The following is a 57,671-nucleotide window of genomic DNA, read 5'->3' as shown; positions in this document are numbered from 1 at the left end:
TAAACGGAATGCGGATTCAATGCGTCTAAGCTCTTTTTGATCCATGGTGATTTTTTGGGGATCCGTTGGTTGATTTGGAAACAATCCATGCTCAATCATTTCAATAAGTAATTCTTCAGGAATGTGGTATCTGTGACATACTTCTATAAAGGTATAGGTAGTTGTTTCTTCAATCAGCATGCCGCTTAAAAAATTTTGTTCACTCATGCTATGCTCCCATGTTCTCGCGTGGATTGAAAGGCATTACTTCCGCCATTTTTTTGTATACTTCTTTTGCGGCTTCAGAAGCAGCGGGTGGAGTAATAATTTTTAGCAGGACGTATTGGTTGCCAGGGGTTGAACCGGGTAATCCACGATTCTTGATTCTGAGTTTTTGCCCTCCTTGCGATCCTGGCGGAATTTTCAAATCAATTTTTCCACTTAAGGTAGGAACAACTATTGTTGTGCCTAATGCCGCTTCCCAGGGCGTTATGGGCAAAGTGAGATAAATGTCATTTTCCATGACATCAAAAAGAGTGTGTTTCATGACGTCTATAGTTAAATACAAATCGCCTCTGGCACCACCATTAATTCCTGCCCCTCCTTGCCCCGTCAGGCGAATTTGCTGGCCAGATTTTACTCCCGCAGGTATTTTAACGTTTAATGTATGCACTTTGGTTTCTGCCCCTTCATCTACGGGAACCTGCACACTTTTTACCGCACCATGAAACGCTTCTTCCAGACTGATGGTTATTTTACCTTGATAATTGTGGCCGGTCATGGGTTGGTGCTGATAGCGAGAATGGCCGAATAAGGATTCAAAAAAATCACTGTCAAAAGGGACATCCTGGGATTGATGTTGTCTTCTTGAGCCGGTATGACCATTGGTCTGATAGGCATTCTGATTGAATTCACGATGTTTTCGATACTGATCGTATTCCGCCCTTTTAACCGGGTCTCTTAGCGTATCATAAGCTTCCCCCATTTCTTTGAATTTTTCTTCAGCATCAGGCTCTTTACTGATGTCGGGGTGGTACTTGCGAGCTAACTTCCGATACGCTGTTTTGATGTCTTTTTCATCAGCATCAGGGCTTAATCCCATAATTTTATAGTAGTCTTTGTCCATTTTTATGTTCTCTTTGTTTACTTTGTATGCAAAAGCGCTGATGCATGAATCGCCATCATTTTCTCTTCATTTGCCGGAATAATCAGGACGGAAAAAGGGTGAAAAACCTGAAGCTTATCGAGAATATTGGTTCTGATTTGTTCTGAGTTTTCACCTATTCCACCTGTAAATACAAGACCGTCTATCCCGCCAAGAGAGATGGCCATCATGGCTATAAATTGTGCTGTTTTAAGACAAAAATAATCCAAGGCAAAATGTGCTCTTTCATTCGGACTGTCCAGTAATTCCCTGACGTTATTCGTTAAGCCAGATAATCCTAAAAGCCCGGATTCATTATAGAGTATGTGTTCGATTTTTGCAGGTGGTAATCCCAATTCTCTGAGCATGTAAGTAATTGCCCCGGGATCAAGACTGCCGCAGCGTGTTCCCATTGGTAATCCATCTAAAGCGGTTAATCCCATAGTTGTGTCTATACTAATACCGTTTTGCATGGCACAAAGGCTGGCGCCATTGCCCAGGTGAGCCGCAATAATACGTCCCTTTGCAAGTGCCGGATAGTTCTCTTGCACTGATTTAGCCACCCATTCATACGACAGTCCATGAAAACCATACCGTCTTATTCCTTGCTTTTGGAGGTACTCTGGTAGGGCATATACCGAATACAGAGGGCTGTGCTGCGCATGAAATGCCGTATCAAAACAGGCAAATTGGGGTAATTGGGGATACATACCCTGGATGATTTCTATTGCCGCCAGATTATGCGGTTGATGCAGCGGCGCCAAAGGGCAGAGTTTTTTTAGTTGGGATAACACATCAGCAGTAACCAGCACACTTTGCGTAAACGCCATACCGCCATGGACAACACGATGCGCAACTGCGGTTATAGTCCAGTTTTTTTGATGATTTATCCAGTTGAGAATTTCTTCGATAGACTGGAGATGGTTAAAATCGGGCGCAAGCACTTTGTATGTGTGTTGATTATGATGGATTTCATCAACGACAGAAAACGCAGGTTTGGTGCCTAAGTCGGTAATTTTACCCTGAGCCAATAACTGTAATTCGGCGGTATAGTCGAATACCTGAAACTTGACGCTGGATGAGCCTGAATTAACTATTAATACTACGGTATTGGTCATTTGATGGTACCTGCTTTTCTTGCTGCAGCAATTTGTACTGCTACTGCGCAGGATAAAAGCCTGGTTCTTAAGGAATCTGATCTGCTGGTCAGTATGATGGGAACTCGTGCGCCTAGCACAATACCTGCCGCATCAGCATGCCCTAGAAAAGACAATTGCTTGGCGAGGATATTCCCTGATTCAATCTCTGGAACCAGCAAAATATCCGCATCGCCAGCCACCATGGAAACGATCCCTTTTTCATTAGCTGCCTGTTTGTTAATTGCATTATCAAAAGCCAGGGGCCCATCAAGAATTGCGTCACAAATTTGTCCTCTGTCAGCCATTTTACATAAAATAGCGGCATCCACTGTGGCTTGCATTTTGGGATTGACCGTTTCTACTGCTGCAAGTATGGCAACTTTAGGGCGGTGTTCACTGCCATAGAGTATGCGCCAGAGATTAATGGCGTTTTGACAAATATCTGCTTTGTCAGCGGCATTGGGCGAAATGTTAATGGCTGCATCTGTAATCAGCAGCGGTTTGTGATAAGTGGGTACGTCCATGACATAAACATGACTGATACGGTATTTCGTTCTTAATCCAGAGCTAGCAGGCACGATAGCTGACATTAATTCATCGGTATGCAGGGAGCCTTTCATTATGGCATCTACTTTACATGCCGAAGCCAGTTCTACTGCTTTACTTGCTGCTGCATTACTGTGCTCGGTATCTATTATTTCCCACTGCGTCAGATCCAGCTTTGCCTCCATTGCGGCCGCTTTAATTTTTTTAATGGGGCCAATGAGTAAGGGAGTGATAAGGCCTGCTTTTACTGAATCATGAACCGCTTCCAGGACGTTGGGTGTTACAGGGTGGACAACCGCCGTTTTTATAGGAGCCAGATTACGGCAGGATTCAATGGTGGCGTTAAAATGATCGTGATTCACAATTTCGACATGGGGTAAAGACAGGCGAGGAACCCTTATTTTTTTTTCAGGAGCAATAACTTTGGCATGACCAGTAACAATCAGTTCTCCTTTTTGATTTATCCCGGTGCAGTCAAAAGTAACAATTCGTGTCGCTTGCTCCTTGTCCTGGACAGTGATGGTTAGCGTCAATTCATCACCCAGACAAATGGGATGTTTGAACTGAATGTTTTGCTCCAGATAAACCGTACCCGGTCCCGGCAATACGGTTCCCAATAATGATGAAATCAGGGCGCCAGACCACATCCCCTGCCCAACGCCACCTTCTATACTGTCGTTTAATGCGTTATCGAGTTCGATACCGGCAGGATTAATGTCCCCAGAGATAGCGGCAAACAAATTCATGTCGTTTTGCGTTAATGTTCGCACTAATGTGGCCTTACGTCCTAAAGTGAGTTCATTAAACGTGACATTATCGAGATAATCCTTGTTCATTTTATCCTCTTCTATTTTTGTAACACATATTCCCCGGGTGCATTGGGGTATTTTTTGTTGAGCTTGGGAGGATTCACTAATTTTTGTGATGAATGTTGTGCCAACCACTCATGCCAGGCCGTCCACCATGAGCCTGTTTCAGACGTTGCTTCTGCCAACCAGGTCGCCGGATCAAGATAGGTTGCATCTTTTTTCCGTTCACGAATCTTGTAGGAGCGACCCTCATGTCCTGGTTCACTAACAATTCCAGCATTATGACCGCCATTGGTCAAGACAAAAGTAATGTCGCTATTAATTAACAAATGGGTTTTATAAACTGATTTCCAAGGGGCTACGTGATCTTTTTCCGTACTGACCACAAAAGCAGGAACCTGAATGTTGCCAGGTACAATGTGCTTTCCTTCAATTGAAAACCGTCCTTCAGCAAAATCATTATTCAAAAATAATTTTTCCAGATATTCGCTGTGCATTTTGTAGGGCATTCGGGTTGCATCCGCATTCCAGGCCAGCAAAGCTATCATGCCTCTTTGCGTACCGTGCATGTAGTCTTGAACCATTTTGGACCAAATCAAGTCATAGGAGCGCAGCATCTGGAAGGTTCCGGACATTTGTTTTGTATCGAGATAGCCCTGATCCCACATCATGCTTTTCAAAAATGAGACTTCACTTTTGGTGATGAACAAGAGTAATTCGCCTGCTTCAGTAAAATCCCCCTGTGCAGCAAGAAGCGTGAGGCTTTTGAGGCGATTATCGTGGTTTTTTGCCATCGCTGCCGCAGTGATCATGGCCAGGGTGCCACCCAGGCAATAGCCCATCAAATGAATCTTTGTTGCAGGTCTTGCTTTGGATATGGCATCTATTGCGGCCATGGCGCCCATGCGGTAGTAGTCGTTTAGCCCAAGATTTCTGTCTTCTTTGGTTGGGTTTCGCCATGACACTATATAAACCGTGTGTCCTTGTTGGGTGAGCCAGTTGACCATAGAGTTGTCAGGCAGTAAATCAAGAATGTAATATTTCATAATCCAGGCTGGCAAAATAAGCACGGGCTCTTTGTATACTTTTTCGGTCTGGGCGTCGTACTGAATTAATTCAATTAAATGATTTTTAAAGATGATTTTGCCCTTAGTCACGGCAACCTGTTTCCCGGGAATGAAATGTTCAACTCCTGCCGGGGGAGAGCCAGTCAGTTTTTCAGTAAAATCTTGTATGGCAAGCTCGGTTCCCCTAACCAGATTTCTCCCTTGAGTTTTGAAGGTTTCCTGAAGCAAATCGGGATTGGTCAACACAAAATTGGAAGGCGATAAGGCATCGAGAATTTGTCTCATGCGAAACGATACCGTGCGTTTCACGTGTGCGGGCAGACCCGGTACATTGGTGGTTGATTGCAAGCTCCATTCTTCAAGTTGCAAGAAGAGTTCCGCCCACAAACGCCAAGGATAATAAGCCCAGTTTTGGGTGTGAAATCGGACGTCTTTGCCGTCATTGGGTTTTTCGTGGTGGAGCAGATTATCTACCATATCCTGAGCGTGAAGAAACGGAAAAAGCGCCAGTTGAGTCATGGTTCCAGGGGATTGCATCAGTTGCGCAATCCACGAAAAATGAGCTGTAGTTAAAGCCGCAGGACTGATTCCGGCCGTTAATTTTCCCAGTTTAGCCTGGTAGAGTTTGTCTATGATACGAAACACACTATCCTGTCGTGGCGATTCGTCATTCATCTGTTCAGGTTGATGTGCTTTGGCAGAGGCGTTATTTTTATCCTTTTTCATGCGCTACGTCCTGTAAGTGCTGAGTGATAAAAATCAGTATAGCAGTATTCTATTAGAACCTCCTTACTGTAGAATTTCTGACAGGTGTGTTACTATTTCTTCACATTTTGCAAGACCATTTTGCATGTTACTTAACCAGAGACTGCTATGCCATGGATTAAACCAGACACGCTGCAAACACGATCCGAAGAAATCGGAAATGCAACTACTCATGCCTTAGGCGCATTACTGAGTCTTGCTGCTATTACGTTACTTGTCATTTTTTCTGCAAGTCAAAGTGATGGGTTCAAACTAGCGTCTGGAATCGTTTTTGGTTGTACTTTGTTTTTGATGTACTTAAGTTCCACCGTATATCACAGTCTGACCAATCCCCGATTAAAGCATTATTTTCGGATTGCTGATCATGCGTCCATCTACTTGCTGATTGCTGGCAGCTATACTCCATTCATGCTGGTTACCCTGAGAGACTCCTGGGGGTGGACTATGTTTGTGATCATCTGGTCACTTGCTCTTGCTGGGGTGATTTTTAAACTGTTTCTTGTTCATAAATTTGAACTGTTATCTACCGTTATTTACTTGATGATGGGGTGGATGAGCCTGATTGTGATTAAGCCAATTTATCAGTTATTGCCAGCAGGGGGATTGGCATGTATTGTTGCTGGCGGATTATGTTACACTGTAGGGGTAATTTTTTATGCTTGGGAGCGTTTAAAATACAGCCATGTACTCTGGCATCTTTTTGTGTTAGCGGGAAGTATTTTTCATTTTTTTGCAGTTTTATGTTATGTGGTTATAGAATAATCAGAAACCTTATTGGTGATTTCGTTGTAAGTGGTGATGTTTCGGTTGGTTACTTTTCACTCTCTATTGGAGAATTCAATGCAAAAATATTTAGTATCTGGCATATTGGCCAGCATGTTTTTTTTGTTGACCGGTTGTATGAATAATACGGGCACCACAACCGTTTTTAGTCCCTACCCATCAACCATGAATCTGGCGCAATCAGTTCAGGATGCTTTGCTGCGTCAGCCCGATCCTGTGGTCGCTCAAGTTCATGTAACCACCAATCAAAATACTGTTATTTTAAGTGGTTACGTTAAGAAAATTCGACAAAGTGACACCGCAGAGCAAATTGCTCGTCAGGTTACCGGGGTACAAGCCGTGCAAAACAATCTGATTGTGCGTCAATAACAGCATTTTTCTGATTGTATTCATGTTGATTCGGAGATCCTCTTGTTGATTCATCAGTGAGGATCTCTATGAAGCGTGATTTGATATACAGGCTAATCAATAATTTTTAGCCTGATTTTCCTGATTTTTTGCTTATTTGCTTTTTGTATCGCAGCAGCCACATTTGCAGCAACTGAATGCATTATACAACCAGGCAATAAGAAATCCGGTAATAAATGCGTTAATAAAGCCACATATTCCACCTATAATGCTTCCTTTAATGGATGGCTCATAGCCCAGATACAAAGAGGCCACCGCTTCAATGAAGGGTTTACCATAACTGTAGAAATAGGCGGATAGTCCGAGTAATAACATGGACAATCCCCAAAGTACGCCTAAAGACAGACCAAGTGCTACCGGACTTAATTTGCAACCATTCATTATACTCTCCTTGTTGAATTGAAAAAGGGATGTTTGCGGTCATCATCGAATCCATGATGAAACCCCATGCATTCTCATAATGACACATAAACAGATGATTCGGTACTCTGATAGTTCGTATTATTTGTCATCCTGTAAAAAACCGGCAAAGACATGGTCATGTATTGTTCAGTAGCCTTGATGCAGCGATAGCGCAATCAAGGTTTATCTAAGGCCTAATTTATCTTTTCATGGCTTAAAATCTTTTAGTAGATTTGGAGAATAACACCTTGATTACACTACGTTGCATCAAGGCTACTTGTTACAAAACCCGGCAAAGGCACTGGCAGGGATTGGTTCGGTTGTTTTTTTTGTCTGGAGAATTTCTCATGCAATATACCTCTTAAGAGTCTACAATTAACACATACAAATCTACAGTGATGAACTGATGAATGCCGTTATTGCCTGTTTATTGGCTTTGCTTGTGGTTAAGACTGGCCATGCTGATTCAACAAAGCCTTCTCTCCCAGACAACGTAGTGAAAGTTACAGGAGAAAATAATGCGAAGTGTGCGGTTTTTCTAACTTATAAAGGCGAGTTGTATTGCAGTTTTGTTGCTCCGAACGATGAGGAAACAGATCCTCAAATAGTTTCTTATGAACAACAGAATATTCATTTCGATGACAGGCTGTGGAAACCGGTATGGGGGCAAAAAACCAATGCGGTGTGGACAGTTGAGTATATTCCCGTAGGGGATAACATAGACCATTGGAAGGAGTTAGTTACATCACAGTTTTTACCCGGTTTGGATGGAGTGACCCTGAAACAGTTTAAGCAAAAATTTATCGCTGATTTGCAAAAAACCGGTGTGACTTATTCAATTGATTCTATTGATCAAAAACCCGATCAGCTCATTTTTGAGTTTAAAGTGACTGTACCGGTGAATCTTCAACAAGACGAAATTCAAAAAATTACTCGGGGTAAAAAGGGCATCTATGTGCTACATTATGCCATTAAAAAGGCAAATATGAACGATACGAACCGACTGAAATGGATTAAAAATCTGCAGAGCAGTACCATCAAAGAATAGATTTTTGATCTGGATTGAATGGTATTAAAAAAGTATTTAATTTGATCTGTTTGGCTTATAAGAAGGGATTATTATGAAATTGACCTTTATGGGTGCCACAGGTACGGTGACAGGTTCCAAATATCTGCTCGAATTGAATGATAAAAAAATTCTCATCGATTGTGGATTGTTTCAAGGAATTAAGGAACTCAGATTACGTAACTGGTCTCCTTTTCCAGTTGCCCCAAAATCAATTGACGCAGTTGTTTTAACCCATGCTCATATAGATCACAGCGGTTATATTCCTTTGTTAGTTAAACAGGGGTTTAAGGGCAAAATTTATGCGACCAAGGCGACCAAAGAACTGTGTTCTATTCTTTTACCGGATAGTGGTTTTTTACAGGAAGAAGATGCCCGCAGAGCAAATAAATACGGTTACAGCAAACATCACCCAGCTGAGCCTTTGTATACTCAAGAGGATGCGAATCAATCGTTAAAGCACTTTGCTGAAGTAGAGTATGACACTCCTTATTCCATGCCGGGTGGAGCAGAAATCAGTTGGTATCGTGCCGGCCATATTTTGGGTTCCGCATTTGTTGCGGTGGAACATAACCAAAAGAAAGTATTATTTAGCGGTGATATAGGGCGGTTAAACGATCCGATTATGCGGCCATCAGAACTCATCAAAAGTGCAGATTATTTGATCTTGGAGTCTACTTATGGCGATAGACTGCATGATAAAACAGATCCACTTCAGGTCATCGCTGATATTGTGAACACTACATACAACAGAGGTGGAACGGTATTAATACCTGCATTTGCAGTAGGGCGTTCACAAACTATCCTGTATTACATTTATCTTCTAAAAAAGAACAAATTAATTCCTGATATTCCCCTGTATCTTGATAGTCCTATGGCTATAGATGCAACAGAACTGTTGCTGAAAAACAGTAATGAACACAAGCTAAGCCCTGAATTATGTCGAGCAGTATGTCACGTGGCACGTTACGTGCAAACTTCTGATGAGTCTATGGCTATTGATAGGGACAAGCAGCCTAAAATCATTATTTCAGCCAGCGGCATGATGACTGGCGGCAGAGTGCTTCATCATTTAAAAGCTCTTGTGACTAATCCGCTTAATACGATTTTAATGACCGGATTTCAAGCATCAGGAACCCGAGGAGACAGAATGTTGCGACATGAGCCAACGGTTAAAATTCATGGTGATGAATATCCGGTTAAGGCACAGTTGGAGTTATTAACCAATGCTTCTGCTCATGCTGATTATCAGGAGATACTGTACTGGTTAAGCCATTTTAACCAGGCACCCAAAAAAGTGTTTATTACCCATGGCGAACCCACAGCCTCTCAAGCGTTAAAAGAGCAGATTGAAAAACGATTCAAATGGGCTTGTGAATTGCCAACCTATTTACAAAAGGCAGAACTGAATTAACTTCAGGGGTAATGAATGCGCCGCAAAATAGACTGGTTACGCATCAAAAATTCTGCATCTGCACAGTGGAGCCTTGATGATAAAGAGGTATCAAGACGCCAGAATCAATATGGGCTTAATGATATTGCTGGCATCAAAGACAATGTCTGGTACGAATTAATTATTAATACCTTGACTGATCCCATGATTTGGTTTTTATTGATTACCAGCCTTTTGTTTGCCGCTTTAAACAATTACAGCGAGGCTATTGTTTTGGGTCTGGCCATTATTCCTTTAGTGGCTATGGATGCGTATTTACATTGGCGAACTCAAATGTCAACTCAAAGCCTTGTTGGGCATTTGGCAACGTCCGTAAGTGTCATTCGATCTGGAAAAGAAATTCGTATCCCTTCAATTGGGCTGGTACCTGGTGATCTGGTGGTGATTCAACCAGGTCAATCCATTGCTGCAGATGGATTGTTCGTCGCTGCGGACAACATCCAAATTGAAGAGTCGTCATTAACCGGTGAATCAATTCCAGTAACTAAAAGTTCTGGACTGTCTTTGCAATTAACACATCAGGAAAGCCCGGTTGACTCGATTTATTGGGGATTTGCCGGCACAAAAGTATTGACCGGTAAAGGGCTTTTGCGAGTCATTTTTACGGGAAAGGAAACACTTTACGGACAAATTGTTCACTCGGCTTTAGCAACCAGCAAGGAAAAAACCCCCTTGCAGTTGGCATTAAGAACATTGGTTTTTCAACTCATAGTTCTTGCCGGATTTTTATGTATTATTTTAGCTTTTGTCAGGCTGATGCAAGGTTTTGGCGTAGTTGATGCCATTCTTAGTGCTGCCACCCTGGCTATAGCTGCTTTACCGGATGAATTTCCTATCGTACTTACTGTTTATCTGGGCGTGGGTGTATACCGACTGGCTCAAAAAAAAGCGCTGGTCAGGAGAGCTGTCTCGGTTGAGAACCTGGGACGAATTACCGTAATTTGTTCTGATAAAACGGGAACAATTACCGAAGGGCATTTTAAAGTAGCTCTGTGTGTTCCGGCAGCACACACCGACTCACAAACAGTTTTATATCTGGCTGCTTTAGCGTCACGAAAAGACAGTTATGATCTTCTTGATATGGCCATCATGGATGAAGCCGACAAGGCACAGCTTTATCTTGAACCCAGAATAAAGACTTATCCCTTTACCGAAGACAGAAAACGAGAAACAGCGGTGATAGCCAAAGATTCGAGTTGGTTCTTTGTGACTAAGGGAGCACCTGAAACGATCATGGCGCTGTCTACCTTGACTCTCGAGGAAAAAGACGAGTGGCGAAATAAAATAAAGGAATTGGCCGATCTCCGCTATAAGGTAATCGCCTGTGCCAGATTGGTAATGGCCGAAGATACTGATTTAACTGAGCCAAAACAGGCTTATGAATGGATGGGATTACTCGCTTGTTCTGATCCGGTACGAGATGGCGTGATTGAGGCGATTGCTGAGTGTCAGGCATCAAACATTCATGTTTTGATGATCACCGGTGATCATCCTGCCACGGCTCAGGCTGTTGCCAAACAAATAGGATTGGGTTTGGGCCATCCAAGAGTGATTCTTGCAGAAGAATTACACGATTATACAGGGATAAACGCAACAAAAAATTTACTTGATGTTGATGTGATTGCCAGAGCAATTCCCATGCAAAAATTTGATGCGGTTAAAGCATTGCAAAGTCAGGGTGAATTGGTTGCGGTTACTGGTGATGGGGTGAACGATGTGCCAGCACTTAAGGCTGGAGATATTGGCATTGCTATGGGGGAGAGAGGCTCACAAAGTGCACGTGAGGTTGCGGACATCGTGCTGCTGGATGATAATTTTGACAGCATCGTTAATGCTATTGCGGAAGGAAGACAATTATTTAAAAACATCAGACACGCTTTTAATTATCTGGTGATGATTCATTTTCCTTTTGTCCTGTCGGCAGCACTAATTCCTTTGATGGGTTTTCCATTGCCTTTTTACCCCATTCATATTGTTTTTTTGGAATTGATCATTCACCCAACTGCATTATTAGTTTTTCAGGATGGACCAAAGGATAAAGAGTCGGCGGTCGAAAAACGTCGTGTACATTATCATTTTTTTAGTCCGCACGATTCGCAAAAAATTATAATTACCGGAGTGCTGACTACGGTGATGATTACTCTAAGTTTCATTGGTTCATTAACTGCAGGATATAGTGAGGTTTATGCTCGAACATTAATTTTGGCTATGCTCAGCTCTATAAGTATTGCCATAACCATTGCTTTAAATGGGCTTAATGTGCGGGGTAAGCGAATCATTATTTATCTTATTGCTTTGTGTACGGTTTTCTTTATTCAATTGCCTGATATGGGTCAGTTACTGGATTTTGCTCCGCTTAGTTTATCAAGCTGGGGTTTGGTTTTAATCACGGGATTGATTACCTGGTGTGCGGTAAAGCTCAGATGAATCAGATCAAAAACCTCAATCTCATCTGACTATTAGGCAAAGGTAGGGCGCTCCGGGTTATAGCGCCCTGTTCAAGGCGCTTTGGGATTTGTGTTATTGGGTGATATGGATTGCAAAGAATCTATTGCCTGGTTGATTTGCTGGTTATGTTGTTGTGACTTGGTTTGAGCAAAGAAGAGGGCTTGATTGATTGACAGGGGTTTATTGTTTGCCTGGGCGTCAATGAAGTGAGAGAGCGTTTTGGCAATGATGGCAATCAATCCAATGCCTGATAATGCCAGGGCAATATTGGCAACAATGGGTTTCCAGGCGGCTCTATGTTCTTGCAGCGTAGCATTTTTACTGTTGAGCAGCGTTTTAAAATCCTGTTTAAATTTCTTCTCATCATCTGCTGTGGGTTGGGCGGGATTGAGTAGAAAATGTTCTAGTGAAGACTTTAGTTCGGTAGCAAGTTGTTGAACGACTTTGCCTTTATTGATGTGTTCTCGCTCTAGCTTAATTCCATAATCGTTCATCTGTTGAATTGCTGAGAATAGAGGAGTAAGTTCGGAATTTTCTCTAAATTTATTTAGTTTTTCCTCTATTTTCAAGAGTTCCACTGTGTTACCTATCATTGTTTTTATAAAATAATCACCGAATTTCAGAGCGCGTTCATAAAGTTGTATTGCCTGTTGAATGTCTTTCTCACCACCCAGGCCGCATTGGTGCATATAGGCTCGATCGGCCATAGCGTGAGTATGACCGCATGCTATGGCTTGTTCAAAACGCTTTACAGCTTTTTGATAATTTTGTTCTACACCATCACCATTTAGGTACATGCGTCCCAGGCGATACATTGCTTCAATATCACCAGATTGAATGGCTTGTTTATAAAGCGCTATTGCTTTTTGATGATCTTGTTTAAAGCCATGGCCTAAATGATGCATTTGGGCCAAAGCCCTGATTGCAGCAGCAAAGCCGTTTTCTCTTGCCTGTTCGTAAAGATTTATGGCTTTGTGATAATCCAGCTCACCGCCTTCACCCAGTTGATACATCTCTGCTCTGTTACACATTGCCTCAGGACTGCCGCATTTGATGGCGTGCTCATAAAGAGCTATTGCTTTTGGAAAATCTACATCCCCGCCTTCGCCAAGTTGGTACATGAAAGCTCGGTTATTCATTGCATTAACATTACCGAGCCGAATGGCTCGTTCGTAAAGCTTTATGGCCTCTTGGTAATTTTGTTCACTACCCAAACCGTGTTCGTACATGTAAGCCCGAGATACCATAGCATCAACATTACCCAGTTGAATGGCTCGGTCATATAATTCTATTGCTTTTAGATAATTTTGCGTTCCGTCCAGACCATTTTTATATATATTTGCACGGTTATTCATTGCATTAGCATTACCAAGTGCTATGGCCTTTTCATAACACTCTGCAGCTTTGTGATAATCTTTTTCACAGCCCAAGCCATGTTCGTACATGAATCCTCTATTCGTCATGGCGTCAGCATTACCGAGTTTGATGGCTTTATCATAGAGTTCTATGGCTTTTATATTGTTTTGCTTGCCACCAAGGCCCTGTCTGTGCATTAGAGCTCGGTTTACCATTGCAAAATCATTACCACGTTTTATAGCTTCTTCATAAAGGTTGATTGCCGCATTAAAATTTACCAGACCACCGCGGCCATAATGGTGCATGTAAGCTCGGTTATTCATTGCAGTCGCATTACCGAGCTTTATGGCTCTATCATATAGCTTTATGGCCTCTTGGTAATTTTGTTCACCACCTAAGCCGTGTTCGTACATGTAAGCCCGAGATACCATAGCATCAACATTACCCAGTTGAATGGCTCGGTCATATAATTCTACTGCTTTTAGATAATTTTGCGCTTCGCCCTGGCCATTTTTATACATATTTGCACGGTTATTCATTGCATTAGCATTACCAAGTGCTATGGCTTTTTCATAAAACTCTGCGGCTTTGTGATAATCTTTTTCACAGCCCAAGCCAAATTCGTACATGAACGCTCTATTCGTCATGGCGTCAGCATTACCGAGTTTGATGGCTTGATCATAAAGTTCTATGGTTTTTTTATAGTCTCGCTTTTCGCCCAAGCCCTCTCGACAGAAACGGGCTCGAAAATTTATCGCATAACAGTTATTCAGTTCTATTGCTTTATCATAGAGTTCTTTAGCCTTGGGGTAATCAATCTCGCCGCCAAGACCGAAATGATGCCATAAAGCTCTTAAGAATAGCGCATTGCTATTTGGGTTTTCGTTCTTGTTTAGTACCTGGTCGTCTAGTTGCGGCAATAAAAGCCTTATATCGAGTGGAGTAAACTTTTTGTGCCAAGAGTAGTGTATCCATACTTTTAAGGCGTTGTCGTCGCCGTTTAAGGCGTTGTGTAATATCGTTAAACAGCGAGGTTCAGACATGTTGATAGTATCAAAAAATATGTTTGTGGTTAATTTTACCACAAGATACTTTATTTATCCATTTGGGTTCATTTATGGGCTCTTTTTTAATGCAACTCAGTAAGTCATCTTGTCATTTGTGAGCTCTAGGTTCTTGCAGTGGACATTATTTTTGGAGAGCAGGGATGATTTTCTTACTGACAAAACCAATAAAGGGAGGAAGAACTGAAATTAAAATGATTGCATAAACTACCAGTGTAAAATTATTTTTTACTATAGGAATAGAGCCTAAAAAATAGCCAAGACTCAGCAGGCTGCCAATCCAAAGCAGAGCGCTAAGGATGTTGTAAAGAGTGAAATGCAGTGCTTCCATTGTTCCTATACCTGCGACAAAGGGGGCAAAGGTACGAATAATCGGGATAAATCGGGCAAAAATTAGAGTTTTTCCACCATGTCGTTCGTAAAAAGCATGTGTTTCTTGTAAATAGTGTTTATTAAGTAACCAGGATTTTTTTGAGCGAAAGATGTGGGGCCCCAAGAATCTTCCAATAAGAAAATTTACCTGATTACCAAGTACTGAGGCAATAAAAAGAATAATGAATAAAAAAATAATACTCAGCGAATTACCGGGTTGTGCCGCAATACTACCTGCTGCGAACAGGAGTGAATCGCCGGGAAGAATAGGGGTTATTACTAAACCTGTCTCACAAAATAATACCAGGAATAATGCCAGATAAGTCCAAAATCCATAGGTGGATACAAATGAGTTAAGATAGACGTCTATGTGAAGAATGTAATGGATTAGATCAGCAATGTAGTTCATGAAATCTCTGGGTTTAGGTTTTTGCTCTGGTTTGGGCCTTGGTAAGACATTCATTATTGCTTAACTCACCTAAGAAACCAATGCCTTGATATTAATTTTTTGGCAAATGGTGGTTGTTAGTAATACACTTAATGTAAATTATATTCATTTTTCTGTTAAATATTAAAAAAAACCAAGTGACTCATTTGCTTAACAAGGACTATTGATGACTATGTGGATGCAAAAAGGAGCAGTACTTGTCTTGTGTTGGTTCATGGGTTCTGTTCATGCCTTTACTTCACAAAATACTGCTCTCATTCTTAGTTTTAATGAGCTAGTAAGAGCTGTTGAGAGTGGTAATGATGTGAAAGCGATTGTTTATTTGGACCGATGCCGGATAAGCGATCCTGCGTTACAAAATCAATTAAGGCCTAATTTGATCGGTGCATCTACTCGTTTTAACTTTACTCAATATCTGCACTACCGTCCCCGTATAGACGGTCAGTTAAAAGATACAGTAACTACTGTGATAAACAGTGTTGTTGAATTACCGACTCCCGGAGTTTTTTGGTCTGTTTATGGTCGGCTAAGTGTTTTTGATGATGATACTGCGACACTTTATGTGGATTATTACGATCCTGCCAGTAAACAATCGCATCTTCAGATTGAGTGGGTTTGTGATATCAGTGTCGGGAATGATGCAAATGGCTTGCTACTGATTAACGGTTTTTAGATAGAAAATGATGAATAATTAGTAAGGGCCACTTGTCTTTTTTTTTCAAAAATATGTTCTTAGGGATAAATTTTATCTGAGTCCAAGCTTCCATGAGCACTTTGTTTTAAATACAGTAACAGACTATGGAAGTAATGAAACAACGTGCTGTTGTAGTAATCTGTAAAAAAAACATGTAATAATGATTTTTGAGTCAACCTGTTTCAACAGAGAGTTTTACGCTTCAGGATTTTGTTTGGTTTGTCAGTCCCTAGAAAACGACTCGGAGAATAACAAATGAACGTTTTAAAAAAACTCTATGTACAGGTTCTTCTTGCCGTTGTATTGGGGGTGCTTTGCGGATATATGTATCCTGATATTGCGGTACATCTGAAAGTTCTCTCTGATGTGTTTATCAAGATAATTAAAATGCTCATAGCCCCTATCATCTTTCTTACCCTGGTTTCCGGGATAGCAGCGATGAATGACATGAAGCAAGTAGGGCGGCTTGCAAGTGTTGCGTTGTTATTTTTTTTAATCATTACTACCCTGGCGTTAATGCTTGGCCTGGGTGCTGCTGATTATTTTAAACCGGGTGTTGGCTTAAATATTGCCCCATCTTCGCTCGATATGAATGAGGCCAGTTCCTATCTTGGTTCGTCACATAAAATAACGAATATGGTGGATTTATTGGTTAATATTATTCCACGTACATTTATCAGCGCTTTTGTTGATGGTGAAATGCTGCAAGTGATATTTATTTCGATTTTGTTTGCAATGGGATTGATTTTAATGGGTTCAGCCGGAAAACCCATAGCCCTGGGTATGGATGTTGTTGCCAAGGTATTTTTTAAAATCATTCATATTGTAATGTATACGGTACCAGTAGCGACTTTTGCCGCTATGGCCTACAGCGTAGGAAAATTTGGTGTTGCACCACTGTTTAATCTGATTGGTTTATTGGCCTGTTATTATGTCATTTCTGTCTTGTTTATTCTCGTTGTTTTGGGGAGTATTTTACACTGGTATTGTAAGGTCAATATATGGCATTTATTACGTTATTTAAAAGATGAGTTAGTTATAGTCTGGGCTACGGCTTCATCAGAAACCGTTTTGCCCAGCCTGATGCAAAAACTCGAACATCTCGGTTGTGAACGCTCTGTAGTTGGTTTGGTATTGCCTCTGGGGTATTCGTTTAATCTGGCGGGAACTGCTATTTATCTTACTTTAGCTGCCATGTTTATTGCGCAGGCTACCAATACCCAGCTTACCGTGTGGCAAGAGCTGACTCTACTGGGCGTTATGATCATCAGTTCAAAAGGTGCTGCGGGTGTTTCAGGAAGCGGGTTTATAGTTCTTGCCAGCTCATTGGCCACGGTGGGTGATATTCCTGCTGCTGGCGTGGTTTTAGTATTGGGAATAGACAAATTTATGAATGAGGCCCGCTCCATCGTTAACATGACGGGAAATGCCATAGCGACCATTATTATCTCTACCTGGCAACAGTCTTTTGATCATAATAAGGCTTTGTCTTTACTAAAAAGATCAGAACAGTCGGAAACGTCAGTTGCTTCTGTTGGAGAGTCCCAATAGGTGATTTTTAACGGTATGACGTGGGGAAGTTACATTTAGTCCCTGTTTTCTATTAGCCATCCCATCTTGTCTTCAAGACGATATGCGAGCATTTCTTCTGGCGAGAAACTATTAATTGTGCACATTGGTTTTTTATGATCTATATTTACTTTTAGAGGAATAAAAATAATTTAAGATAAAACAATCAAGGAAATACTATGATTTCTATTCTGCTATTCTTTGCAGTAACGTCATTTGAGCCATTGGCAGGAATGATTCAACAAAAGATGCAGAGTGGAGCGGTTCAAAGTCATATTCCATCTTACCATTATCAGTTGAATGAAATAAAAGAACTACTCGAAAAAGAAAGGGGTACGCTCAGAAGTCAGGTCATCAACAAAGTGTTAAAATCCATCCAGTGTGCGTCAGTCTATCAGGTTGAGCGTAATAATATATTGACCGTTATTGACTATTCTCTGCCATCCAATCAAAAAAGATTATGGGTTTTTGATTTAAATGATAAAAAACTTCTTTTCCATACTTATGTGTCGCACGGCATCCGTTCCGGTACTTTGCTCACTCGTTATTTTTCTAACAAAAATGACAGTAAAGCAAGCAGTATAGGGGTATATAAAACCGATCAGGCTTATTACGGCAGAGAAGGTTTGTCTTTAAGATTGGCAGGTATTGATAAACACTTTAACGATAATGCTTATAACCGGGCAATAGTGATGCATGGTGGATGGTATGTTGAGGAGAACTTTATAAAGCGTTATGGCAGACCAGGTCGCAGTTGGGGGTGTCCTGCACTTCCGCCTGATTTATATAAGCCTATAATAAATACCATTAAGGACAATTCATTGATGGTTATCTATTATCCAAGTGATGAGTGGTTTGGCAAGTCCCGATTTTTAACCTGCGATGCTCCTGCTCAATCTACTGCCACCTCATCCATACAGCCCAGGCCATCTTTACCGCCTGATGACGTCGATAATCGTGATCCTGTTTTATTCGCCGACTTGAATAAAAATGACCGACGAGAAGACAATGATCCGATTCTGGTGATGGCCGCCGATGCTTATGAACGGATTTTTCATACTCAGGCTCCTTTGGGTAGAATGTTACGTAGGCAAATTAATCACCAGGAATACATTGCGATAAGCAGTCAGGAATTTGACAAGCTGGTCGCTCAAAATAACAAAGAGGATTTAGATGCACTTCATTTTGTTGTGCCCGTTATCATCATGTCGCATGGTTATTATGAAACGCAAATGAAAATACTTAATATGGGACGAATTAATCAGGTTAGTCTGCATTCGGCGGTACCTGGTCATTTGGGCGGGGTTACTAAAAGTTATACGGTGAACACCGATACTAAGTCATTCATCAATTTAAAAGCAACGAATAGATTTATTCGTTGGTTGGGGCTGTAGTTCACGCATCAGTCCCGGTTAAAGTTTGGGCTGATGCGTAGAGTAAATTAACTAATTGATTTAGCTAGGGGTCAGTACCAGATAATGTTTAATCCAGCTGCAAAAACCACTGGTAACGCTGCACAAAAAAGTTCCCCAAAGCCAATCAATCAACGAAATGTGTAAAGGCCAATTCTTTAGAACAGACAGGTTGGTCATATCATAAACGCCATAAACTATCAGTCCCAGAAAAGCACCATAAAGAAAACTGGACATAATTTGGTTTTGCGCCAAAGGAAGTACAACACACCATATCATCAGCGCAAATAAAACATAAACTACCAATGCAGCGGTAAGGTTGACATTTAATTGATTTCCTTCAATATTCAAAAAAGGACCCAGTTGATTAAAGTACAGTGATTTACCTATCCATCCTATCCAAAGAAAATCAAGCAAACAAAACAAGAGCATTGTAGGGATCATGCATTTAAGAGCAGTTATCATTTTTATCCTTAATTGTTGGGTTAATTGAAGTAAACAAGACGTTTAAACACACCATGGGGAAAAGAACCATCCAGGTGCATCCAAGAATAACAAGGCTTATGAAACCTTGGGGAAACTGCGCCACATGAAATCCTGCACCGCCAAGATAAGCCACAGGAAAACCAATTAAAGCGAAAAACCATAAATAAGATCTTAATTGGCTTAGCATGTCTGCGAGCCCAATACACAGTACACTGAAATTAACCCATAAACCTAACATCCATGGTGGAGCAAAGTAGGGTGCAAAAGGATTGGCTTGAAAAGAGATTAATGATGTGAGGTTAAAAAGACTGTCGCATAGAAATCCTACAAAGGAGAGGCTAAATATAAAATATTGCGGGTGTTTTACTTTGGGTAGATCACACCAAAAATACAATTGAATGCCACTGATAATTAGGGATAACAAAAGAGCCATCCAGGGATGCTGATGTGCAGCCAGGATGAGCGATCCAAACCAGACGATGTAATAGGTAATAATAATGAATAGTTTATTCATTTATCTCGCAGTCTGAAAAGAGGTTAATCTCCATGTATTGCTCTGCTTAATCGTTAATTAAATCAATAGGGTTAATACTAATTTGAAACCCCATAAGATACAAGCTGGAGTAGAAAACCGTACGAATGTTCCCTTAATAATTCGTCATGGTTGTGGCATACAATGCGGCATTGTCATTTGACTGCGGGATAAAATAAATAAGCTTGTCAAAGCGATAAAACTGACCCACAAAGGCGCTATCCATACCATGTTGTGCAGATGAGCTTGTTGCGCTGCAGGTAAACTGATGGCACCGAGACTTGCCGAAATGGCCCATACAGTTGAAACCCCACGACAGCGGTATTGGGCTGGCAGCTGCAAGTATAAAAAATAATAAAGAGCAGAGCACAAAAGACCATTGGCAATTACATATAAAATCAGCCCCACAACCACACCGGCAATTGAACCTATAGCTGTGAACATAAAGAGTGCAGGTGCTCCCAAAAAAGCAGCTATCATACTGCTTTGTAACAAAACCAATACTTTGGAAGACGGAGTATAGTGCGCAATAGGCAATGCCAATAGCGCTGAAAACAACTGCGCCAGTGCACCTGCCCAGGCACAGGCAACAGGAGAACCCAAACCTTGATCTGTGGCATAAGATACCCAAAAGGCATTACAAATATAAACAGTAACGCTTACGAACGCACCCATAACGGTAATATGAATAATTCCTAACCATTCTTTACGTAAAACCTCTATGAACGGAGTGGTATTCGCTATGAATTCGGGAGATTCTTGCAGTTTTTTGCGCAAGCTGCACACCCAAAGCGATGCCAATCCAACAAGGATAAAGATGACTCGCCATAAACCAGCAACCGGAATTGCTTGAACCAATGCAGCAGTCGCTCCGCCTAGAAACATACCTGCGGCACCGCTAGCAGCAACATAACTACCCGCAATCAAAGGCCTTTGTGACTGGTGTTCTACAAGAAACATGGCCGAATTGTTTATTTCTCCACCTAAAGCTAGACCTTGAGCAATCCTCAAAACCAGCAAGGCCCAGGTGGCGCCAATACCTAATGTTTGATAACCAGGAAGAAGCGCTATAGCTATAGTCGCCATGCCCATCATCGCAGCAGAAAAGATCAAGGGGCTTCTTCTGCCGTATTCATCAGCCCGACGGCCAAACAACCAGCCACCCAAAGGTCTGGCAAGGTAGGCTGCGGCAAACAGAGCAAAGGAGAGCATCAAACTGTATTCCGAGGGAGGAAAAAAAGTCGTTGCAAATATTGATTTGGCCAAATAAAGATATAAAGTGAAATCCAGCCATTCGAGGAATACCAGAGCAATAACAACCAGTAATGCTTTTCTATTCATCCTCTTATCCTGCTTTTTGATTTGAATTCAATGCGTATTTTTGCGGCCATTTCTTCTCACCAACCACGTCATTGTTCATCACTATAAGAGATAGAGAGTAGTTTCCTTCGGGCAGATCTTGACGCCTTATAATGCCCGAAAATCCTGCCATGTTCAGGTGGTTTCCATCATGTTTGAATGCAAGATTAACACTTTGCCTTTGTTGTTTGGTCATGCTGAAAAAGTAGGAATTTTTGCCATTATTCAGTTTCAGATACACCTCACTTAAACCTGCATCCTGATTAGGAATATACGCCCAGCCGTAAGTGCTGATGTGGTCAGGGTAGATGGTGAATTGTTCCAGTTTACCTTGAGCCCTCATGCGTTCTTTGGGAAGGTCTAAGTGAACTGGTTCAGAATAGAGCTGAAAATTGACCATGGGCATGATTAAATCACGTTGTATTTTTTCATAGACAATGACATCAGGATGATATAATTCTATCAGCGTTGATAAACTCCATGCCTTGTTTCCTGTGTGAATCCTGATGGTATTATAAAAATCATTATGAAAATAAAAACCTAATGCCTCAGAAAAACTGTCACCTATTAATAAACAGGTTTGCTTGGTATTTAATGCTTTATTGGTTATTTGATAGGGCGCAATTAAGATTCCAGGGCTTCCGGCTAAGGGATCTATTTTAGTTTCTGTGCCATTGTATGGTGTTCCCGTCAACTCTATTTTCAGTGCTGACCAGTCAGGAAGAGGATTATTAGATTGAATATGAGTCAGCTGGAGAAATTTAGTCAGATCGGAGTAAGTCGTTTGTTGAGGGATAAAACGATAGTCAATGGGATTGATTTTAATTCCCTTGCTTTGCATGTACTCGGCTATTGCCTGGTAAGCAACATAGGCCCCCAGATAATTCCAATGACTGTCACCCTTGAGGTATAAATCTCCGTATTCTTTACCCAGAGCGTTTTTGGCGGCTAATTCTTTATTCTTTAAGCTGATAAAATCGACTCCGTTAGCCTGCATTGCTTCTTCAAGACGTTCAAGTCTGTTTTTCTTGTTACTCCGGCGTATATTGTCGGGTAAATATTCAGGATAAATTTCGTGTTTGTCAGGAGCTAAAATAACAAGAAAGGGAATTGAGTGTTGACTGGCTACTCTACTCATTTGCTTTAAAGCAGACAGCTGAGTGTAAATTTCTTCATCTGTGGGTTGGTTTTTACCAGTATATTGATCCATGGTAGCAGAAAAATCATTCCCTAAAAAAAGCCAATCGTTTTTGCCTAATAGTACCTGACCTGGCTTGATACTTGTGCCTAATTTATAGACAATATTACTGGTCAGTTTGCTTAATGTAGTGATGACTAACGCACGATCTATGAACCAATTTTCTATGCCTTTAAAATCAGTTCGTCCGAGTTTCACCAGATTAAACTCAGGAAAAGGGTAGGGCTCGCGATTGAAGAGCATTCTTATTTCTTCAGCCTGTTTTTCAAAAAAAAGGCCAATGCCTGGTATCGAGATAATGATAACGAAGGCAAAAATTAAAAATCGATCGGAATATTTGCAAAAAACGTTCATCATTAAAACCTGAAATAAAGAAATGGATTATAGGAATTCGTACTTAAAAACAAAATAGAAATCAGCAAGACGATCAAACTCAGTAGACTACTTAATTGTTTGTAAACAATAATCCTCGATTTATTACGCCCGCTAATCAGATAATCTTTAATAGACAAATTCATTCCCAGTGAGAGAATGATGCCTGTAAGCATCGCAATAACGGTTAGAATATTGACACAAGTAGCCAGTATAGTCAAATTAAAGTCATTAGGTAACAGCATGGTTTTAATAAAGCTTAAGGCAGAATCCAAATGTTCCTCCCGGAAAAAAACCCATCCAATAGTTACAACAAACAGAACATAGATATGGCGCATTATCTCAGGAAGACGGGCAATCAACTGACCCAACACAGTACGTTCCAGGATTAGAAAAGTCCCATGATACAAACCCCAGAGTACAAATGTATAATTGGCACCGTGCCATAAGCCGCATAAAGTAAAGATAATGATTAAATTGAGCTTGGTTCGCAAAGCGGATTGGTAGCTTCCGCCCAAAGGAATGTAGATGTAATCGCGAAACCAACTGGATAAAGAAATATGCCATTTTCTCCAAAATTCTTGTATGGATAAGGATCTGTATGGAAAATTAAAATTTTCTTTATATTTAAAGCCAAACATTAAACCCAGCCCTATGGCCATATCCGAATAACCTGAAAAATCAAAATAAATTTGCAGGGTATAAGCAATTGCCCCTAACCAGGCTACTGCAAAAGTTAAATTCTCCGGTGGGAGATAAAAAACATAGTCAGCCAGTTTTGCCACCTCATTGGCTATTAATACTTTTTTGGCTAAGCCAAAGCTAAAGCGTAAAATACCGTTGCGTACCCCTGCTCGGGTAATATATCGGTAATAGAACGAGTGACGAATGTCTGTATAACGGACTATAGGCCCCGCTACCAATTGCGGGAAGAATGAAACATAACAAATAAATGTCACCAGATTACGTTCAGCGGGTACTTTCTTCCAATAGACATCAATGACATAACTTAATGCATGAAAGGTATAAAAGCTGATTCCAAGAGGTAATGCAATGTGTTTAAAACCCGAGATATTCAGACTAAAAGTTTCGCTCATGGTATTGAGAAAAAAATTAAAGTATTTGAAATAAATCAACAAGGCCAGGGAGGCGAATATGGATGTAATGAGGTATAATTTACGTTGTGTCTTGCTTTGACTTTCCTGTATCAAAATCCCACAGAGATAATTGACTATAATACAGCTTAACATAATGAAAATATGATCTTTTTCGCCCCAATAATAAAAAGAAAGACTAAAGAGCATCAGGACAATATTTTGCCATTTAGTGCGTTTGAGACAAACTAAATAGGTTAAATTAAGGCTGGGCAGAAATAAAAACAGAAACGCTAAAGAAGAAAAAACCATTCTATCTCCCTGAAGGGTATTCGTTAAATTAATCCTTTGGAAACGCTTTGGATTATGAAGTCCCTTTATAATCGGACGTCATTATAGGGAAGAGCGCTTCAGAGTGCAAATGACAGGAAAAGCCCGGGATGTCCAGGGCTTTGGATTATGACTGCGGTGTTTAAGTTCGTTTACTGTTTGATGATGACGAGGCGGCTTGGGTCGTGTTTTCCTCAATTAATTGATTCATGTCTTCCAGAACTTTATTTACCGTGCTCATACTGTGTGTTTGGGCTTCAAATAATCGCCAGCCTCCCTTTCTAAATAGTGCTGCCACAGCAAAAAGAATATTGGCTATATCAAGTAGAATTTGCTTGTATCCTCTGTGGGTGTTTAAAACCGGTTTCGCTGCGTTTAAAGCCTCCTGGCAATTTTTTTTGAACTGAGGCGTATTTTCTGAGGGATTGGCTAATAGAGTTTTAACCTCCGCATGCAGTTTTTGGTAGAGCTCAAAAGACACCTGCGCTGGAGTTGCGTACAAAGGATCGTTGGTGGCTTTTAGGGCATGAGCAAGTGATTTTAATTTTAATTCTTCCAAAATACAGTTAAATTTCGCTTCCAGGTTATTGGATTTTAAACATACTTTGCTGGACTTTTGCTGATCTTGCCTTTTCTTTTCCAGCCATTCTTGTTTGGCGGTTTCCGAAGGTAATGCGCCGAGATTTAGAGCCAGAGCCAGACTGTCATAGTCTCTTGTGTTATCCAAGGTGCTCTCGAGCAAGTCTTTAGTCAACCAGCTCCATGCTTTAATACGCCCACTAAATTCTGCTTTTTTAAACAAAAAGGCCGCAACGGTATGATTCATTTGACGATGGTCAAGCAGTCTGTCTATTTGCAGGGTATCAAGATTCATTTGAGCAAGCAGCATTAACTCTTCTTGAGAGTATTCTTTGTCCAAAGTAATGAGCTCATCAAGTTCTTCCTTGTTTGCTTTGGAAATCAGGTGACAAAAGTCAGTTTGCGCTAATATATTTTTATCCAAATGAGTCAACAGTTTTATGATTAGACCGACGGGAATGGCAGAATTATGTTCTTTCACCAGTTCGGTCAGGGGAATCACGGCATTGTGTCTTTGGGCGTATTCTACCAGCGCCATCAAACACATTCCCTCAAAGTCATGGTCTTTGTTATGCCCCCACATTTTAAGCGCAATTTTTAGCACTAAATTTACAGGCATTTGTTTACCTAGGAGCAGCAACAGTTCAGGTGTTTCTATGTGGGGTTGGCTGATTAATAAATCTATAACGTGTTCATTGCAGACAGACGGATTGTTGATAATGAGTTTCAGTTCATTTTTAGTTAATGAATGATGACTTAAAAGATTTAGAGCAACCTCGGGGTTTATTAATTCATGGTTTAACAGACGTTCTTTAACCTGGGCTGTGGCAGATGGGCTTGTAAATAATGCTTCAATAATCATTGGGTTGGTAGTGTTTTTGGTAAGAATTTCTGAGTAAATTTCTTCATCTAAATTATCTTTAGTCAGTATCTTCAGTAGTACTTTTTCAGAATTAGTGCGGGAAATGATCTTAATTAACATGGCTGAAGACAGGTCGTTGCGATTATCAAGTATATCCAGTAAAAGCACTTCTTCGAATCTGTTGTATTTGATCATAAGGTCTAGCAAACTTTTTGTAGGCAAAAAGCTATGTGCCAGAGGACGAATTAATTCAACAGTTGGTATATAAAACCTTCGAAGCTCAGCGGTATTAATGCGGAATTCACGACGAGTTCTGTCAACAGTCTCTGCATAAATAAAAAAATGTTCAAAAAAATGATGAAACAGCATTTTTCCTTTAAAGGCGGGGGTAGAATCCAAAAGGTTGATCAGAGCCATCCCGGTAGCGTTAATCTTTGCGCTTCGTTCTTCACTCATTAATTCTTCCGGATTATAGGGTTCGCACTGATGCAGTTCATAAAAATGCGCAATGCTCATTCCTATACATTCTTCAAGGGCTTTTTTTTGTGATGGCTTTAACGATTCAATGAACGCCATAAAATTAACGATCTGTTCATTACCATTTAAACCTATGATTACATCTCTTAGGTTCATCAAAAATGATAAATGTTGGTTTACATAGATTAGGGTATTCATGGGCAGTATAAATTGTGACTGCAATTGGCCAATCGTGATTATTTTTTTATGCCAGTTTTGATTAATGTAAACAAACACTTCGGCTAACTTAATGTGTTCTGCTTTTTGAGATGGTGTAATTTGCGGTATTAAATCAGCCCAGTTGAATTGGGTCAGATCCTCATAAGGATGGTTGGCGATATAGGTGTATTCACCCTGATGAGTTTGACTCAGTGCTTCTTTAAGATGATGAAAGGACTCTTCACAGCCAGGCCGATAACGCAGTAAGTTATTTTCAAAAAAACTGATTTTTTCATCAGTTTGATCGTGTAACCATAACAAAGGACTATCCTGATTTAACAGGTTATAAAATTCGCCACTAAAAAAGCGAATTTGTTCTCTAATTTTGATGTATTGGATACTTTCAAGTATGTGATCGGGGCGGCTTCCTGCAACGAGGGTATCCCTTGTGGTCGAGATCCAGCTTCTTGGGTGGTTTTTAATAACAGAATGGATCACATCGTCTGCTTCTTGTGGGGTTATGATTACAGCGCTTATTTTATTTTCATTATTTAGGTAATACCAAACCAGATATACTGGTTTAAGAAAGGCATTAATCCCTTCTTTTTGGCTTGAGTAGGTGCTTTCATAATTTTTGCTTACTAAAAGATTTTCGGAAAATATTTGCGACTCAATGTCCTGTTTTTTACACAAAGCGTTCAGTCTTTGCGTCATTGTTTGGAGTTGTGTTTGATTTAAGAATAAGTTTTCAGGGCTGATGAAGGCAGCCCAACCGACTTCCAATTGCTCGCTCAGGTGAGCCCGATATGACTCGTTTAAGGTCATTAACTCAATTTGCACTTCACTTTGCACCTCTTTTTGTACTTCAACCTCGGTATTAAATGAGGTATCAATGGTGTCGTATTCGGGTAAACAAAATGGAATGGCTTTATTGATAATGAGCATAAGCTCCTGCGACATGTTTTCAATGTCCTGAGCTAAAGGGGGCATTTCGGCTGACTCTAGTTGCGATTTCCAGAGATTTTTTATCTGTTTTTGGTAGTGTTTCAATAGTAACTCTATTGCTTTTTTTCTATTGATTCCGCCATAAAGAGTAAAAAGATCCTGCATTTGAATTTCTTCAAAAAACGGTCTGAAATGTTGTATTAAGGCGGCTTTCTTATCTGCCTGTTCTGAGGGAATATCCTGAATCAGGGTCAAAAATTTTCTTCGTATGTGATTGCGCATTTGTTCCTGTGCTGCAGCAGGCGCCTCCATACCCACCATGGCTTTTTCATTATGTTTGAATTGAGTATACAGCTGCTCTACACTCAGTGTGCTCATTCGTTTTGGAATAATCCATTCGTTAGTTTGTTCTTGGTCCAGTTCTCTTTGGCGCATCACACCTTGTAATAGTTCGTGACTCGTTGTTTTATCATCAACTAAAACCAGAGCGTGCGCTTGAGAGTATTGTTTTATGTCCGTACCGGTAGTATGAATTTGATCGTATAATGTGATGCGTTGTTCAGGTATTGATTCCAGCAGGCGATTTATTTCTTCATGTTCGGTTGTGCCCAAAACGGTGATTTTTTGCGGGGAATGGATGCTTAAGGCGCATAAAATCTGGTCCTCGTTAAAATAAAGAACTTGCTTTAGCGGCGAACTGAAATGATCGGGGTATGCTCTGATGTACAAGGCGATTTCTTTGGCAATAGCACGATTGCTCACCCCGGTAAATGTACCTCTGATGTCAATGATACTGCGCACTCTGGAGCGGTCTGGCGATAGACTGATAATGTCCTTGATGAATTGAGAGTATCCCGTATAGTCGCAGCTGGATAAAGTCGTTTTATTTTTTAAAACTTCCAATATATATCCGTCTGAACCTAAAGATGAGCCTTTATTGTATTTTAAACGTTGATGATAAGCCGCTCCATTGAGGGATGGTGTTCCAGATACTCCCTGAATACTGCGGTATTGATCCGTGTGATTGAAGTTATCGTTTGGAAGTATGGCACCGTCTTGGGTGACTTGTTTTAACGCATACTGACGTAAAAAATCAAACATGAGGGCTCTGTTCCATTGGAGCTTTTGGTGTACTTGCATCATCTGTGTTTCATTTTTAACATTAATCTGATGCAAAGTAAGATCACATCCTGCTGTGATCAGGGCGAAGCCCTGAGCGGTGCTGGTGTCATCCAATGTGCTCATAGTCATTACATTTTGCGATAATTGATGTTGCAGCAGTTCCTGTCGTGCCTGGCTTATCCATGAGTTCAATTGTACAATCAGTTGCTCTTTGCCAAGGCCTTTTAAAAGCATCATCTGAATGGTTTTATTTATTGCTTCCAGTTGATCTTTATAACGGTTTCGCTCATTTGGCGTGTCAACTCCTGAGTAGGGTATGGCCAGGGTTTTCTCTAGGGGGCTACATTTTTTAAGTTGCGACTCGCCATAGTGTTTCCCGAGTTTTTGGCTTAATGTTCGTGACAGAGTGACCTTGAGTTGCTGTTTAAAAAATGCCAGTGAATTTTGAGTGTCTTTATCTGCTGTTAAAACCGCTTCTGGAACAGCTGAAGTTTTATTCGTCAGATAGTTTATCAATTCGTCCTGGACTGCTGCGCCGTATTTTAATTGCGCTTGCGTAAGAAAAGAATGTAATGGACTGGCGGGGTCACGAATTAATTTATTCGCTAAATTCATCATGAATGGTTTCCAGTCATAGCTTTTATCATATGAAGGTGCTTCTGCAATGAGAGCACTGTCTATAAAACCAAATAAGGCAATAGCGTTTTTAATCAATAATAGTTCTGGTGATTTGGATTCTCCCGAGGTGTAGTTGAGTTTTTTCTTTATGGATAAACCTTGATGGACTTCATCTATCAGACAGTCGGCATGATTACGAAAGAGCGTGTTGATTTTATCAAGCCAAAAAACCTGTTTTTTCCAGGTTTCATTTTGTTCTGTAGTCGAAAGTAAGAGATCAACGTATTTCAGCTCCAGAGATTGGATGGATTCGCCGCAAGTAACTAAATAGCTTTGAGTAGTAATTACTTCTGTAAACATCTGATATATCTGCTCAAGACGTTTGGGGGTACAGTCGCTTTCTCTTGTGAACTCAAAACGATAGGCTCGCTTACCAAACAGGCGTTGGGAGGTTTTGTTCAAATCAACGTGATTCGTTGCTAATAATGCCTGTGGTACTTCAATTACTACCAGGTTATCGCCTTGAGCTTTTTTTTCAGCCAAAATAGGGATAATGACTTTTGATTTACCTCCTCCCATGATGATTTTTTCAATAGTTTCGTTAAAGCGACTGCCATCTTCAGGCTCGTGAAGTAGCGATTCCAGGGCGCTAAGCTGTCGCTTACGTAATACTATATTGTCTTCGTGTTGCAGTATCACTATCGATGGGTCTTTAAGTCCGGGTATATGATCTCTTGCCAGCAGATCGAGTGCCTGAGCAGCAATAATGGGATTATTGGTAGTTAAAGAATGAGTCAGATCGGTTTTTATCTTGACTAAAGCCTGAAGACTTATACCCTGAACCAGAGCGTGATGAGTTAAATCGTGTAATTTTTTCGCATCAGTAAGGCTTAGTCCTGTTTGTGCAATGCTGTATGCCGCATCTGCCCGAGAATAGAGAGACAGTAGATCTGATTGAGTCAAAGCCCCACGTGCTCTGGATTTTCTTTCAAGAGTCCAGGTTCTTTGTTTTGCCAGATCATCGGGACCTTGGTTGGCTAGCTCAATGGCTTTTGACCACGATTGTGCAATTTTTTGTTTCAGGATGGGCTCGGCAATTTCTGCTGCATTAAGCAATGCGTTTATCAATGGGGATGATTCAATAAGCGTTTGGGCTATTTCTCTTTTCTTCTGTTCCTGGTTATAAAGGATTATCCCTGCCTGTTCTTCCAGGTTAAAGACTTGTTCCAGATCACTGTCCAAATCTTTGGCCAGTAAAGCGATTGCATCATGAGTTTGATTTTCTTGTGCTGTGTATTGGGTGATAAGCTGATCTAAGAGTGCTTTTAAATCAGCAGAATTCTGCGCCAATAAATACTCAATTCCCATTTCCTCCAATAAAGAAACAGACGCAGTTTGCGAAATTTTTAGAGGGTGATATGCAGAGGGTTGATAATGAGCGATTAGCTCTTCAGGTTGTGCTAAATAATCGAAATAGACATCTTTTGCTTCATAAACAGATAAGGGTGGAATACGTACGTGTTCTAAAACAGAAATCAGTTCGCTAAACGTGTATGTTTGATATTTAAATACATACCCGCTTGCCGTGGTTAATAAGCGGTACAATAGATTACACATCAAGGGAATGTTTGAGTCTTGATCTTCGAGTTTAATGTGACGTTTGGCTATCAGTGTTTTGGAGCAATAGTCATATAACTTTTTATGTTCTTCTGAGGTCTTGTCACATGCTATTTGTAAATAGGCTGGGAAGTTCAAGACAAAATCATCTTCGGTTATTGTTGATGACAAAGCAGTTACAGCGTCTTTTTTTCCTTGGGGACTGAGCAACACTCCGGGTAATTTATTCAACCATTGGTTCATTTGAATTATGGTTTGAGGTTTCAGGATGGTTTCATTAAATCTGTAGTTTTTAGGGATATCCAAACTAATGGGAACCAAGTTCAACTGGGTTGATTTGGCAACAACTGGTTGCAGGCGGGTCAGATTTTCGCTAATAAAGTTAAGCCTTACTGCATCAAAAGGGACTAGTGATTGATTTGCAGTTTGTCTTGCCAGCAGTGCATTACGTTCTCTTAACAACTCCTCAAGACTTAAGCTCATCCATTCATAACCCAAAGCGCCTGATGGGGCATGGCCTTGGGGTTGGGATTGATAATAATAGGTTAATAATTTTTTACGTTCCAAAGGTGATAAAACATAGGTATGTTCCAAATGACGCCGCATGGTTTGCAGGCGGCTAAAGGTCAGATAAATGTGTTCGGGAAGTGCTTTTTGAAACATATTTATTTTCTTGCGTTCAATGGATTCATAAAGCGCATTTGCGGTCATGTAAGGCTCAGGAATATCTTTAAGATCAAACGAACCATTTTGGATGAGAAAATCACACAATAAACTCATGGCTTTGAGCTGACAAGCGACATAAGTAGGCGTATTTCTCTTGGGTTTATTTCTGTCAAATTCGTCTTCATAAATGCTAAAAAAAACATGCGGTATTTCTTTGCAGATCCAGTAGATGTACTGCAACTCTTCAGCGTTGCCAGTTAATCCCCCAAATCGGGTAGTACATTCCTCTAAGGTCTGCCATGCTTTTCGGGTTTGATCTGTGGCCATGTAAAGGTATGCAAGGTATAGGGCATCAGATATTTTATCTGCTACTGGTTCGCCATTTTTAAGTCGGAAACTCATGCATTTCTGACTGTTACGATGACGCCACAAGGGTGGTCGTTCTAGCGGTTTGCTATGCAGTTCTTCATAGATTATGGTGCGGGGAATTTGACTTTCTATGTCATGGATTAAAGGATAGAATTCGCTTTCTCGAGCTTCTAGTGATGTGGCATAAAAACGACAAACCGGCACTAAATAACGTTGATGTTCGTCATGAGATACCAGGACAAGACCGGCCACTGATGGATGCACCGGTACGCTTTTTTCATCAATGCGTTCTCCTGTTTCCTTGTTGACAAGGGTGTCACCATGAAGTTCAAAACATAAATTATATCTCGGCAGGTTAATAAAAGAACCGGAAGGGCTTGCATGAGATAAAAGAAACTGATGATTTTCAAATTGTTTTAGCGCTGTTGGGATGTCAGCTATTAAATAAGCTCCTGTTTCGTTTGCGTCTGCATCAAGAGCCATGATGCGATTATTATCCACTGAATAAACAGGAATATTATCTCGTACTAAAATTCCTCTGTTCTCACCTGTGGTTAAATTGTGCCAATAATTCATGCTCCCATCGGTGAGAATTGTGGGCAGATCTTTAAAAAGAGGGACTATACCAGGGTTTGCAAGTGCGGCTTGATGGGTATCGGAAAGCGCCAAGAGTTCATATTCTGCACTACTTTGTTGAATGTTCCATTGTCTTCTCACGGTTAAATGATTTTCCGAAGAGTACAGATGCACCTCTTGATCTTTATCCATCAAAATCATGTAATCTTGTGCGGAACTCATCAGGCATTGTTTGATGTGCGCAAGTCCCAGTTCTTTGATTAGGGGATGATTTTGAATGAACAGGGGTACTCCGCTTTGTGCCAGGCCGTCAACAAATAATTTTCCCTGGATGGCATCAAATGAAGAAGAGGATTGCGTTAATGGATCTTCCAAAGCAATAACAGGAAACTGACTGCTGATAACAGTATGTGTTTCAGAAATATTGGAAGCCGTATTGAGTATATTTTTGATTAACTCCTCTACCTGTTTTTGCGGTTGTTGCCAGATGAACAATTTAAACTGAGCATGGGCACATTCCATGCTCATAGTATGTGCTTTATCCTCGAGAATAAGAGGATTTGTGTTGCTGTTCAGATAATAATAGGCCTGGTAAGCCCGGTTAAACATGGTGTTGGATTGTTCACCAAGTTCCATACACGTCAAAAGAGTTAAAAAGAGATACTGATGGAGCACGTATACGATTTCTGCTTCATTACTCTGTGACAAGTGTTCTTCAATTTCCTGTTGTATGGCCCGAAGTCTTGGGATTCCTGCTGGATTATTTGCCAAAGCCAGGTAGCGGCTTACCAGGTAATTGAGGCGTAGGAACAGGAGGGAATGACGAGTATGTTGACCATTGTGAGAAAAAAAACTCACTCCTGATTTAAGATGAGCATTAAATTGGGTCAGGAATTGAGGATTTTTACTTGCAGCGAATAAAAGCCCGGGTTGAAATAGATTGGCTTCGAGGTAGCGTTGGTTCGATTCATCCGCCAGTGTATCGATGTGGCTGGTAAAAAAATCAAGAGTTAACGCAATTTGCAGTTTGGGGTCGCTGCGAAGATGTAAATAATCTCTGGCTTTAATCTCTTCTTGACTGATTTGTCGGAATTCTTGTAATAAAGGTTGAGGTTTTGCAGGGCGCAGTTGAATTGTATTGGCTTTTTTAGGGGTAATTTTTCTCATATAGGAAGTCGAACTGGGTACATCGGCTTCAAGAGCAACTTTAGCCGGTGAGTCTTTTAAACTGTATTTAAACTGATTGTAATTATTTATTAACTCACTATGAGGAACGTGGGTCACAAAAAGTGGTGCAAAGAAATCAAGATGATTATTATCAAAACTGAAATTGAAAAAGATAAATTCAGCGTATTGTATCTTGAAAAAAGGATTAATTGCTCGTCTGAGTAGGCACTCGTGATTTATATGATTCAATACTGTGTTGATAATAGGAGCAAATTTATCATCCAGAGAACTGGTTTTGTCTTTGTGTAATGAAATCAGAAACAGTGATTTAAGACGGTTCTCTCGTATTTTTAAATGCATTGGTAAAGTGACCTGACCAAATTTGGCATCGTACAGAGTATCTAATTCGGCTTTTAATAGGGGTTCGGTGTCTAATAACTTCCTGAGATAATCAAAATAATCACTGTAGTTTAGTCTTGGTACTGCATTGTATTTTTTTTGAAGATTAATGAATCGTTGATCCAGCCTCGGGTGATTGGTGGCATAAAAAGGATTTCTGTATTGATTGTCAAGAATGGAACACATGACCGTTTTGGAAAAGTTTAAGAAAGACGGCAGCCTTTTTTTTGTTGTGATTACATTATGAAGTTCTATTTGTAGATTGGTTATGCTGAGCAGCACTATCTTGAAAGAAGGATTGGGTTCTTTTTTTATCCACTTTTCGTAAAGCCCCAGAGATATATTTTGCATTTGACGCAGAATCATTTCAAATTGTTCAAAATCAGCTTCCGTACTAAGTTCTCGGTAAAAACCAGAGTTATCAGTTACTCTTATCTCAAGTGGCATCTCCAGAATGAGTTGTTCCATATAAACATACTGAGTGGCCCAGTCACTTAAATTGTTTATGAGTGTTACAGCACTTAAGAGGGTTTTGAGAAGATTTGTTCCATCGTTTAACTTGATCATAGGTGGAACAATTTCGGTTTCTGATTTTTTATTTAATCCAACTTTAGGCTCTTTAAGGGGGCCAGGTTTAACAGAATATGAGAAGGTGTCTGTTTTAAGAGGTGGTGGGGGCTGAATTTTATCAAACTCTATGGTCTGTAATTGTTGTTCCAGAGCGGTTATTTTATAAACCTCTTCCTCAATTTCAATAGGACTGAACAAGTCAGGGCTGTTTAAAATTTTTAGATTATTATCTATAGCCAAACGAATTTGCTGAAGCACAGCAGGAGTGTAACTTTGCTTTTTTTCCATACAGGCTTTGGCATAGTCAAAAAGGGCGTATTGCTTGAAATGAAACATAAATCGTTGATAATCTCGAGATGATTGAGTGTTGAGCTTGAGCATTTGATGTAGGGAACGTTGCGAACAGGTTCCGGAGAGTTGACCTCCTGTGTAGGCGTGCTCGGATAGTCCCTCACGTGCATCAATTTCTTCGCCATTGATGTAACTGATGCTGGGAAAAATTTCTTTATAAAGAACCTCGTCGTCAACCGCTTTAACCTGGGTATTGGTTCCTCTGGGTAAACGGGCTTTGATTAGTTTAATAATGAAATGTTTCAGCTCTTCTTTTAACAGGGTTGAGGTGGGCGTAGGGATGAGCCAGGATTTTTTGGGACTGTATAATTCCTTTTCGGTGGCCGATTTTTTTGCATGGTATTGAAGCCCTGCTCCGGCATTGATTGCACTAAATACAAATCCGCATTCGTGAGGACTAAATTCATAGATCATGGCATGACCGCCCTGCCTGTTATACCATCCCCCAGGAAGCAGGATTTTACTGTCTTTGGGCATAGTCAGTATGCTATCAGCGATGGATTCTGCCAGTTCTTTTATGTCTTCGTTATATCGAGTGGCCTGAGTCATATTTTCGGTCATTTGTTCGAGACGGCAGATGTTTTTCATTTGATCCATCAAAATCAGGTAGTCGGTTGGAAACGGCTGTTGTGTTGCGTTGAGGTGGTCCAGATATTGACTCAGGTATTTTATGGTGTTAGCCAGTTGATTGCCCTGTAACCCAAAAGTTCCAGTTAAAGAGGAGTCGTTTTCAATATGGGCAAATAGTGAGGCATCTATAGTCATCTATGATCTTTTTTAATAAGTATAGAGTAATTATAGATCACATTGCTCTTTTAAAAAATACACTGATAACCCACATTCCCGCTGTCCTGACAGCGAGAATGGGTGAATTGAAAAAGGATGGATTATGACGTTAACCGTAAAGGGCATGTTGAATGGCTATAGCAACCCCGGCTACTGCAATAGCCTCCAGTGTCTTTTTACTCGGCATGTACCGTTTAAAAAATCCGTGATTGGCCGAAATATTTGCTGTTTGAGTTTCTGGCTCCGCTAAAGCTTGGGGTACTGCTGTTTGCTCAGAAGTCAGCTCGTCAGATTCAGATTCAGATTCTAGCTCTGCCTCAGATTCTGTCTCAGATTCAAATACAGATTCCTGTAAGCCCAATTTAGGAGATTGGGTGTTTATCGTGTCAAACAAACTGGGAATAGAAGGAGCCGTTTTTAATAATTCTTCTAATAATATTCGGTGTTTTTCTGCCTTTTGCCGAGATAATTCCTCCTGTTTTAACTGTTCTTGCTTTAATGCTTCAAGCTTAAGTGCCTCTTGTCTTAATTGTTCGATTTTGAGTAAACCATCAATTTTTTCTTTGATGCTGTTGTAGGCTGAATGTAATTGTTGGAGTTCCAGGCTCAAAGCTGGTAAGTAGGACTCTGCTGTATACTTGGATGGAATGGCGTTTTTGAGTACTTCTTCTTCTTTTGTCAGCGTGTCTTTTGCTATTTGTTTGTTTTTTTCTAAAGGATATTCAAACAACCAGGAAAAGACCCAATAAAAAATTTTGGTGATAATCCATGTTTTATTCCATTCTTCTTCCAGTTTATTGTAATTTTTTTGGGCTTTTGCCAACTTATTTTTTTGTACTATGTAAGAGTTTATTTCATCTTGTACCTGTTTTTGTTGTTTTTTAAGCTCACCAAGGGACATGCGCAGATTCGCCATATCGTCAATTTCCTCTGATGCGTCGTCTTGCTCTGAATATACTTCCTGTACCCAGGTAGAGCACTCGTTGTATTCATCATGAGGCGTGTTTCTTGCAAATGCAGAGGTAACGAGCATCGTGTTTTGTTTTTTATCATCAAAATACTCCACATCCTCAAGAGCTCTTGGGCTTTCAGGAGGGGCATCAGGCTCATCACTGCTTGGTATGTCCAGATGTTCCGATTTATTCGGGCTCTCGTAGATTTCATCAAGCATGGTCTTAGATTCTTCGGATTGTTCCCAATTTTCGGTTGTTGATTTCATGTGGGCTCCTTTTATGAAAAAAAGTTTTCTAAATGTACACTAATTGAGCTTTTAAATCTACTTTCGTAAATGCCCACGTATACCAAATCCATAGATAATCAACAATAAAAGTACTCTTTGCTTCATCCTGAACTCGAACGCAGCCAAAGAGGAGGAGGATCTTTTGCAGTCTGGTTTTATAAGATCATGAAATAACATAAATTAAGGATTTAGGAGCAAAATACGGTTAACTATGCCTATTCATCACAAAGTACCTTTAACTCCTGAGTCTGGCTTACCGGATTGTAGACCATTACAGGTGGGCATGCTGTATGCAAAGGAGCATTACCTGGGGTGGCAGCAGGACACATCCCAGGGCAGGGGTTATCTATATCATAGGAACTTGCACAAAGAGTTTGGCTTGCAGGATTGCAATTACATTTACAAGCCGCCTGCAGCTGAAAAGGAATAAAACAAACAACGAGTAAAATGAGTAATTTCATTTGAAAATCCTTAAGCTTTTTAAGCCGTAGTTGTCTCTTCATGCTGTTGCTTTTCCTCACCATCTGGTGACAACAATTCCTTTTAGGGAAGAGCAAAATGCCATTTCATTGCTTCAGAAAGACCCTCTAACATTAACTCTCCACGAATACTGTTTCCTTTGGCATTAACTCTGGGGCTTAAGGCAACGATGCCTGCCTTGCCCGGAACTGTACCGATAATATAGCCGGATACACCGCTTTTAGCAGGTATTCCCGTTTTCACCATATGCGTTCCTGTTTCGTCGTATAACCCGCAGGTTGCCATTATGGCCAGAGTTATTTTACAGGTTTGCGCAGAGATAATCTGTTCTCCGGTTTGCGGATCGACTCCACCGTTAGCTAGCAGTAGGGGCAAGTAAAGCATTTGTTCCAAAGTCGCTTCATAGGAACACAGGGCAAAATACAAATCCAGGGTTTCATTAACATCTGAACCAAGATTGTTGCGGCTTTTTAATATGTAGGCCAGTGAACGGTTCCTGTCCCCTGTTCTTTTTTCTGAGGCATAAACCAGAGGATTAATGCTCAATTTTTCATTGAATAATTTTTTTACCCAATGTTCCATCCAGCCAAACTGATGTTCGCCAGTTCCCGGAATATGAGAGCACAGGGTAATGGCTCCTGCGTTAAGCATAGGATTTGAAGGCTTGGGGCCAAACTGTTCAAGACGGGTGATGGATGCAAAATCATCCCCGGATGGTTCGACTTTAACCCATTCAAACAGCTGTTCTGCTCCTACTTCTTCCAATAATCCAATGAGCGGGATTAATTTACTGGTGCTTTGCAGCGTTACAGGGCTTAACTCTGCATTACTCCATAAAAGCGGTTGTTCGCCAATTTGCTGAACAGCCAGAGCAGTAAGTTCCTGATTTACATTGGCCAATTCGGGTATGTAGGACGCAGTATTGCCTGCTTTGTTTAATTCAGCAGATTCAACTAACTCTTTTAACAAATTGATAGTTAATGCATTTTGTGTCATATGGACCTGCTTGGAAAAATCGACCATTATGCTAATATTAGCACATTAATGCAACATGTTTTTACAGACTGTCCACGACTGTCCCATTGAAAGAGTGTCGTCTTTTTAGAACTCAATGAACGCCAACACAGGCATGCCTGCTAATTCATTGAGTGTCAGAGTTTATTTCATTATTAAGGACAAGGGTGACAACTGTTCCCAAGGTGGGTTGGCTTTGAATGTTAATCTCACCGTGATGAAGGTTCATAATTGCTTTGGCTATTGCCAAACCTAATCCAAGCCCCGTAGTTTCTTTATCTTCAGAGTGATTGGCTTTATAAAATCCCTGACACAATAAAGGTAAATGTTCTTTGGCTATTCCTGTACCATTGTCTTTTACGGAGATAAGAGTCTTTTGGTGTGTTTTTTCAGTTTTAATATGAATGCTTCCACCTGATTTGGTGTGGGCGAGGCTATTGTCCAGAATATTTGCAATAACCCGTTTAAACAAATGCTCGTCTACTTTAATTAGCGCATCACCCTCAATGTTAATGTCTATTCTGTGTTCAACAGCGGTAAAATGATAAAAGTCAGTAATGGAACTGATCAACGTTTTAGCGGATAGCTGTTTGCGATGTAAGGGGATTTGACCGTGTTCACTGCGAGTTAAAAAGAGAAGATTATCCACCAGTTGAGTCAAGTGGTGAAATTCGTCCAAATGGGCGTATAACAGGTTTTGGTAGGTTTCTACAGATTGAGGTTTAGCCAGGGTTATCTCGGTCGCAGTTTTAAGATAGTGCACGGGATTGCGTAACTCATGCGCCATACTGGCAGAGAACTGCTTGATGTGGCGAAATGCGCTTTCAATACGAAACAACATGGCATTGCATGTTGCTGCCAGTTGTTGCAACTCTTGAGGATAGCCCTGAATTTTTAGCCTTTTATCAAGTGATGATGCATTAATCGATGCCAGTTCTTCCGAGAAATTATCAAGCGGTTTCATGCTCTTTTTTGCCATGAAACAGCTGGCGCATATGAGTATTAACGCAGAAATCCACAGGCCAATAAAAAATTTTTTAATACAGATTTGTGCTAATACAAAGTGATGGTATTCCTGATTTTGATGCGCCAGATAAAGCAATTTTTTGAGCGGGGGATAAACCAGAACGGTAATAACGGACAAAATAAGCACCGTTGTGACGATGAAGATCAACAACAGGCGATTGATAATCGACATGGAGTTAGCGAACTTCCAGGACATATCCTACTCCTCTGACCGTATGAATTAATTTTTGGGGATATTCATTGTCGACTTTTTCCCTGAGTCTTTTGATGGCTACATCGATAACGTTGGTGTTGCATTCAAAATGGATATCCCAAATCTGTTCGGCAATGATTGTTCGTGAGAGTACCTCACCGCTTCTTCTGACCATTAAGGCTAAAAGCATAAATTCTTTTGCTGTTAGCAGGAGCTTTTTACCTGCTCGTTCTGCAGTATGTTTTATTAAATCCAATTTTAAGTCGTCTATGATTAACACTATTGGATTATCGTTGGGTTTTCTGCGCAACAGCGATTTGATGCGAGCCAGTAATTCATTGAACGCAAAAGGTTTTATCAGATAGTCTTGCGCCCCAGACTCTAGCCCTTTGACTCGACTGTCTACATCATCACATGCTGAGAGCATAAGCACCGGTAAGTCAGGTTGGGTTTCACGAATTTTTTCAAGCACAGTCCATCCATCAAACACCGGTATTCTGACGTCCAGAATAACGGCATCGTAATGAATTTCAGAGAGTTGATAGAGTGCCTCGGCGCCGTCATAAACAGCATCTGCTTGAAATTGATATTCTCTAAATCCTTTACAGATGTAATCAGCTGTTTTTTTATGATCTTCGACAACGAGTAGGCGCATAGTTAGAGTGGTGATTAAAAAGTAGACAATTTTAACACAACCTGAAGATAAAGTTAATCATGTAAAAATGACAATATTGTCATGTTGGCGTCATGCTTGTGACATGTTGCACTCATTATCATGAAATTACCGTTCTTTTCATGCCAGATGCAAATGAACCATTCTTCCCAAGAGTTTCAGGAAAAAAACCCAACGATTAAATCAACCCTGACCTTTTTTAACACCCAGCTGACTGCTTTAAATACCCAAAGACTTCAGTTGAATCGAAGTAAAGGATTTGCAAAATATCTTGCTCAATCACAAAACACGTTAAGGAGCCTCGCTCCTTTGGACACTACTTTGGGCGTGCTGAGTTTCACGCTGTATATGGCTCGTTTTGCGGTTAATCTGGGTTTATTGGCGCAGATGATGCTTGACGATGAGCATACCAGAACCTGTGAAAAAAATCGCCGGGATTTGTATTACAGCCTTGGGAATGACTGTTTGTGGGGAATTGTGAATTTGACGCAGTTTTTTTGGTTGTCATTTAACACATCCCAATCAGCAGGGCTTTATGGGGTTCAGTTAGAGGTATTTGCTCAATTGATTGATGTGATGGTCATGATCATTCGCTTTCAGGAAAGCGCCGAAGAATATGAACGTCAATTCAAGGTGGCAAGCCTTGCAGAACGCAGGAGAATGGCTATTGAATGGCAGCACAAAGAATTACACCTGATGCGTTCTTTGATGGCTGTTTTATCAATTACACTGGTTTTAGGCTCATTTGCTTTTTCAATTGTTGCAGTTCCTGTATCACCCCTGATTTCTGCAATACTTCTAATCAATGCAGTGTTACGAGTGATAATTGATGCTTATAAAGACAAACAATTACGGGCTCAACTCAAGCAAGAAGGCTGTCCCTCGGAGCATATTGAGCAGGAATACAGTCTTTCCACCCGTGATCGTCTGAATGATTTGAATCAGGTCATTTTGTATAACGTGTTCGTTCCCTTAGGGTTGTTTTTATTTCTGACCACACCGTTTTCTCTGTTGGTAACCAGTCTGCTTCTGATGGTTTTTGTTCATTATTTGGCTGCGTCGCTAATCGATACCCCTGCACCGAATTATCCACGGCTTACCGCATGAATTGCTTTAAAAATCGTGTTTGATGATAAATTACCTGATGTAGTGTTATCGCTGATAACTAAGCAGAAATTAATAAAAGCAAAGTGGCGTTATTGTAAAGCTAGCCGCAAGAATAGATTGTGGTGAATGGTTATTAACAAATAAGGTATAATCACCTTATTGATTAGCCAGTTGCAGTATTAAATAATACAGACCATGCATTAGTTGTCGTTTGTATTCGCATTTATTGGGGTGATTTCTGGAATGAACATGTTGTCTTTGTTTTCTGGCTGCGGAGGGATGGATCTCGGATTTGAGGGTGGTTTTAGTATTTTAAAAAAATCCTATAATCCTTTAACCCATCAGCACTGGAACATTAAGGAATTAGATGAACATTGGTTGAAATTGCCATCAACGGGATATAAAACCATTTTTGCAAACGACATATTAAGATCAGCAAAAGCCGCCTGGACAAGCTATTTTTCTAATACGAGAGCCATTAGTGAGGGTACTTTTGCTCAAGAAAGTATCATCGATGTGGTTCATAAAATAAAGAATGCGGATTTAGTATTTCAACAGGATATAGACATTGTTACCGGAGGATTTCCGTGCCAGGATTTTAGTGTTGCCGGAAAAAGATTAGGTTTTAACTCTCATAAAGGCCATCATGGTGACGTGTTAACAGATTTGGATAATCCGAGCATTGATAATCGAGGTAAATTATATTGGTGGATGCGAGAATTTATTAACCTGACTCAACCCAAAGTATTTATCGCTGAAAATGTAAAAGGATTAGTAAGTCTGGATAATGTAAAGGCCATCATTGAGAGTGATTTTAAAGATATTGGTGGTGGTTATACGGTTGTACCATCCAGAGTTTTATCGGCCTATGAATACGGTGTTCCACAATCCAGAGAACGAGTGATTTTTATAGGTTTTAGAAAAAGCTCTTTAAATTCAAAAGCAGCTCAAGAATTAGAACACGCTGTAATTTCTGAGCGTTATTCACCTTATCCGGTTAAGTCTCATTATTGGGATAAAGACAACAGCGCCCATATTATCGCTAAATTAAATCCTCATGTCAGTGTACGAGATGCTTTGGTTGGTTTACCTGAACCAGAAGAGTCAGATGATTTATCTCATCAAAGTTATTCAAAAGCAAAGTGGATGGGTAAACATTGTCAAGGCCAGATTGAGGTTAAACTGGATCAAATTGGGCCTACTATACGCTCTGAACATCATGGCAATATAGAATTTAGGAGGCTTGCGCTGGAACATGGTGGCAAATATGATGATGATTTTAAAAAAGGCAAAAAGCAGCGGCGTTTATCTGTAAGAGAGTGTGCCAGAATACAAACATTTCCCGATGAATTTCATTTTGTCAGAAAGGTTAGCGATCCAAATTATAAAATCAGTGCCTCCGAGGGCTACAAGTTAGTTGGCAACGCAGTACCACCACTGTTGGCGTTTCACATTGCTATGAGATTAAAAGATAACTGGGAGCTGTATTTTGGCTGATTTTTTATGATTATATTAAAAGCAACAGATGCTTATATCCAGGATTTTAGACATTTATTAGCACAAGCAAAATTAGCAATTGAGGCTTCAGATGCTAAAGACGTACCTTCAGGGGCGTTTTTTGAAGTATATCTTTATGATTTATTAGAGAAATTGTCCGTTAATACAGTATTTAGTAATACCTTTGAGATAACCTCTAAATTCGCTTTTCCTGATATTATTTCTAAAATTGAGCAAAATAAATGGATTGGTATTGAAGTAAAAACCAGTCAAAAAGATTGGAAATGTTTTGGAAATAGCATATTTGAAAATACACGGATTAAAGAAGTTGAAAATATCTTTATTTTTTTTCTCAAATCCAAACCAAACCTAAGTTGCAGATGGGATTATTATGCTCATTGTATTGAGAGCATCAACATTACTCATTCCCCACGTTATCAAATAAACATGAATTTGTTAGAAGAAGGTAAAGAAAATATTTTCACACTGTTTAACGTAACTTATGACGAGTTTAGGGCGCTTTCTGTAGAGGACAGGATGGATTATGTCCGAAAGTTAAAGAAAAAAGAAGTCGGCGCAAATATGGCATTATGGTGGTTACCCTCTAATGAAAACGATGAAGCTGATGATTCAAAATTAGCTATAAAACTTTTAAGTGAACTACCCAAGAGTAAGAAAAACAACATCATTTCTAGGGCTATTATTTGTTTTCCTGAATTATTTTTAAAAAAATCCCCTCATAAATATCATCGAGTTGCCAAATGGCTGGCTGCAGAATTTGGAGTTGTTTCTCATAGTCTGAGAGATGAGTTTTCAGCTGGAGGACAAATTAAAGTTCAAATTGCAAAAAATCAATTTTTAATACCAAGGATATACGAGTTATTAATTACTTTACGTGACGAAATTCTTTTTCTTTTTAAGACCATGAATACTGATTTATTATCAGAGTACTGGCCGGATTTATACGTTGAGGATACGCCCATTCAACGCTGGATCAAACTGGTATCTCATTATGCAGCAACATCACGATTATCAAATGAACATTTCCCAGTGGCGTTATGGTTAACTCAGTTGTTTATTCAGCAAAAAGAAGACTAAAAATGCATGACAGGATTTCTTGAGCTGTTATCAATACGTTTTCTTGTTTAATGGGATAAACGGCTATAAATGAAAAATTTCTGAGCAACATAGTGCAAAATTCCAGCTATACTTTAGCTAGTAGCTTTTTATAAGGATTGGAACTATGGCACATCACACACGAGAAGGGTTAATTCATCAGGCAAAGAGCCGATCCAAATCCATTGCCTTGATTTATTCACCTATTGAACTTCATGAATATATTGTTGAAATTATTGCTAAAGATACCGATGTGTTTATCCACAAAGGGAAAGAATTATGGCACTTTAACTCTATAGATGAAGCGATGTCTCGAGCCGCAGAGTACGGGGCTGAGGAATTTTTCTTGTGTGCTGACAATACTTATGATGAATGCGGATCAGACGGTGGGACACAAGGTTTTGACTATATTCCGCTTTATTCAAAAGCCAAACGCAGTAAAAATAATTAAATACTGAATAACTTTACCACCCCTCATAAACAGGATAACGAAAAAAACATTCACTGGCGATTCAACCTGAAGTTTCGGCAAGCATGCGAGACGAATGACAGCACGATTAGTTGCCTAAAGCCTCATTAATTTTTGCCTTATGATAATTTGATTTAAAATTAATCAAAAATGGCAGTTTTAAATCAAATTAAAATTAAAAATCAAAGCGAACTTGATAGGTAAATGATTAACGGTTACATAAGGTCTCAAAAAACGATGATAAAGTGAACTTGAATGTTCTTGATCTTGTATTTGTTTCTGATAGAGGAACCTAAGATATGAAAAGAAAATATGGCTTAGATTTCTTTGTTTCTAACTGGATTGAAATGACCAGCGGCTTTCCATTTCCTCGCTTTTTTCAAGTAAATCGTGACGGAAATGCTAAAGGCATAGTTGTCCTTAAGTTAGGGGATTAAAATGATTACAAGTGAAAAGCAATATAAAGAATCTTTGAAAAAAATAGAAATGTTAGCATTATCATTATCATCTCCTAAAAAGTCGAATATACCACCTATTATAGAAAAAGCCGGTAGAGCTCAAATTTGTGAGTTGATTGATAATATAAAAAAAGATATTGAGGAATTTGAAAAATATAAGAATATAGATATATCAAAATTAGAGATACATTCGTTAGATGACTTAATGAAAACACCAATTAGATATCGACTTGCGGCAGGAATGAGTGTTGACGTTTTTGCTCAACTTGTAGGAGTAAGTCCTCGCCAGATTAATCGTTATGAGAAAGAATGTTATCAAAATTCTCATTCCAGTACGTTAAAAACTATTCTACAAAAACTAGAAGTGGATATTGATGGAAAAATTTCTGTTGGGGAAAATAATCGTACCTCAAAAGTCTCTTCATCCTCTTTTCCTTCCGCTCAATGTTAAGTAGTATTTAATATCATTATATATAGGGGAACTATCCATTTCCCCTATTTTCAAGATCACGTATTCATTGTCAATATAATACTCCTTATTGATAGATATCCATTATCTCAAAAAACGAAGAAGATGTATTGTGGAATGTATGCTTAAATTACAGCTGCGAGGCAAATGCGAACCAAGACAAATTTTGGATTTAATTTGCGCAACCAAGTTAATTTCATTACCGTAAATTGTTTTTTGCACCTGCAGATAGAGGGTCAGGTCTTGCTTTTTGCTTTCTCTATTTTAAAACAAAAGGCACGATCTGAAACTCTTCTGCTATGAAGTAAATAAAATCCCCCGGCCTTTTGAAAAATATGTCTAATAAATGATCATTTCCTCAATAGAATGATAAACGATAAAAAATACTAATCTTTTGATATTTAGAGCCATAGCAGCAAAATAAGATTGGATCTGTGTGTTTTGCAAACCTCTGTATTGAGCTCGTTTAAGATCATGGTAATTTTTTAATTCATTCATAATTCCTTCAATTTTCCACATTCTTTCGTACAGCTTTTCTTTAAAAGATTGCAATTCCATTTCTTGTATCAACTGAATGAAAAGCTCAGCATATTTATTTCTGGTCACATACCTTGCCGGGCCTTTGTTTTTTAATTTTGCCAAGCAGTTCTCAGAGAAAGAACATTTTTTACAGTCACCAGAGGACGATATATATATGGTTGTATCACTTTGTGATTTACAAGGCGTCAATACACTATTTTGAGAGCAAACATAATGATTATTTAACTCATCATATTCAAAGCCTGGGATAATGCTATTTTCAGAACTGCCGCTGCGTGAGCTGAATAACGGGATATAGGTGGTTACATTTTTATCTTTTTCCTTTAAAGTTAACGAATCAAGGGAAGCATCTGCATCAAGTAATGTACTATCCGTCATTACACTACTACCGTTTAATAATCCGGCATTTTTACATTGCAGCAAAATTTCTAAGAAAAAACGTTCTAAAATCTCGACTCCAAGGCGCTTTTTTAGCCTGCTTAAAGAAGAATGATGAGGTACCTTATCCTTTAGAGTTATTCCACAAAACCAGCGATAGCAAATGTTGTATTTAATATGTTTGATTAAATTACGATTAGAATGAATATTATAAAAGTGACCAATTAATTTTATTCGCAAATAGAGCTCGGGGGAAACGCTAGGGCGACCTTTATTAGGACTATAGAGAGCTTCAGTAAGTTTATTAGCAAAAGAAAAATCCACGTTATGACTCACTTTTTTCAAGAAGTGATTAGCTGGTATCAAATCTTCGAACTCAGAAATTTGTTTATTAAAATTTATAATTCCCTGCATACAACCACTGTAACCTATTGAAAATTATGAATTAGATCATTATTGACAACTTGTGTAAAGTTTCCTCATGTTTTTCAACAGGCCGCCCCGTTTTACTTACTGAGCAAAATATTACCTTAAGGGTGTATGCACTTGACAACATATGACATTTATGACATAATTAACCCATGAACTGGAAAATAATATTTCAACAAGATTTTGATTTAGAATTCGATGAACTAAATGAAGTAGTTCAAAACGAATGTTTAGCTCATTTAAAAGTGTTAGAAAAGTTTGGCCCTGAATTGGGTCGCCCTCATGTTGATACATTAAAAGGCTCTAAGCATTCGAATATGAAAGAACTTAGATTTAGTGCCGATAATGGTGTTTGGCGATTAGCCTTTGCTTTCGATCCTTCTCGTCAAGGTATTTTGCTTATATGCGGAGATAAATCTGGGGGAAGTGAAAAGAGATTTTATAAAGAATTAATTAAAAAGGCAGATAAACGATTTGATAACCATCTGTTAAATTTAAAGAAATGAGGTGAATTATGAATAGATCACTCAATGATAAATTGAACTCTCTCTCAACAGAGAGAAAGAGCAAAATAGAAGAGCGAGCAACTCAATTGATTGCAGAGGAGATGACTCTACGTGACTTACGTTTAGCATTAAAAAAAACTCAAGTAGATTTGGGAGAAATTTTGCATATGAAGCAAGAAGGGATTTCCCGACTAGAAAAACGTTCGGATATGTTGATCTCAACTCTAAATAAATATATTTCAGCTATGGGAGGCACATTAAAATTAATGGCTGAATTTCCTGATAGAGCACCCGTAGAGATTCATGGTATTGCTGATATTTTACCGCATTAAATTTATTTAATGATTATTAAAATGCTGGTTATTTAGTTAACTATCATTAGAAATTGGCTGATTGAAAAACATCTCTTATAACCCTTAGTCGGGGGAAGTCAGGATACGTGTGCAAATGGGGCACTTCACTTTTAAAACAGGCCTGCACCCCTCGCCGCATATGGGCTACAGCCTTTTTTCATAGAAATAAATTTGTGGTCCAAATATAGCCGATTATGCAACGGATTGAAGCTCCTCATTTCTGGCTTAACCTTCATTCAAAGTTAATACATTAAAGGAATTCGCTCTGCTCATAATTATTCAATGAGGCCGTTTCAGCACATTCATGACAGTCTTTTACCAACCATAATTTCAGGAAAACATGCCAACTTTTTCAGAACGAGTGATCCAAGGTTCGCTAAGAAAATACAATCTTCTGACGACTGCCTTGCCAATTGATCCAAAGACGCTTGATATTGAGTATGGGCTTGCACAAGCAATCGATTCTACACATGTCTCATTAAGCGAGACAGATATGGTGGTGGTCCTTTCCGGGCGAAGTGGATTTTCGGGAACTTATTTGGAAGCGGCAGATAAATATGCCCTTTGTGAAAATGAGTATGATGCGACTGATACCATGCGTCGCATGGCATACGGAATTAACATTGCCAAACAGGGGACTCAAAGAAATCTAGATATGGGTGTTAGAAAACCAATTTATGTATATTTTAATGGTGTAAAACGGCAAAATGAAGAACTTCGAGAGTTATTGAACAAGCGGGGGGAATTGAATGGTTATCCAGCCGCATATTTTATTATTGACTCCATACCTTTGGATAATACGTTAGGTCAAGTCCTTGGCTTGAGTCTATATCTTGATACGCACTGGCCATACTTTTGCAAATACTATAATTTATCGCGTGCCCCCAATTTGGTGATTTGTACCAGTAGCTATCACGTACCTCGAGTCACTCTTGCGCATGGATCGAACTCTCCTTTACTAACGGCAGATTTCTGGCGTAACCAGCCTGAGTTGCTGAAAAGGTTATCACCAAGTTTTTGTGACTATGTCTTAAATCCTGGAGAAACTCTTAAAAAATCATCACTAATGGTACTAGGATGTGACCGACAAATTACAGCCAATGCTTTTTGGGAAAAAGATTTACGTAATGATATGGAAGCTCGGGTTTGTTATTCTCACTTGCAAAAGGTTCCTTCAATTGCATCCAATCGAGCTGATAATGATATAACAGTAAAAAGTGCTTTAGCTTTAATTAGTTTATATCGTAGAGGCAGCAGCATATTTTTTAATAAGGTACCTGGGCAAGTAGGAGACCTACTTCGGTATGAATGCGAAACTTCAAGTAAGCGTAAATTGGGAGATGACGAAAATTCATATGCTTTGGTATCCAGCCTACCTGAAAATAGAGTAGTCGCACTAACGGGTTCTTGCAGACAATTCTAGCCCGGAACTGGAATTTCCAGGCGTTTTTAGTCAAATGATATAGATTGCAGATTAACCTTTTAACCTGATTGGAATATATGAATTTTGTAACAACAAGGAATGCCTTAATTAACATTAACTTATACAAAAGTTGATACCCAATGAATAACTCAATTTATTGGCTACAGCCTATACTGGTAAAGGGTTATAGGTATGTACTGGGAAATTTCGTACTCTCCTGCAAAGACCCCCTATTAGAGGTTATCGGTTCTTCTTCTTTAGTTTGGAAGGAAATGAGCCACCCCATATTCATGTTGAACATGGGGATAAGGTTGGCAAGTTCTGGCTAAATCCCGTCAGTCTAGCCAGCTCATATGGCTTCAGAAGCCATGAGCTGAGCAAACTTAGATTATTAGTAATTGAAAATAAAGAATTATTTTTGGAGAAATGGTATGAATACTTTGGCAATTAAATTTGATGATCATGCAGTTGACGTCAGTTTTACTAAAACATCATTACATTTTGTGCTAGCTGATGGCCGGGAAATTTCAGCCCCATTGGAATGGTTTCCAAGGTTACGAGACGCATCGGACGCTGAACGGAAAGATTGGCGTTTTATTGGTAACGGAATGGGGATACATTGATCAAAGATTGATGAAGACATTTCCTTTGGCGTTTTAATGTGCGGAGCCGATTAATATCCAACTTAAAAAACGAAAGCCCAGTTGATGCGGCAATAATTATGCGATCAGTTATATTCTGGTTAACTTGTTGTTTTTATGTAGATCATATGCTTTTCTGGCCAATGATAATGTTCATTTAATGTTGAGTTGCATTGATGCCATATAAAATTATCTGCGCAGCCAACCCCTAAAAATTGTGTTGATAAGACCGTTGAATATTCGTTGCACTTCTGTAATATTCTATAAAATTTCACAGAATTAAAGATAGAGGGTCAGATCTTGCTTTTTGCTTTCTCTATTTTAAAATAAAAGGCAAGATCTGATCCTCTTCTGCGCAATGGCGCTGCCTTAGATAGCAAAAAGCAGGGCTATACCCTGGTCTGCGCTGATTGCTACTGATTGATACACTACCAGATTTTGCCATTTAACAGCTTTTATCGATGCAGTCCCGGGTCTGTCGAACTGCTGGCGTAATTGGGCGTATCGGAATCCGCTTTCTTGCTCCAGAAGCTTGCGCCAATTGAAGTGGAACTAACCATACTGGTCGTCGATTGCTTATCAAGCAGCAAGCTTTTCAATTTGCTGTTTTCTTCTTTTAATACTTTGATTTCCTCTACCAAGGCCAGCATGCTTGAGCAGTCTGACGAACCCAATAATAATTCCTGGTTACATTTTAACAGATCACGCATATCTTCGTCCCTGCAATTCAGACAGCAATCAAGAATGCGATTAACAATCGCACCGTGTGAACTGATAATAGGATAGATTATCGGTAATAATCTGAGAATTTCAGATTGAGCGGCGACAAAATACGTGTTATGCCTTCTGATATGCTCAAAAAAGCAGAATGCGAGCAGAGGGTAGTCCTTTTGAATTGCCAGTTCCATTCCGGCATGAAAAAAAATGTCCGAGTTGATACGTGAGACGATAAGAACGTGTTCCACTAACAGTGTCGTTCGACCCTCGCTGATTTCTCTATACATAATCTCTTGCATCAGCTCAAGGCTACCTTGTGACTCATTTTCTTTACAGGAATCCATGCATAGTTTGTAAAATTCAAGCCGCGCTTCCGGCTCAGCATAAATAGCATCATTCGTTCCTTCAATCAATTTTTGCAATTCAAGGAGATGAAGGCATTCATTTCGAAGAGTCGAATTTTCGGTTGCACGCTCCGCTATTGCGGTATACCACTGACAAGCGATCTCTGGATGATTACAGGTGTCAATTAACTTCGCTACATGAAGCAAAAGATTATTATCATAAGGTTCGTTAAAAATGTTTGGAGTCAGTTCAGAGAGATCACAGCTTGATAATATTTGACGTATAACGTCCTGGTTAAACAGAGGGATTGCGTCTAAACCTCTTGCAAGAGCAGCGGCAAACCATTCAAAATCATAACGTTCAATTTCTTCAAAATGCGCTTGCGTTAAAACCGAATGCGCCATGGCATAACAGTGGCTTGACTCTGGTATTTTTGCACAGAATTTTTTTGCCAGAGGCCATTGACCTTTGTCTCTAAAATCCGTTCCTATCGTATAGAGCTGTTGGTAGCATTCCTCACGAACGTGAGATTTATTGCAGCTTTCGGCAATTAATTCGAACCATTCGCTAGCCACATCCAGTTGATCGCATTCGAATAGCAACCTGGCCACATGAATCAACAGGTCAGGATCATATTTTTTACTGAATACTGATGCAGTCAATAGCGAGGTTGCATCGCGGCTGCTTGCTAATACTTTGCTTACAAGGTCGCTTGTAATAAAGGAAACTGCTCCCTTACCGCATTCAAGCGTACTCAAGAACCATTGAATATCATAAACAGTTACCGATTCAAAATGCATTTGCTTGATAGCTTCTTGTGCATCTGTATAACGACTGCATGACCGAGGCATATTTTCAAAGAATTTTTTTGCAATATCCGGCCGACCCTTGTTTCTGAATTCCTCTACAAAAAAATAAAATAAACTATTTTGCTCTTGCGAATTTCTGGAAGAAATCAAAGTCAATGCCTTATCAAAGTCAGAGTTTTGCATAACCTCGTTCAGGTAATCGTTGAAATCCTCAGCTGGCATAATGCCATAGAGTGTTGTTAACAAGAACTGATTATCTTCTTGGCTCAATTGGCTTATTGTTTGAGCGAGCTCTTGCAGGAAGGCAATAGCAGATGTGATGGGTAAAGATAAAAATTCATATTGGTGCTCACTGACCACGACGTAATAAGATTTGCAATAGTGCTTTAGTGATTCCAAGTGCTGTTTGCTGGATTTATCCCTTGAATAGATATTAATATTTAAGCTGTAACCAGGTTCCACCGCTGTCGACTTCAAATTAAACTCGATACTAGATAGAGCACTTATATTGTTTGCTTTGATATCGATACGAACATCTTTTGGACCGCGCACATATTTATTTTTAACATATAAATTTAACATATAATGTACCTAAATTAACAAATAATGAACAACCTTATCAAATTATGACGTTTGTTGTCAAATGCGAATGAGGGCACCGAATTGCTTCACAAATAATGCTACCGAACGAAAAGAGACATTGGGATTACTACATTAAATACACTAATCCCATAGTACCTTTAATCTATATAACCAGATCTAATAGGAATTTTGTTGTGGCGGACTCAATAAACCACATATGCCTAACCTGCAGAAAATGTCCGCCTGCTCTCCCCGGAAGCAATCAAACAGTGGCTCCAACCAATTTAGTGAGAAAAACTGCAACTGGCTTGTGAAGATGATTCGATTTCTTCATGCAAATGCATCTTATTCCAAGCCTGAATTATTATTTTGGCTGACTCTCTAAGACGCTCCTTTTCTGGGGAATCGATAAAAAATAAAAATGAACCTTTCCCGGTTCCTGTAGACTGGCTTTCACACAACAACATATCTGCTGCAATATCTACAAGTTTTTTTGTTACTTGTGCGCCACGCTCGATCAGCAATTTAATTATTGCAGGTTCTTTTCTGTTCAGAGCAAGATCGATGGGAAATAAACCATCTTCATTTGGGATAGAAATAGCGCCTGGATCTTTTGCTAACAGTATCTGAACAACTGCAACCAATTGGCCAGAAGGTGCATTTCCTATAGCTTGATATAAGGGCGTTTCACCATATTGATTTTTCTCAGAAAAACTGATGCCTTCACATAGTGCCAGTCGCTCTAGAATATTTATATATCCATGTCTGGCAGCAATATGGGCCGCAGTTTGTTGTTCGGTTACTTTCAGATTAGGAGCCGCATGTCGGTGAGTTAATAGATAATCGAGTGATTTAAGACGATTATTAGCTGCAGCGAGATACAATATTGAGTTAAACCCTTCTTCAAAATGATTGAAGTCAATATCACCACTCAATGAATGCAAACTGACTACCAACTCATCGTCAGGTTTTAAAGCCAATTATCTCCATCAATTTTCAGAATGCAACCAAGGTGCTCGCTATTTGAGCCTGGACTAAACTTCATATAATACCTCATTTCAATTTTGGGAAAGTAACACTCTGTATTTGCGAACCGGTGTACCTTGGCCACCAGAGTGCTTAATATCATGAAAATCAAATTGGAGAGGTATTGTACTTTATGTGATGGTTTAGTGCAATTATTGCGTTAACTAACATGTTACTCACAAATGGATTTGAGCTGGTCGATAATAGTTTCAACGATACTTTGCTGATATAAGAAGAATTTTTCATATGCAGTGAGAGTATTTATCTAATTATGTCATCTCCCAGCTACGAATACTTTTTGAAGAGCATTTGAACTGGGAGTTACATTAAATGTCAGCTAATATAATTTAGATGCGCACTTTCGCTCTTAGTCCGGGTCTTTGCTGAGAGTACAAAAAACATCGCCAACTGTACCTACTTTTTCCATGTCTCGCATATTTAGTTGTCGATATTTTACAACCAATTGTCCATTATTTAAAGAAAAACTCGTTTCGTCGCTAAATGTTTCTATTGGTCTTGGGGTATTGTAGGGATAGTGAGAAAGTGCTACTGATATTGACACCTCTTTGATTATTAACGTAGATATATCTTCGCTCCATTCGAGCGCAGTATGTTCATATTCAGCATAGTCGCTATTTGATGTGGAGCTAGTGTTAAGTGATCCTATGTTCATTATTTCATCGTATATAGTAATTTTCGTATCATCATTTTTCAAAGTTAAGAATACTTCAATATCTTTGTCATCATAACTACAGGAGCCTGTCCAGTTTCCAGTAAAATCAGTATAGTTTTGACCTTCTTTTTTCACGTGCGCTTTTGTAGACTTGAGTACATAAGGCTTGCTATCTATTAATTTATTAAAAAAACTTGCAGCAAGCAGTGGTGCTGTAAATAAATTCCCTGCGATAACAACAGTAACCAACGCTATTTTATTCATTATATCCCTCTAAATTAGTAAGAAACAATTAGCTTAACGCAGCCAAATCTTATGGCATGGGAATTATATTATTAAGTTGAGATGGAGTTTTTGCCGATCATTCAAAGATCTATTTGTTCTTCAAAGCGGTTCATCTGAATTACCGTGAGTTAGTAAGAGAATGCTGGCAACAAGGGTATTGTCTATCATCTTCCTAAAGACTGGGATAAAATCTATGTGCTTTTCAGGCGATTAAAATTTAAATGACTTAGAGCGTTTATTTAAATTTTAATCCGCTATACCTCAAAATCTGCGAGAAAAATAAATGAAAAAAAGCTACCCTTTCCTGACTTACGCAGGAACAATCCCGTTTATTGCGAGCGCTCTTTGGCTTCTATTGTATGGGGATAATCTATCCTGGCCTGGAGCAGTTAAAAGTATTATGTGTTCTTATGCTTTAGTTATCGCTGTGTTTTTGGCGGGAGCACACTGGGGCCAGCATCTTCGCCTTAAGGGAAGATGGTGTTCTGTTTTATCCATATTGAGTAATGTGATTGTCCTGGCTCTATGGTTTGCCTTTCTATTGCTTTCTTTTAAATGGCTAATGGCTGTCTTTGTTGTTGCTTTTTTAGTTTTATTGTTTATTGATTATCATTTGTTTAAACATGATGAAATAACTCCTGATTATTTTCAAACACGTTGCTACGCTACTTTGATTGTTATTTTCACGTTGATTCTTGCGCTAGTTGTCGCTTGATTTTAAAGAAATAGAGGGAGGCTTATGCCTAAGGGAATAAAAAAACACCATTTGCCAGAAAAAATATGTGTGGTCTGTGCCAGACCATTCAAATGGCGTAAAAAATGGGAGAAGGTATGGGATGAGGTAAAATACTGTTCTGATAAATGTCGAAATACACAATTGAAATGAGCGGAACGCCAATCACAAGGCTCGCTTCAGTTTGGATATTGATAACAGTGCAAATAATCTCTATACCCTGTCACCGCAGCACAGGTAGCTCGGATAATGGCTACCTGAGCTACACAGCGGATTATTTGGGCGTAAAGGCGCAATACATTAGGCCTGGTTTAACTATCAAATCGATAAATCAACGTGCTGAATAGTCCCGGCACCTCCATCTTCGTTTAAAAACAGCCCCGTAGCCTGAATGACGCCCAGTTTTTCTTTGACATCATTAACATCCTGTACCTGGTAAGATGTTTTTGCACTGCTGGTATATAGGGCACCAATCCCAGCCTCTTTCAAACCTATGAGTTGCTGTTGGTCTGTGCCGGCGTTTTTCCACAGTTTTAAATCGTTAAATACCGTATCGTTTTCATCGATCCAGCCATTTTTATCCTGATCATACTGGGCAAGCTCTACAAAACCATTACCTGTTCGTGCACCAAACAATTCGCTGCCGTCATTAATGACTCCGTCTTGATTTTTGTCTAATGCCAGTAAAGCTCGATTACCTGTCAGTTGCGGAATCAGTTCTTTGACTCCATCAGCGGTAAGATCAAAAGAAAAGCGTTTATTGCTTAATTCCGCAGCCGTGCCATCAAAATTGATTACCAAGGGATCTTTGGTCGCTCGGGATAATCGTGCGCTAAAGTCACGAGTTTCCAGTACCTCTCGGCTCATTTTCAGATCGATGGTGATATTTATTGTTTTTCCGTCCGCAGTTTTGACTTCTCCGGCGGCACTAAATTGTGCTGTTTCGGATTGATAGAAAACCTCACGCACACTGTAATTAATTTCCACCCCATCAGGGGCAGGAGGAGCCGCTGGGGCGGGGGTACTTGGTGCGCTATTGGTCAGGTTTGGCTTGTTATCTTGATTGGTATCATCCAATCCTATAGCTTTCCTTAATTCAGGATCTTTATAGACACGTTGCAAAAGTTCATAAATTAACCGTAATTTCATTTTGTCTTGCAAAGACAGCTCGAGGGGATCGGTACTGTCGAGTTCTTCTGGGGTGCTGATTGGGACTGCGTTGTTTTGATTCAGTAGATTATCCAGCCTTTCCCCTTCTTCACGTAGAGCAGAAGGCTTGGTTTGTTGGCTCAGTTCTTCATAAGTGGCTAAAAAGCTTTGTTCCTTAACTTGTTTGTTGCTTAAGGTTACGGTGGTATTTTTTTGCCCCGAAGCATCCGATTGCCTGTTTTCTATACGTAACTCCTCGGTTCTTTCATAACGAGAATAAGCTGAATTTTGACTTTTGAGATTAAGAGAGCTGGATTCTATTCGCATAGTACACCTTTTGGATTGACTGCTATTAACTAGTATCGTACAAAAAATGCCCAACTTGAGCAATATTGTCATTTATTTTTCAAAAAGGCTAAAGTCAGATCTTTTGGATTGATTTATGCTTTATTCTAACGAGAACGGCCAAGCTATGACTTTGTTGTTTGATTGCGTAACTATGCTAGTATTTCGTCTCAAAATTAGCGAAGAGCGATATGATGCGTGACGCAATAAGAACTATCTGGGCAGATGGATTAGGCGATGAGAAAAAACAAACTTATTTTCAATTGACTTTACATTGGGTCACTCACTCTATTGGCAAGTGCGCCAAGAGTTAGAATTGCTCATCTTGGGATGCTCAATCAGGATTCTTTTATTGAGGATTTAGTGGATTTAAGTCTTTACTCAGCTCTGTCATCAGGATTGTTGATGTTTGTCTTATTATAAGGAGTAATCATGAAATTTTTTTTTGAACGGGATATGGATTATTTAACCCGAAAATCTGCTGAGTATCCGCCAATAACCGAAATTAACGCACCTGATTTACTTGAAAAAATTGCTTATTTACTGGATCAATCATTGACTCCTGTATTGGAGCAGAAAGAGGATGAGTTCACGGGAAAAAGTAAACCAATGATCTCAATTTTTCATTATCTCCAACGTTTTTTCAAATATTTATGTAAAAGCTCGAGCATTTATGTTTTGTTTTTAATCTATCTAAACAAATACCTTGAGTTGGATAAAGAGCATTCTTTGAATGAACTAAATATTCACAGACTTATCGCCAGTGCGTTACTTTTGGCTTATAAGCAGTTCATGGATGAATACTATGACAACAGTGTTGTTGCAAAGGTTGCAGGCCTTTCTACAACTGCAATGAATCAATTAGAACTTAAATTTTTGGGAAAAATCAATTTTGAAGCGTACGTTAGTTTTGAGGTCTTTTGCGAGTGTTATCAGGTGATTATGTCCTACACTGTGCCCGCTGCATTTAAGGAATCCCTTAAAGTCTCACCAGACACCTGATTTGATGAAGCTGCGGGCTAAACCGGATAGGCTATAGAGTTGCAAAAAAGTCCCTAATTCACCTTAAAAACCGCCAGGATTCCAGGCAATGTCGTCAATAAACATCAGCAAGTATTTAAAGGTTCCGGTAGTCACTTTCGTGGTTTTCAAGGGACGCAATTGATAGGTGAGTTGCCCGTCGGTTAAAAGAGGATAAGTTATTACCGCCACAAATTCCTGACGAGTTCCGTGGGTATCAACCATAACAAGGGCAGCATTGGGCGGATTTGTTTTGAAATTATTATTGATTTCGTTGTTTGTCCAGAATGAATTAAATCGTTCCAGTTTCATTATTCCAGACCGTCTTTCTGGACGTTCCGAAAAATAATTCACAAATTCGGGTGCATGGTTTATTTT

At 39.6% G+C, this 57,671-nt stretch carries 47 protein-coding genes (2 of these 47 running past the window's edge); 22 read left to right on the top strand and 25 right to left on the bottom strand.

The window, feature by feature from the left end:
- The 5 genes in view from Lwor_RS01335 to Lwor_RS01315 are tightly spaced (at most 17 nt apart) and all read right to left on the bottom strand, a layout consistent with a single transcriptional unit that may run on beyond the window.
- Positions 1–207: the 5' portion of a chaperone modulator CbpM gene (locus tag Lwor_RS01335; protein ID WP_058492041.1), read on the bottom strand. Its footprint begins 108 nt before the window's first position; only the first 207 of its 315 coding nucleotides appear in the window; it begins with the start codon at positions 205–207; its stop codon lies off the left edge, out of view.
- 1 nt (position 208) lies between these two features.
- Complete coding sequence (locus Lwor_RS01330; RefSeq protein ID WP_058492039.1) at positions 209–1,105, bottom strand: DnaJ C-terminal domain-containing protein; 897 nt, start codon at positions 1,103–1,105, stop codon at positions 209–211.
- A gap of 17 nt (positions 1,106–1,122) precedes the next feature.
- A complete protein-coding gene (locus Lwor_RS01325; RefSeq protein WP_058492037.1) occupies positions 1,123–2,241 on the bottom strand; it encodes an acetate/propionate family kinase in 1,119 nt (372 codons plus the stop codon).
- Entirely contained in the window at positions 2,238–3,644 is a 1,407-nt protein-coding gene (locus tag Lwor_RS01320) for a bifunctional enoyl-CoA hydratase/phosphate acetyltransferase (protein WP_058492035.1), read from the bottom strand. The genes Lwor_RS01325 and Lwor_RS01320 overlap by 4 nt, the downstream gene beginning before the upstream one ends.
- An 11-nt stretch (positions 3,645–3,655) precedes the next feature.
- Complete coding sequence (locus Lwor_RS01315; protein WP_238584600.1) at positions 3,656–5,359, bottom strand: PHA/PHB synthase family protein; 1,704 nt, start codon at positions 5,357–5,359, stop codon at positions 3,656–3,658.
- 198 nt (positions 5,360–5,557) lie between these two features.
- On the opposite strand from Lwor_RS01315, the gene trhA reads away from it, so the two are divergent.
- On the top strand, positions 5,558–6,211 hold the full coding sequence (gene trhA, locus Lwor_RS01310) for a PAQR family membrane homeostasis protein TrhA (protein ID WP_058492031.1): 654 nt from the start codon (positions 5,558–5,560) through the stop codon (positions 6,209–6,211).
- Positions 6,212–6,289: 78 nt separating this feature from the next.
- On the top strand, positions 6,290–6,601 hold the full coding sequence (locus tag Lwor_RS01305) for a BON domain-containing protein (RefSeq protein ID WP_058492028.1): 312 nt from the start codon (positions 6,290–6,292) through the stop codon (positions 6,599–6,601).
- Between the two features lie 132 nt (positions 6,602–6,733).
- Here Lwor_RS01305 and Lwor_RS01300 read toward each other — a convergent pair whose 3' ends face one another.
- Positions 6,734–7,021 carry a bacteriophage holin gene (locus Lwor_RS01300; protein ID WP_058492026.1) on the bottom strand — a complete coding sequence of 96 codons (288 nt, stop codon included), beginning with the start codon at positions 7,019–7,021 and terminating at the stop codon, positions 6,734–6,736.
- Positions 7,022–7,448: 427 nt separating this feature from the next.
- Between Lwor_RS01300 and Lwor_RS01295 the strand changes: the two genes are divergently transcribed.
- The 3 genes from Lwor_RS01295 (at position 7,449) to Lwor_RS01285 (ending at position 11,988) form a co-directional block, all read left to right on the top strand.
- On the top strand, positions 7,449–8,090 hold the full coding sequence (locus Lwor_RS01295; RefSeq protein WP_058492024.1) for a hypothetical protein: 642 nt from the start codon (positions 7,449–7,451) through the stop codon (positions 8,088–8,090).
- 73 nt (positions 8,091–8,163) lie between these two features.
- Positions 8,164–9,522, top strand: a complete 1,359-nt coding sequence (locus Lwor_RS01290; RefSeq protein WP_058492020.1) for an MBL fold metallo-hydrolase RNA specificity domain-containing protein — start codon at positions 8,164–8,166, stop codon at positions 9,520–9,522.
- 15 nt (positions 9,523–9,537) lie between these two features.
- Entirely contained in the window at positions 9,538–11,988 is a 2,451-nt protein-coding gene (locus tag Lwor_RS01285; protein WP_058492018.1) for a cation-translocating P-type ATPase, read from the top strand.
- Positions 11,989–12,059: 71 nt separating this feature from the next.
- Here Lwor_RS01285 and Lwor_RS01280 read toward each other — a convergent pair whose 3' ends face one another.
- Positions 12,060–14,408 (bottom strand): SEL1-like repeat protein, encoded by a 2,349-nt coding sequence (locus Lwor_RS01280; protein ID WP_147279849.1) that lies wholly within the window; start codon positions 14,406–14,408, stop codon positions 12,060–12,062.
- Between the two features lie 145 nt (positions 14,409–14,553).
- Positions 14,554–15,210 carry a DedA family protein gene (locus Lwor_RS01275; protein WP_058492210.1) on the bottom strand — a complete coding sequence of 219 codons (657 nt, stop codon included), beginning with the start codon at positions 15,208–15,210 and terminating at the stop codon, positions 14,554–14,556.
- Positions 15,211–15,415: 205 nt separating this feature from the next.
- Here Lwor_RS01275 and Lwor_RS01270 point away from each other — a divergent pair, with 205 nt between their 5' ends.
- The 3 genes from Lwor_RS01270 (at position 15,416) to Lwor_RS01260 (ending at position 18,906) form a co-directional block, all read left to right on the top strand.
- The gene (locus Lwor_RS01270; protein ID WP_058492014.1) at positions 15,416–15,922 is read left to right on the top strand and encodes a hypothetical protein; all 507 of its coding nucleotides are present in this window, start codon (positions 15,416–15,418) and stop codon (positions 15,920–15,922) included.
- Positions 15,923–16,198: 276 nt separating this feature from the next.
- Positions 16,199–17,494 carry a C4-dicarboxylate transporter DctA gene (dctA, locus tag Lwor_RS01265; protein ID WP_058492008.1) on the top strand — a complete coding sequence of 432 codons (1,296 nt, stop codon included), beginning with the start codon at positions 16,199–16,201 and terminating at the stop codon, positions 17,492–17,494.
- Between the two features lie 197 nt (positions 17,495–17,691).
- Positions 17,692–18,906: a murein L,D-transpeptidase catalytic domain family protein gene (locus Lwor_RS01260; protein ID WP_058492006.1), complete on the top strand. Its 1,215-nt coding sequence runs from the start codon at positions 17,692–17,694 to the stop codon at positions 18,904–18,906.
- Positions 18,907–18,966: 60 nt separating this feature from the next.
- Here the strand turns inward: Lwor_RS01260 and Lwor_RS01255 are convergent, their stop codons facing one another.
- The 11 genes from Lwor_RS01255 to lciR all read right to left on the bottom strand — a co-directional run bounded on the left by Lwor_RS01255 (position 18,967) and on the right by lciR (position 40,205).
- Positions 18,967–19,389, bottom strand: coding sequence for a DUF2177 family protein (locus tag Lwor_RS01255; RefSeq protein WP_058492004.1), 423 nt, complete (start codon positions 19,387–19,389; stop codon positions 18,967–18,969).
- Positions 19,373–19,924, bottom strand: a complete 552-nt coding sequence (locus Lwor_RS01250) for a DUF2878 domain-containing protein (protein WP_058492002.1) — start codon at positions 19,922–19,924, stop codon at positions 19,373–19,375. Before Lwor_RS01250 ends, Lwor_RS01255 begins: the two co-directional genes overlap by 17 nt.
- 144 nt (positions 19,925–20,068) lie before the next feature.
- Complete coding sequence (locus Lwor_RS01245) at positions 20,069–21,283, bottom strand: MFS transporter (RefSeq protein WP_058492000.1); 1,215 nt, start codon at positions 21,281–21,283, stop codon at positions 20,069–20,071.
- 4 nt (positions 21,284–21,287) lie between these two features.
- Positions 21,288–22,742, bottom strand: coding sequence for an alginate O-acetyltransferase AlgX-related protein (locus tag Lwor_RS01240; RefSeq protein WP_238584594.1), 1,455 nt, complete (start codon positions 22,740–22,742; stop codon positions 21,288–21,290).
- A 113-nt stretch (positions 22,743–22,855) separates the two neighbouring features.
- Positions 22,856–24,277, bottom strand: coding sequence for an MBOAT family O-acyltransferase (locus tag Lwor_RS01235; protein ID WP_058491996.1), 1,422 nt, complete (start codon positions 24,275–24,277; stop codon positions 22,856–22,858).
- Between the two features lie 160 nt (positions 24,278–24,437).
- On the bottom strand, positions 24,438–35,576 hold the full coding sequence (locus tag Lwor_RS01230) for a DUF3638 domain-containing protein (protein WP_058491995.1): 11,139 nt from the start codon (positions 35,574–35,576) through the stop codon (positions 24,438–24,440).
- A gap of 130 nt (positions 35,577–35,706) precedes the next feature.
- Positions 35,707–36,816, bottom strand: a complete 1,110-nt coding sequence (locus Lwor_RS01225; RefSeq protein WP_058491991.1) for a hypothetical protein — start codon at positions 36,814–36,816, stop codon at positions 35,707–35,709.
- Between the two features lie 236 nt (positions 36,817–37,052).
- A complete protein-coding gene (locus Lwor_RS01220; RefSeq protein ID WP_058491989.1) occupies positions 37,053–37,298 on the bottom strand; it encodes a hypothetical protein in 246 nt (81 codons plus the stop codon).
- An 82-nt stretch (positions 37,299–37,380) separates the two neighbouring features.
- Positions 37,381–38,313 (bottom strand): glutaminase A, encoded by a 933-nt coding sequence (gene glsA / locus Lwor_RS01215; RefSeq protein ID WP_058492209.1) that lies wholly within the window; start codon positions 38,311–38,313, stop codon positions 37,381–37,383.
- A 145-nt stretch (positions 38,314–38,458) separates the two neighbouring features.
- Positions 38,459–39,553 carry an ATP-binding protein gene (locus tag Lwor_RS01210; protein WP_058491987.1) on the bottom strand — a complete coding sequence of 365 codons (1,095 nt, stop codon included), beginning with the start codon at positions 39,551–39,553 and terminating at the stop codon, positions 38,459–38,461.
- The gene (lciR, locus tag Lwor_RS01205) at positions 39,534–40,205 is read right to left on the bottom strand and encodes a copper-responsive two-component system response regulator LciR (RefSeq protein ID WP_058491985.1); all 672 of its coding nucleotides are present in this window, start codon (positions 40,203–40,205) and stop codon (positions 39,534–39,536) included. Before lciR ends, Lwor_RS01210 begins: the two co-directional genes overlap by 20 nt.
- 153 nt (positions 40,206–40,358) lie before the next feature.
- Here lciR and Lwor_RS01200 point away from each other — a divergent pair, with 153 nt between their 5' ends.
- The 6 genes from Lwor_RS01200 to Lwor_RS01180 all read left to right on the top strand — a co-directional run bounded on the left by Lwor_RS01200 (position 40,359) and on the right by Lwor_RS01180 (position 45,321).
- Positions 40,359–41,330, top strand: coding sequence for a hypothetical protein (locus Lwor_RS01200; RefSeq protein ID WP_058492208.1), 972 nt, complete (start codon positions 40,359–40,361; stop codon positions 41,328–41,330).
- A 243-nt stretch (positions 41,331–41,573) separates the two neighbouring features.
- Positions 41,574–42,827: a DNA cytosine methyltransferase gene (locus Lwor_RS01195; RefSeq protein ID WP_058491983.1), complete on the top strand. Its 1,254-nt coding sequence runs from the start codon at positions 41,574–41,576 to the stop codon at positions 42,825–42,827.
- A gap of 6 nt (positions 42,828–42,833) precedes the next feature.
- Positions 42,834–43,925, top strand: coding sequence for a hypothetical protein (locus Lwor_RS01190; protein WP_058491981.1), 1,092 nt, complete (start codon positions 42,834–42,836; stop codon positions 43,923–43,925).
- A 145-nt stretch (positions 43,926–44,070) separates the two neighbouring features.
- Positions 44,071–44,394, top strand: coding sequence for a hypothetical protein (locus Lwor_RS01185; RefSeq protein WP_058491979.1), 324 nt, complete (start codon positions 44,071–44,073; stop codon positions 44,392–44,394).
- A 317-nt stretch (positions 44,395–44,711) separates the two neighbouring features.
- The gene (locus Lwor_RS13655) at positions 44,712–44,849 is read left to right on the top strand and encodes a hypothetical protein (protein WP_157063114.1); all 138 of its coding nucleotides are present in this window, start codon (positions 44,712–44,714) and stop codon (positions 44,847–44,849) included.
- A gap of 1 nt (position 44,850) precedes the next feature.
- Positions 44,851–45,321: a helix-turn-helix domain-containing protein gene (locus Lwor_RS01180; protein ID WP_058491977.1), complete on the top strand. Its 471-nt coding sequence runs from the start codon at positions 44,851–44,853 to the stop codon at positions 45,319–45,321.
- Between the two features lie 357 nt (positions 45,322–45,678).
- Here Lwor_RS01180 and Lwor_RS01175 read toward each other — a convergent pair whose 3' ends face one another.
- A complete protein-coding gene (locus Lwor_RS01175; RefSeq protein WP_058491975.1) occupies positions 45,679–46,671 on the bottom strand; it encodes a transposase in 993 nt (330 codons plus the stop codon).
- Between the two features lie 167 nt (positions 46,672–46,838).
- Here Lwor_RS01175 and Lwor_RS01170 point away from each other — a divergent pair, with 167 nt between their 5' ends.
- From Lwor_RS01170 to Lwor_RS01155, 5 genes are all read left to right on the top strand, one after another.
- Positions 46,839–47,192, top strand: coding sequence for a type II toxin-antitoxin system RelE/ParE family toxin (locus tag Lwor_RS01170; protein WP_058491973.1), 354 nt, complete (start codon positions 46,839–46,841; stop codon positions 47,190–47,192).
- An 8-nt stretch (positions 47,193–47,200) separates the two neighbouring features.
- Entirely contained in the window at positions 47,201–47,524 is a 324-nt protein-coding gene (locus Lwor_RS01165; protein ID WP_058491971.1) for a helix-turn-helix domain-containing protein, read from the top strand.
- Between the two features lie 361 nt (positions 47,525–47,885).
- Positions 47,886–48,968 (top strand): hypothetical protein, encoded by a 1,083-nt coding sequence (locus Lwor_RS01160; protein WP_065235826.1) that lies wholly within the window; start codon positions 47,886–47,888, stop codon positions 48,966–48,968.
- A 217-nt stretch (positions 48,969–49,185) separates the two neighbouring features.
- Positions 49,186–49,419, top strand: a complete 234-nt coding sequence (locus tag Lwor_RS14280) for a DUF4160 domain-containing protein (RefSeq protein WP_083501550.1) — start codon at positions 49,186–49,188, stop codon at positions 49,417–49,419.
- Entirely contained in the window at positions 49,400–49,591 is a 192-nt protein-coding gene (locus Lwor_RS01155; protein WP_058491969.1) for a DUF2442 domain-containing protein, read from the top strand. The genes Lwor_RS14280 and Lwor_RS01155 overlap by 20 nt, the downstream gene beginning before the upstream one ends.
- A 473-nt stretch (positions 49,592–50,064) precedes the next feature.
- Here the strand turns inward: Lwor_RS01155 and Lwor_RS01150 are convergent, their stop codons facing one another.
- The 3 genes from Lwor_RS01150 to Lwor_RS01140 all read right to left on the bottom strand — a co-directional run bounded on the left by Lwor_RS01150 (position 50,065) and on the right by Lwor_RS01140 (position 54,025).
- Complete coding sequence (locus Lwor_RS01150) at positions 50,065–52,062, bottom strand: hypothetical protein (RefSeq protein ID WP_058491967.1); 1,998 nt, start codon at positions 52,060–52,062, stop codon at positions 50,065–50,067.
- Positions 52,063–52,346: 284 nt separating this feature from the next.
- Entirely contained in the window at positions 52,347–53,042 is a 696-nt protein-coding gene (locus Lwor_RS01145) for an ankyrin repeat domain-containing protein (RefSeq protein ID WP_058491964.1), read from the bottom strand.
- Positions 53,043–53,455: 413 nt separating this feature from the next.
- A complete protein-coding gene (locus tag Lwor_RS01140) occupies positions 53,456–54,025 on the bottom strand; it encodes a hypothetical protein (RefSeq protein ID WP_058491962.1) in 570 nt (189 codons plus the stop codon).
- A 304-nt stretch (positions 54,026–54,329) separates the two neighbouring features.
- Here Lwor_RS01140 and Lwor_RS01135 point away from each other — a divergent pair, with 304 nt between their 5' ends.
- Positions 54,330–54,761 (top strand): DUF3429 domain-containing protein, encoded by a 432-nt coding sequence (locus tag Lwor_RS01135; protein ID WP_058491960.1) that lies wholly within the window; start codon positions 54,330–54,332, stop codon positions 54,759–54,761.
- Between the two features lie 24 nt (positions 54,762–54,785).
- Positions 54,786–54,932 carry a DUF2256 domain-containing protein gene (locus Lwor_RS14250; protein WP_081675632.1) on the top strand — a complete coding sequence of 49 codons (147 nt, stop codon included), beginning with the start codon at positions 54,786–54,788 and terminating at the stop codon, positions 54,930–54,932.
- A gap of 165 nt (positions 54,933–55,097) precedes the next feature.
- Here the strand turns inward: Lwor_RS14250 and Lwor_RS01130 are convergent, their stop codons facing one another.
- Positions 55,098–56,255: a hypothetical protein gene (locus Lwor_RS01130; protein WP_058491958.1), complete on the bottom strand. Its 1,158-nt coding sequence runs from the start codon at positions 56,253–56,255 to the stop codon at positions 55,098–55,100.
- Between the two features lie 450 nt (positions 56,256–56,705).
- On the opposite strand from Lwor_RS01130, the gene Lwor_RS01125 reads away from it, so the two are divergent.
- The gene (locus Lwor_RS01125) at positions 56,706–57,275 is read left to right on the top strand and encodes a cyclin family putative virulence effector (RefSeq protein WP_058491956.1); all 570 of its coding nucleotides are present in this window, start codon (positions 56,706–56,708) and stop codon (positions 57,273–57,275) included.
- Positions 57,276–57,338: 63 nt separating this feature from the next.
- Here the strand turns inward: Lwor_RS01125 and Lwor_RS01120 are convergent, their stop codons facing one another.
- Positions 57,339–57,671, bottom strand: partial view of a hypothetical protein gene (locus Lwor_RS01120; RefSeq protein WP_058491954.1) — the 3' portion only. It continues 132 nt past the right edge of the window; only the last 333 of its 465 coding nucleotides appear in the window; the start codon falls outside the window, past its right edge — the gene reads right to left on this strand; its stop codon occupies positions 57,339–57,341.

This window comes from Legionella worsleiensis (assembly GCF_001467535.1).
GTDB lineage: Bacteria > Pseudomonadota > Gammaproteobacteria > Legionellales > Legionellaceae > Legionella > Legionella worsleiensis.
Note: the sequence above shows the minus strand (reverse complement) of the source record. Positions and strands in the feature narration are given on the sequence as shown.

Excerpts from the sequence above, each read along its gene's own strand:
- Lwor_RS01325 (WP_058492037.1), bottom strand. The coding sequence starts at position 2,241 with ATGACCAATACCGTAGTATTAATAGTTAATTCAGGCTCATCCAGCGTC.
- Lwor_RS01290 (WP_058492020.1), top strand. The coding sequence starts at position 8,164 with ATGAAATTGACCTTTATGGGTGCCACAGGTACGGTGACAGGTTCCAAA.
- Lwor_RS01255 (WP_058492004.1), bottom strand. The coding sequence starts at position 19,389 with ATGATAACTGCTCTTAAATGCATGATCCCTACAATGCTCTTGTTTTGT.
- Lwor_RS01235 (WP_058491996.1), bottom strand. The coding sequence starts at position 24,277 with ATGGTTTTTTCTTCTTTAGCGTTTCTGTTTTTATTTCTGCCCAGCCTT.
- Lwor_RS01220 (WP_058491989.1), bottom strand. The coding sequence starts at position 37,298 with ATGAAATTACTCATTTTACTCGTTGTTTGTTTTATTCCTTTTCAGCTG.
- trhA (WP_058492031.1), top strand. The coding sequence starts at position 5,558 with ATGCCATGGATTAAACCAGACACGCTGCAAACACGATCCGAAGAAATC.
- Lwor_RS01185 (WP_058491979.1), top strand. The coding sequence starts at position 44,071 with ATGGCACATCACACACGAGAAGGGTTAATTCATCAGGCAAAGAGCCGA.
- Lwor_RS01160 (WP_065235826.1), top strand. The coding sequence starts at position 47,886 with ATGCCAACTTTTTCAGAACGAGTGATCCAAGGTTCGCTAAGAAAATAC.
- dctA (WP_058492008.1), top strand. The coding sequence starts at position 16,199 with ATGAACGTTTTAAAAAAACTCTATGTACAGGTTCTTCTTGCCGTTGTA.
- Lwor_RS01165 (WP_058491971.1), top strand. The coding sequence starts at position 47,201 with ATGAATAGATCACTCAATGATAAATTGAACTCTCTCTCAACAGAGAGA.
- Lwor_RS01225 (WP_058491991.1), bottom strand. The coding sequence starts at position 36,816 with ATGAAATCAACAACCGAAAATTGGGAACAATCCGAAGAATCTAAGACC.
- lciR (WP_058491985.1), bottom strand. The coding sequence starts at position 40,205 with ATGCGCCTACTCGTTGTCGAAGATCATAAAAAAACAGCTGATTACATC.
- Lwor_RS01230 (WP_058491995.1), bottom strand. The coding sequence starts at position 35,576 with ATGACTATAGATGCCTCACTATTTGCCCATATTGAAAACGACTCCTCT.
- Lwor_RS01240 (WP_238584594.1), bottom strand. The coding sequence starts at position 22,742 with ATGCTCTTCAATCGCGAGCCCTACCCTTTTCCTGAGTTTAATCTGGTG.
- Lwor_RS01150 (WP_058491967.1), bottom strand. The coding sequence starts at position 52,062 with ATGTTAAATTTATATGTTAAAAATAAATATGTGCGCGGTCCAAAAGAT.
- Lwor_RS01155 (WP_058491969.1), top strand. The coding sequence starts at position 49,400 with ATGAATACTTTGGCAATTAAATTTGATGATCATGCAGTTGACGTCAGT.
- Lwor_RS01285 (WP_058492018.1), top strand. The coding sequence starts at position 9,538 with ATGCGCCGCAAAATAGACTGGTTACGCATCAAAAATTCTGCATCTGCA.
- Lwor_RS01170 (WP_058491973.1), top strand. The coding sequence starts at position 46,839 with ATGAACTGGAAAATAATATTTCAACAAGATTTTGATTTAGAATTCGAT.
- Lwor_RS01125 (WP_058491956.1), top strand. The coding sequence starts at position 56,706 with ATGAAATTTTTTTTTGAACGGGATATGGATTATTTAACCCGAAAATCT.
- Lwor_RS01250 (WP_058492002.1), bottom strand. The coding sequence starts at position 19,924 with ATGAATAAACTATTCATTATTATTACCTATTACATCGTCTGGTTTGGA.
- Lwor_RS01200 (WP_058492208.1), top strand. The coding sequence starts at position 40,359 with ATGAACCATTCTTCCCAAGAGTTTCAGGAAAAAAACCCAACGATTAAA.
- Lwor_RS01180 (WP_058491977.1), top strand. The coding sequence starts at position 44,851 with ATGATTACAAGTGAAAAGCAATATAAAGAATCTTTGAAAAAAATAGAA.
- Lwor_RS01330 (WP_058492039.1), bottom strand. The coding sequence starts at position 1,105 with ATGGACAAAGACTACTATAAAATTATGGGATTAAGCCCTGATGCTGAT.
- Lwor_RS01245 (WP_058492000.1), bottom strand. The coding sequence starts at position 21,283 with ATGAATAGAAAAGCATTACTGGTTGTTATTGCTCTGGTATTCCTCGAA.
- Lwor_RS01130 (WP_058491958.1), bottom strand. The coding sequence starts at position 56,255 with ATGCGAATAGAATCCAGCTCTCTTAATCTCAAAAGTCAAAATTCAGCT.
- Lwor_RS01140 (WP_058491962.1), bottom strand. The coding sequence starts at position 54,025 with ATGAATAAAATAGCGTTGGTTACTGTTGTTATCGCAGGGAATTTATTT.
- Lwor_RS01135 (WP_058491960.1), top strand. The coding sequence starts at position 54,330 with ATGAAAAAAAGCTACCCTTTCCTGACTTACGCAGGAACAATCCCGTTT.
- Lwor_RS13655 (WP_157063114.1), top strand. The coding sequence starts at position 44,712 with ATGAAAAGAAAATATGGCTTAGATTTCTTTGTTTCTAACTGGATTGAA.
- Lwor_RS01315 (WP_238584600.1), bottom strand. The coding sequence starts at position 5,359 with ATGAATGACGAATCGCCACGACAGGATAGTGTGTTTCGTATCATAGAC.
- Lwor_RS01275 (WP_058492210.1), bottom strand. The coding sequence starts at position 15,210 with ATGAACTACATTGCTGATCTAATCCATTACATTCTTCACATAGACGTC.
- Lwor_RS01280 (WP_147279849.1), bottom strand. The coding sequence starts at position 14,408 with ATGTCTGAACCTCGCTGTTTAACGATATTACACAACGCCTTAAACGGC.
- Lwor_RS01175 (WP_058491975.1), bottom strand. The coding sequence starts at position 46,671 with ATGCAGGGAATTATAAATTTTAATAAACAAATTTCTGAGTTCGAAGAT.
- Lwor_RS01320 (WP_058492035.1), bottom strand. The coding sequence starts at position 3,644 with ATGAACAAGGATTATCTCGATAATGTCACGTTTAATGAACTCACTTTA.
- Lwor_RS01210 (WP_058491987.1), bottom strand. The coding sequence starts at position 39,553 with ATGTCCTGGAAGTTCGCTAACTCCATGTCGATTATCAATCGCCTGTTG.
- Lwor_RS01300 (WP_058492026.1), bottom strand. The coding sequence starts at position 7,021 with ATGAATGGTTGCAAATTAAGTCCGGTAGCACTTGGTCTGTCTTTAGGC.
- Lwor_RS01295 (WP_058492024.1), top strand. The coding sequence starts at position 7,449 with ATGAATGCCGTTATTGCCTGTTTATTGGCTTTGCTTGTGGTTAAGACT.
- glsA (WP_058492209.1), bottom strand. The coding sequence starts at position 38,313 with ATGACACAAAATGCATTAACTATCAATTTGTTAAAAGAGTTAGTTGAA.
- Lwor_RS01190 (WP_058491981.1), top strand. The coding sequence starts at position 42,834 with ATGATTATATTAAAAGCAACAGATGCTTATATCCAGGATTTTAGACAT.
- Lwor_RS01270 (WP_058492014.1), top strand. The coding sequence starts at position 15,416 with ATGACTATGTGGATGCAAAAAGGAGCAGTACTTGTCTTGTGTTGGTTC.
- Lwor_RS01195 (WP_058491983.1), top strand. The coding sequence starts at position 41,574 with ATGAACATGTTGTCTTTGTTTTCTGGCTGCGGAGGGATGGATCTCGGA.
- Lwor_RS14250 (WP_081675632.1), top strand. The coding sequence starts at position 54,786 with ATGCCTAAGGGAATAAAAAAACACCATTTGCCAGAAAAAATATGTGTG.
- Lwor_RS01260 (WP_058492006.1), top strand. The coding sequence starts at position 17,692 with ATGATTTCTATTCTGCTATTCTTTGCAGTAACGTCATTTGAGCCATTG.
- Lwor_RS01305 (WP_058492028.1), top strand. The coding sequence starts at position 6,290 with ATGCAAAAATATTTAGTATCTGGCATATTGGCCAGCATGTTTTTTTTG.